Raw genomic sequence first — 57,671 nt, forward strand, 5'->3', positions numbered from 1 at the left:
GGTGCAGCCCTATCAAATATCCTGTCGGAATGGATCCGGCTGGGGAGACCTGAAAAAGCAAATTTCGGCGTTCCTTGCGGCGAAGCGGATTGATGGATTATCGGCCAGGACGATTGAAAACTACCGGTACACATTGGGAGTTTTTGCGGGACAGGTAGACCGAGCGGTGACCAAGATCACAGTGGACGATCTGCGGAAGTACATCTCCTATCTGTCCGAGACACGCGGCCTCCGGGATGGAAGCCTGCTGACCCACATCAATACCCTGCGCAGCTTCTTCAGCTGGCTGACAGTTGAAGGCGTCATTCGTAGAAATCCTATGCTCAAGATCAAGTCCCCCAGACTGGATCGCACCCGGTCGCGGCACGCATTGTCCCAGGAGCAGCTGGAACGGCTGCGGGATGCCTGCAAAACCTATAAAGAGCGGGCGCTGGTAGAGTTCCTTGTGTCTTCTGGATGCCGCTTGAGCGAGGTGTCCGGAATCCGGATGGAGGATGTCAACTGGCGGGATCGGAGCGTAGTCGTGCATGGCAAGGGCAACAAGAGCCGCAAGGTCTATTTCAGTGTCAGGGCCAAGCTGATGCTGGAGGAGTATATCGCCCGGCGCAAGGGTGGGGATGCCTTGTTTGTAAGCGTCAAGACACCGTACCCAGCCATGCAGCCGCGGGCAATCCAACGAGTGCTGGGATTGATCGGAGATCGGGTGGGGCTGCATGTGCATCCGCACCTGCTGCGTCACACCTTCGCGACGCTGGCGCTTGCCGGAGGCATGGACATCACAGTGATCCAGCGGCTTTTGGGCCATGAGGACACCAAGACAACCCTCATCTATGCGGAGCTGTCACAACGGACGATCCAGTATGAGTACGAACGGATTATAGCGTAAATCAGCTGAAGCAAAAAAGTTCCCAGAGATGTGCAACAAAACCGCACATCTCCGGGGATCAGGCGGAGTAAATGAAAGGACTTTTACGAAAGGGGTGGTAAACGTGGACACATCAGTAATCTCGCGGGCCGAGCACGATGAGTTTTGCAGGAGGCTGGAGGCGGAACACAAGCGTCTGGCCGCAGAGGACAACCGGCAGAATCATCGGATCGACACGCTGGAAGAGAAGGTGGAGCAGATCGGCGCGCTGGTTACATCGGTGGAAAAGCTGGCCCTGAACATGGAGATCATGGCCAACGAGCTGAAGCAGCAGGGGGAACGGCTGGAAAGCCTGGAAGCACGCGACGGGGAAAACTGGCGTAAGGCGGTCGGGCATATCGTCACTGTCGTGATCGGAGCCATGATCGGCTTTATCTGCACCAGGATCGGATTGTGAGAAGGAGGTAAAGATGAATTACCAAGAGTTTGTACGTATTGTGATCTATCTTTGTGCGCTGATCTTCGGGGGTCTTGCTCTGTGGTATCGGGGCAATGCCAAGGTCAGCGGACGGGTGGCGGCGTTGATCCGGCGGGCCGAGGAGCTGTATAGTGACCTGACCAATGCGGGTGGCGTTAAGTTTGAGTGGGTTGTCGGTCAACTCTATAGCCTGCTGCCACTTGCAATCAGGCCGTTTGTGCCGCGCAGTCTGATCGAACAGATTGTACAGACCACCTTTGACGCGATTGAGGGATATGCCAAGATGCAGTTGGACAGGCTGACGGGCAGCAGTCAAGAGATGGGGCAGGGCAAGGACTGTGAGGTATTGAGATGAGCCAGAGACTGACACTGCCGTTTAAGGCCATGCGGATCACAGCTGGATATAAACATCCGCAATATCTCAAAGAGTGGGGCTGGCCCCATTATGGCGTGGACTGCTACGATCCCAATACCCATGATGTACTCGCTCTGGGAGATGGTGAGGTGATCGCCGCTGGACAGGACGGTCCGACATTGACCGGCAATCTTTCCCGGTTGGGTATGGTGACAGTGATCGTCTACCGGGATGTGCTCTGCAACGACGGCAAGGTGCGGGATCTGACCGCCCGCACCTACCATCATGCGAGCGTCGCGGTCAGGGCAGGAGACAAGGTACGCCACGGTCAGGTGATTGCCCAGTATGGCAACACTGGAGCCAACAGCAGCGGCCCACACCTGCACATTGAGCTGGATACCGACACCAAGTATCCGACCCTTGCGCCCGGCGTGTCGGTAACGGCCAACAACCGGATCATCAATACCAAGACCGAGTATGCCAGGGCGGGAGGGCTGTCCGACAGCACGATCAATCCGGCCAAGGTCTGGTTTATTGGAGATGGGCAGAGTATCGCCGGAGCAGCGGGGAGCTGGTGTGCCCAGAGCGATCTGGTCGTACCTGAACTGCCCGCAGAGACGTCGGATCAGCCGGATTATAAGGCGAGATATGAGGCGCTGTGCGCAGAAATTATGGCTCTGGCCGCGAAGTATAAAGAGGAATAAATGCGAAAGAACGCCCCTGGGGTGGATGTATCTTCAATAGAAGGTTCCGCTTCAAGGGCGTTTTTATTTATGAGATTTTATCGCATATAGAACATACCTTATTCGATTGTTCCATCCTTCTCCTGAAGCGTCAGAAAGTATTCCATAGGCTTTTGAAACTCCTGGCTGATTTTATAGAGAAGAGGAGCAGAAATGGAAGTATCCCCGCTTTTCAGATTTCGTATATGGCGCGTGGAGATATCCAGGTGTTCTGCAAGCTGTTCCTGCTTCAGATCCGATTCCCTGATTGCATTATCGAATTTTTCATGATCGAGTAATGCGACTTTTGCCATGATGTAACCCTCCTGTTTAGATTATAGATTTGCAGCGGATAGAGTGTCGTTCATCCACTCTCTATAATCAAAATAAAGGAGATTAACTGCAATATGAAGGAAATCGACTTCCGATTGTAAAATTTTGTAGTTTTTTTGTGGAATTTAGGGGTAACTCATGGTATATACCATGAGTTACCCCTTGTTTGTATCATAAATTTAATTAATGCCAAAAGAGCAGACTGTAAAACAGTCTGCTCTTTTCATAACTAAACTTATCGTTTAATTATGCACCCAAATAACCCATCAACAAAAATAAAGCAAGGTATATTCGGATATAAAGTGTAATGGCGGAGCGGGTGGGATTCGAACCCACGGTACCCGAAGGTACAACTGATTTCGAGTCAGTCCCGTTATGACCACTTCGATACCGCTCCATATAAAATTTGTCCTTTAGAAAATCATAAACAAAAATGATAACCTCATGACAGTAAAAAATTATAGCATATAAGCCGCAGGAAGTCAATGGGATTGTGTAATTTTTCACTATAAAATTTCCAGTGTGCATCTGCGGATTTTCAGGGTGTTGTGCAGGAAACAGATTTATGGTATAATAATTGCAAAACAGCTACCATACCAGAGCTATGGCTAGGACGATGCGCAGGCAGGGCCTGCTCCTGTCCCAACGGATTAAGCTGATCTGGCGGTCATATCCGTATGACAAATGGTTGCAGGGCCTGTTGTTTCAATCATTTCAGTAAGGGGGAAATTCGGATGGATCAGAAGATAAGGGTAGGTATTGTAGGTTACGGAAATCTGGGGCGCGGAGTTGAACTTGCGCTTGGTCAGCAGCCAGATATGGAACTTGCCGCGGTTTTCACCAGACGCAATCCGGACAAACTGCAGATACAGTCGAAGGGTGTACCAGTGAAAAATGTAAGTGAAGTAGCCGCGATGAAGGGCGAGATTGATGTAATGATTCTATGTGGTGGATCGGCGACCGATCTGCCCGAGATGGGGCCGCAGTTTGCAAGGCTTTTCAATACGATCGACAGTTTTGACACCCATGCAAAAATCCCAGCATATTTTGCATCGGTCGATGAAGCTGCGAAAGCAGGGGGGACGCTCTCGATTATCTCGGTGGGCTGGGATCCGGGACTGTTTTCGATCAATCGCATTTTCGGTGAATCAGTTCTTCCGGAAGGAGGAACCTATACTTTCTGGGGACGCGGCGTAAGCCAGGGACATTCGGATGCAATCCGGCGGATTCCAGGGGTAAAAAACGCGATCCAATACACCGTCCCGATTCAGGAGGCAGTAGAGGCGGTACGCACAGGCTCCTGTCCTGAGTTGGCTACCCGGCAGAAGCATCAGCGGGAATGCTATGTTGTTGCGGAGGAAGGTGCGGATCAGGCTGTTATCGAGCAGTCAATCAAGACGATGCCCAATTATTTCTCCGACTATGATACAACTGTACATTTTGTCACCGAGGAGACATTGAAAGCGGAGCATAACAAGATGCCGCATGGTGGTTTTGTGATTCGCAGCGGAAAAACAGGGAAATCAGATAACCGGCATATCATTGAATATGCGCTGACTCTCGACTCGAACCCCGAGTTCACTTCAAGCGTGCTGGTCTGTTACGCACGTGCTGCCTATCGGCTGTCCAGCAGAGGCGAGACCGGTGCCAGATCGGTATTCGACATTGCACCTGCTCTGCTTTCCCCCAAGACAGGGGAACAGCTCCGGGCAGAACTGTTGTAATATCTCTGCCTGCAAAACTCCCGCAGCTTGTTAATAGTCCTGCGGGAGTTCCTGTATCTGTAAGCGGTTGGGGCGGTGTTTTTACTTGCAAACAGTAGGAAATACAGGTATCACAAAACAAGGAGTTTTTCGGAAAGGTGGTTGAGAATTGGAATATTATGGGACATTGGGTCCATCCTGCCAAGATTCCAAACTTCTGTCCGCTCTTTTCCGGGAAGGGATGACAGGTGTACGTCTGAATCTTTCGCACATGGGTTTGGAAGGGTGTGCCGAATGGCTGGAGCATCTAAGACAGGCAGCGCGGGAAATCACCATCCAACCACAGCTTTTGATTGACCTCCAGGGCCCTGAGCTGCGGATTGGAGCGTTGGACATGCCAGTTATGCTGCAAGAGGGGGAATCACTTCTTCTTGGTGAAGGAGGGGTGCCGGTCCCAGAGCTGCTGTCCCATGCACTCATCCCCGGATCAGAGCTGCTTTTGGATGACGGAATCATACGGCTGCGGACGGTATGCTGCACAGGAAATACAATCACCTGCACTGTATTGAGAGGAGGGGTTCTGCGTTCCCGCAAGAGTATTGCTGTGCCAGGAATGCAGCTGCATCCGCCTACTCTGACCAGTTCGGACTACCAGAATCTGAAATTGGCGAAGCAGTGCGGAGTAACCGGTGTTATGCTCCCATTTGTGCGCGGTCCAGAGGATCTATGCACGTTACGTCAGGCGTTGCAAGCAGTCGGTGCGCCGGAAATTCAGGTTTTTGCCAAGCTGGAAAACCGGGCTGGACTGGCACGTCTATCTGAGCTGCTGCCTTATGCGGACCAGATCGTGATTGCGCGTGGAGACTTGGGAAACGACATGCCGCTCTGGGAGCTGCCGGCGGCACAGAAGGAGGCCGCAGTAGCCTGCCGGAAGGAAAACAAGTCATTCATGGTCGTGACCCAGCTTCTGCATTCGATGCACCATGCCGCAGTTCCAACCCGGGCCGAGGTTTTGGATATCTTTAATGCCGTTTTGGACGGGGCTTCCTCGCTGATGTTGACTGGAGAGACTGCGGTGGGGCAATATCCTGTAGAAGCGATGCGGTATCTGGTGCAGACAGCAGAACAGGCACTGGTCTATCTGGAACGAGAGAAAGGGGAAAAAGCATGACCGAAACAGAACAGAAAACAGAGGTACAGCAGCAAGAAGAGGAACGCCCGTCAGAGTGGTCCGAGTTGACAGGACTGCTTCGCCAGATGCAGGAGGACGCAGCAGAACAGAAAAAATATGCCCGCAGGCAGTACAGGTTGATGCAGGTCTGTACCGGAATTTTTGGTTGTCTGCTGGCGGTTGTGTTGGCGGCGGGTCTGGTGCTTTATCCTAAAATAAACGCATTGATGGGACAGTCGGAGGCGGTACTGACAAACCTGCAAAGTGCAACCTCGGATATTGCACAGCTCGATTACGCTGGAACGCTCGGAAAAGTTGACAGTCTGCTTGAAAAAGGGGAGGATGGGGTCGCCGAGATGCTGGAAAGCGTAAAGCATGCGCTGGAAATTCTGGAAAGCATTGATATTCAAAAGCTGAATACCGCGATCAATGATCTGCAAACCGCAATTTCCCCTATTGCGAATCTTTTTGGAAGAAAATAAGCCCACATATGGCACAGAAAAAAAGACCTCCCGATAACACGGGAGGTCTTTTTTTGATCAGCGTCTTGCAAGCAGGTCTTTGATCTTTTCCAACGGATCGAGGATTTTACTGATGGACATTTCCTGATTGATCGCAGCGATAAAGTATGCAATATATTTGGAAACATCTACCTCATAGAACCACTCACGCTGCCGAAGCGCATCGGTGCGGTAGGTGAGATTGGTACCGAGCACACCCGAGATAATGCCATCACGATAGGCCTTATCGAATGCATCCACCCCATTCGTAAAGATCGCATAGGTAGAATAGGCGAAAATACGGCGGGCCTTGCGTTTTTTTAGCTCATATGCAATGTCGAGCATCGACTCACCCGAAGAGATGATGTCATCTGCAATAAAGATGTCTTTGCCCTCTACCGAGTCGCCAAGGTATTCATGCGCTACAATCGGATTGCGTCCATTGATGATGCGGGAATAATCGCGGCGTTTATAGAACATCCCAAGGTCCACGCCGAGGACAGAAGCATAGTACATATTACGCTGCATGGCGCCTTCGTCCGGGCTTACCACCATGAAATGACCCCGGTCAATCTGAAGGTCGCTGGCTGAACGGAGCAGTGTCTTGAGCACCTGATAAGAAGGGATCACGTTGTCAAAGCCCATGAGCGGGACTGCGTTCTGAACGCGGGGGTCGTGCGCATCAAAGGTGATAACGTTGGAAACACCCATATTTTGCAGCTCCTGCAACGCAAACGCACAGTCGAGGGACTCACGATAGCTGCGGCGGTGCTGGCGGCTGCCGTAAAGGATCGGCATAATCACCGTAATCCGATGTGCTTTACCACTCGCAGCCTGAATCAGGCGTTTGAGATCCTGGAAATGGTCGTCCGGGGACATATGGTTTTGCACCCCGAACATCTTATAGGTGCAGCTATAGTTCCCAGTATCTACAAGAAAGAAGAGGTCATCGCCGCGGACGGTCGACTTGATAATGCCTTTTCCATCCCCGGAAGAGAAACGGGGACATTCGCTCTCGACAATAAAGGAATCATAATCCATGCCGGCGTCTGTAGCCCAACGAATGAGATGCTTATTGATCTTTTTTCCAAGTTCCTGTGCGCTTTCAGTGACAATCAGCCCCAGCTTTGCAACGTAGCTTTCATCAAAAAAAATCTCTTTCTCATCAAAATTTGCCATAGGATGTGACATTGACGATACCTCTTTCTTTTTGGTTTCTCCGGCGCCTGCGTTTTGATCCGCCGTCCTCTGTTTGCCGAAGCAGAGGACGGGAGCCACCATCGGCCTTTAAAACCGAAGTCAGGACCAAAATTACACGGATAGCATTATACAAAAAACAACCGTTTTTGTATACGTCTTTTTGGAAAATAGGAGTTTTCCATAAATGCGTACAAATGTAGAGCTTAAAATTGTCGTATTCGCATATGAAACAGGGGAATCATTCGACAATCGCACTCAAAGACTGTGGAACGGCCAGCTCATAAGGATCAGGAATAATGGTATGGATCAATCCTTTGTAAAGCGATTTTTTCCAATAGCGGTTTGCGAGCAGAGGAGAAGAGAATTTTTTGGCAAGTGCGGGGTCGTACAGCAGAACACGGGTGCTGAACAGATATTTTTCCTCTCCGTTTTCAATCACACGGATAATAAAACGGCTGATTTGAGACCACATCCTTTCTCCAGAGACTCGGTAACAGTCTTATTTTATCATTGTTTTTTGGGACAAGCAAGTAAATTGCAGAAAAGGGGAGCATTTTTTACCTATTGTACAAAAATTTGTAGATATTCACCAATTTCGGACCGCAATAATATGCAAATAGCGCACAAAGGAAAAGGTATAGCTGGAGAGCGGGCGGGCGAAAGCGTCAAATGTATGAGTGGTGACAAGCGGGTCGCTGCCCTCAAACCCGCTGACGAACAGCGAGTGATACCATCGCCCTGCCGCATCCCCGAGCTGGATCAGGTCTCCCGTTTCGATCCCATCTGCTTCGGTCTGTTCTGCAAATGGTCCCACCGAACGGTTGCGGGTCAGAAAATTGTAGAGGTAGGGTACGCCGCTCCACGCTGCGGCGCGGTCGGTTGGACTGTTATAATACCATCCGACATCCCGGGCATAGTTCATCACTGCACCGCCTGAAAACAGGCATTGGGAGACGAAACTGGTACAGTCGCCCCCTATGCCGTCGAATCTCATATAACGGGGATTGCGTTCAAATGCCCATTTCTTGGCATATACTGCGGCTTTTTCCCGGTTGTAGGGGTAGGTTTTCAGCACGAAAAACGCCTCCTTTTGTTTTGGGTACGGTTTGAAGTTTCTGGATATACCATATTCTATGTCTCCCGGCTTGACTTTTGTCAAAAATTCGATTAAAATGCTCGTTAGAACCGAATGATGATGGGGGACGATGCCGCAGTTCCTGCGGCGGCGTCCTGTTTTTTCGCAGGAAAGATGGGGTTGGATGGAAGTGTATCCGTACTGTTACAGCGGTGGAAAAAAGCTGCGGTGTGGCTATACCACTGGTTCCTGCGCGGCGGCCGCAGCTAAAGCTGCGGCGACACATCTGCTTACCGGAAAGGAGCAGGCGGCAGTTTCAATCCTGCTTCCAAAAGGCATCCAGCTCCGCCTTTCGTCCGAACTCTGCTCGGTGTCGCCCGGAAAGGCGGTTTACGGGGTGCGCAAGGATGCCGGCGACGATGTTGACGTGACCAATAGACTGTTGATCTGTGCCGAAGTCAGTTTCTTTCCAGGCAGGGAAATCCTGGTCGAAGGCGGGGAAGGCGTTGGACGGGTCACACGTCCGGGCTTGGAACAGCCGCCTGGTGCGGCAGCGATCAACCAGATACCCCGTCGGATGATTGAGCAGGAAGTTCGGGAGGTGCTGGACAGGTTCGGGGCGAATCTAGGCGCGCGGGTGACCGTTTCTGTTCCGGATGGGCAGCGGGTTGCTGCCAAGACCTACAACCCCCGCCTTGGAATTGTAGGAGGCATTTCGATTCTGGGTACAACCGGAATTGTCGAGCCAATGAGCGGAGCCGCCCTGATACAGACGATTCGTGCCGAACTGGATATGCTGCGCGCGGCAGGGGATACACCGATCCTACTGACACCGGGAAATTATGGGGAACGCTTTGCCTCCAAAGAGATCGGGCTTCCGCTCGACAGGGCGGCACTGTGCAGCAATTTTATCGGCGATGCGCTCGATTATGCGGATCATCTGGGATTTACCGGGCTGCTTCTGGTTGGGCACATTGGAAAGCTGGTCAAGCTGGCGGCAGGGGTGTTTCAAACCCATTCCCGGGTCGCTGATGCACGAATGGAGATTTTTGCTGCCCATGCCGCGCTGGCGGGTGCAGATCGGATGCTGGCATCTGCGCTGATGCAGGCGGATACAACCGACCGGGCGGTCGAGCTTTTGGAGCAGGCAGGGCTGCGCGATCCGGTGATGAAAACGATCATAGAAAAAATCGGGTTCCATCTTGGGCAGAGGTTGAAAAACACCCCGTTTGGCGCAGTGGTCTTTTCCAACCAGTATGGCATTTTGGGGCAGACTTTGGGTGCAGAACAGCTGATTTTTCAAATCAAACGAGCGTGTTGGAGGAAAGAAGATGCAGGGAAGATTGTACGGGGTGAGTGTCGGACCCGGGGACCCGGAACTGATGACCCTGAAAGCGGTGCGGGTGATCCGCTCCTGTGAAGTGGTGGCGGTACCGCAGTCGGGGGCGGAAACCCAGGTTGCCTGGAAGATCGCCTGCGAAGCGGTTCCGGAGATCTTTTCCAAACAGAAGATAGACCTCTCATTTCCCATGACGCGGGATCCGGGCCGGCTGGAAGCGTGCCACACTGCGGCAGCTGCGCAGATCGCGGAACAGCTTGAGAAAGGGAAGTCGGTCGCGTTCCTGACCCTTGGGGATGTTTCGATCTATTCCACCTACGCTTATATGCAGGAGAGAATCCGCGCGCTGGGATTCGAAGCCGAGATGGTAGCAGGGGTACCTTCGTTCTGCGCAGTCGCGTCACGGCTTGGCATCAGTTTGACCGAAGCCGCAAAGCCGCTCCATATCATCCCCGCCTCGTATGAGGGTGCGGATGAAGGTCTGGACTGGAACGGTGTCAAGGTACTGATGAAAACCGGCAAAAAGATTGGGCAGGTCAAAACAGCTCTGCGGGAACGGGGTCTTTATCAACAGGCGCGGATGGTTGAGCGGTGCGGGATGGAGGGGGAACGGATTCTGGATTCTCTTGATCAGGCCGATGAGGCTTCCAGCTATTTTTCAATCATCATAGCCGGGGAACGGCAGCCCGACTGAGAGGGGGAATACGCAGATGGTTCATTTTGTAGGGGCTGGATGCGGCGCCCCCGACCTGATTACCCTTCGGGGACACCGGCTCTTACAGCAGGCGGATCAGATCATCTATGCGGGATCGCTGGTCAATCCCGCACTTCTGGAGGCTGCGAAATCTGGTTGTGTTATCCGTAACAGCGCGCAGATGACCCTTGAGCAGGTACTGGAGTCGATCCGGGAGGCCGAAGCCATAGGTCAGACCACTGTGCGTCTGCATACTGGAGACCCTTCGCTCTATGGTGCAGTCAGGGAGCAGATCGACGCATTACAATCAGAGGGGATTTCCTTCGATATCACCCCTGGGGTAAGTGCGTTCAGCGGGGCCGCTGCCGCGCTGGGGCATCTGGGGGGAGCGGAATACACCCTGCCGGGCGTCTCCCAGACACTGATTGTCACCCGGATGGCGGGACGCACCCCGGTTCCGGAATCCGAGTCGATTGAACGGCTGGCGGCGCATCGGGCCAGCATGGCGGTCTATCTGAGTGCTGGGATGGCCGGGGAGTTGAGCGACCGCCTGATCTGTGGCGGCTATTCAGCAGATACCCCTGCAGCGATCGTTTACAAGGCGAGCTGGCCGGACGAGAAAACGATTCTTTGTACGGTTGGGCAGCTTCCTGTATGTGCACAGGAGCATGGCATCCAAAAAACTGCATTGATTTTGATTGGGGAATACCTGCGGGGAACATCGTCCCATTATGAGCGGTCCAAACTCTATGATCCGTCGTTTTCAACTGGATTCCGGGAGGCGAGCCAGTGAAGCTGTCAATCGTCGCGTTCACCAAAACGGGTGCAGCCCTTCTCAACCGCCTGGAAGATGGAATGAGAGCAGCAGGGTACGAGGTAATGGACGCATCAGTCCTGCGGCGGGGAGGGACGGAGCCGCGTCCCAGCCTGCATGATTGGGCGGAACAGGCCTTTTCAGGCGACGCAGTTCTCTTTGTCGGAGCTTGTGGGATCGCTGTACGGGCGATTGCACCGTTTGTCCGGGACAAATTCTGTGATCCGGCGGTCGTTTCGGTCGATGAGCTGGGACGGTTTGCGGTTCCGCTTTTGAGTGGGCATGTAGGCGGCGCCAACGAGCTCGCCAAAGAGGTGGCAAAATTGACCGGCGGGGTGGCGGTAATCTCAACCGCGACCGATCTGCATCAAAAATTTGCGGTTGATCTGTGGGCGGCCTCACAAGGGCTTTCCATCGGGGAACGGGAGCTGGCCAAGCGGGTCTCTGCCGCAGTTCTGGCGGGGGAGAAGGTCGGGTTTGATAGTGACTTCCCGGTTGCCGGGAGGCTTCCCGACGGGCTTTTGTATGCACAGTCCGGATTACTTGGTATCCATCTGACGCTCGATGGGCATACCCGTCCGTTTGACAACACCCTGCATCTGTTCCCACGTTTGGTAACCGTCGGTGTCGGATGCCGGAAAGGGATTTCGGAGGAACAGTTTGAACAGGCGGTGTTGAGCGTGCTCGCGTCCCACCAGATTTCTCTTTTTGCGGTACGGCAGATCGCAACGATCGACCGAAAATCGCAGGAGCCATGCATCCGAGCATTTTGCGGGAAATACAGCCTGCCGCTGGAAACCGTTTCCGCGCAGACATTGGTGCAGACAGAAGGTCAGTTCACCGGTTCGGCATTTGTGGAGCGGACGGTTGGAGTGGACAACGTCTGTGAACGGGCTGCGGTGGCCTGTGGAGGGGGAGAACTGCTCTTTCGAAAGGTTGCGATAGATGGCGTGACCGTCGCCGCTGCAATGCCGTTTCCGGAACTGACATTTTGAGGGGAGGGAACAGAATGGGCAAAATTTTTGTAGTCGGGATCGGCCCTGGAAATCGGCTGGACATGACTGCCAGGGCGGTCGCCGCGCTCGAACGGAGCGACATAATCGCTGGATATACCGTCTATGTTGATCTGGTGCGGAGCCAGTTCCCACAGAAAGCATGTTTGACCACCCCAATGCGTCAGGAAGCTGACCGCTGCCGCGCCGCGCTTGAACAGGCCGCAGGCGGGCAGACAGTCGCGTTGGTATGTAGTGGAGATGCGGGTGTTTATGGAATGGCTGGGCTGGTCTACGAACTTTCAGACCAATACCCGCCGGTGGAGATCGAGGTGGTTGCGGGTGTAACAGCCGCATGCAGCGGAGCTGCGCTGCTTGGTGCACCTCTGGTTCACGACTTTGCAGTGATCTCTCTGAGCGACCTTCTGACCCCTTGGGAGACGATCGAAAAACGGCTGGATGCGGCAGGCATGGCGGATTTCTGTATCTGTCTGTACAACCCTGCAAGCAAAAAACGTACAGACCATCTGCAACGGGCATGTGACATCCTGCTGAGATACCGTTCTCCCAGCGCTGCGGCAGGGATTGTGAAGAATATCGGGCGGAACGGAGAACAGGCCCGGGTGATGACCCTTCTCGAGCTGCGGGAGGAAACAGTGGATATGTTTACCACCGTTTTTATTGGGAATTCCTCCACCACGCTGAAAAACGGCAGAATGGTCACACCGAGGGGGTATCGGGATGTCTAATTTTCTGGTGTTTGCCGGTACAACTGAGGGTAGGCGACTGATCGAGCTGCTCTATCGGTGCGGCGTGTCGGTCTGTGCAAGCGTCGCAACCGGATATGGCAGGCAGCTTCTTCCGGATGCGGTCAAGGTGTTTGCCGACCGCCTCGATCAGGATGAGATGGCCACAATGCTGCAAAACCTGAAATTCGACTGTGTGATAGACGCCACCCACCCTTATGCAGATGAGGCGACCCGCAATATCTGTCAGGCATGCGAAAAGACAAGAACCCGCTATCTGCGGATTGACCGGCCGTCCGCGCAGTCGGACGGATGCGTCTATGTGGAGGATGCGCGGCAGGCTGTGGATGTCTTAAGCGCGACAACCGGCAATGTGCTCCTTACCACCGGGAGCAAGGACCTGGATATTTTTGCCCGTCTGCCCGATTTCCAAAAGCGGCTTTATCCGAGGGTTCTTCCAGCGTTGGAGTCGCTGGAAAGATGCCTGACGCTTGGATACCCACAAAAGCATATTATAGCGATGCAGGGTCCGTTTTCCCGGGAAATGAACCTCGCGACACTGCGGGAGATCGGGGCGGGCCTGCTGGTAACCAAGGACTCAGGCGAGACCGGAGGTTTCCCGGAAAAACTGGCGGCAGCGCAGGATGCCGGCGCGACGGTCATCGTAATCAACAGGCCGTCAACAGGCCGGGGGATGCGCTACCGGGAGGTGGTATCCCTGTTGACCGATGAGTTTGGGCTGAGAATCCCTGATACAGTTCCGGAAGAGCTATTATAACGGGACAGAGGAGGAAAGCAGGATGCATATTACAATTATCGGGATTGGGATGGGGAATCCTGATCTGCTCACCATCCGGGCGATGCGGGCAATCCAGCAGAGCCGCTGCCTGATTGGTGCACAACGGCTGCTCAACTGCTTTCCGGATGTGGACGTGGAAAAGGTCCCGGCATCTGTTCCGGCACAGATCGCCGAAGAGGTTCTGCGCCGCCGGCAGTTGGGGAATGTGACCGTGATTGTCTCGGGGGACGTTGGTTTTTACAGTGCGGCCAAAGGTCTTATGCACTTATTGGGGGATGAGCAGGTCGAGCTGATTCCCGGGATCAGCAGTCTGCAATATTTCTGTACAAGGCTCGGTATTTCCTGGGAGGATATTTCGGTACTGAGTCTGCATGGGCGGGAGCAGGATCTGATTGGGACCATCTGTGCAAACGAGGAAACGTTTCTTCTGACCGGTGGAAAATTCGGTGCAGCTGAAATCTGTGCCCGTCTCTGCGAAAATGCGCTTGGTGATCTGGCGGTATCAGTGGGGGAGCGGCTTTCGTACCCTGATGAACGGATTTCACAGGGAACAGCAGAGCAGCTTTGCGGAGAAACATTCGATCCGCTTGCGGTGATGCTGGTGCGCAACTGCAACATGCGCCGCCGCTCCCGTCCAGCGACCCATGGCATCCCAGACGAAGCATTTCTGCGCGGGAATGTCCCCATGACCAAGGCCGAGGTGCGGGCGGTTTCGATCTCCAAGCTGTGCCTGGAGCCTGGATGGATGGTTTGGGATGTGGGGGCGGGCACTGGTTCGGTTTCGGTTGAGGTTGCGAGGGTACTCCCGGATGGGTTGGTCTTTGCAGTCGAACGGGAGCAGGAAGCCTGCAAACTGATCGAACAAAACCGGATACGATTTTCGCTTCCGAATCTGCAAATTATCCAAGGGACCGCTCCAGATGCATTGTCTGATCTGCCAGCTCCTGACGCCGTATTTATTGGGGGCAGTTCGGGCGGACTGTCCGCATCAGTCGAACTTGCGGTGCAGAAAAACCCCGCTGTGCGGGTGGTAGTCAACGCGATCACGCTTGAGACGGTCGGAGCCGCGCTCGAGGCGTTCAACCGGCTGGAACTCACCGGACAGGAGATCGTACAGGTATTCGCTGCGCGGTCAAAAACGGTGGGCAGCAGCCACATGATGACCGGACAAAACCCGGTCTATATTTTGAGTGCGGGAGGGAAAGACGCATGGAAACCGTAAATTTGCCCCGTCTGCTGCTTGCCGCCCCGGCAAGCGGTTCCGGAAAAACAACTGTGAGCTGCGCGATCCTGCGTGCATTGGTGAAGCGGGGGATGCGTGTCGCCAGCTTCAAGAGCGGGCCGGACTACATAGACCCGATGTTTCACCGGTCCGCAGTCGGCGCGGCCTATTCTTCCAATCTTGACCTCTATCTTGGAGATCGGGAAACCATCTGCCGCCTTCTTGCGGATGCAGGCAGAACCGATCTTGCACTGATTGAGGGGGCCATGGGGCTTTATGACGGTCTGGCGGGGAAGAGTATTGAAGCATCTGCTTACGATCTGGGCCGGGTGACAAAGACTCCAACGATTCTGGTGATCAATGGGCGTGGGATGGCGGTTTCGATCGCCGCGATGGTCAATGGATTTAAAAATTTCCGTTCGGATTCCGGGATTGTCGGGGTGATCCTGAACCAGCTCTCACCGTCGGTTTACCCCGAAGTGCAGGAGCTGATCGAGCGGGAATGTGCTGTAGATGTATTCGGTTATCTGCCGCCGATGCCCGGCTGCGGTTTTGAAAGCCGGCACCTTGGGTTGGTCACCGCGCGGGAGATCTCCCGGTTGCGGGAGAAACTCGACCGCCTGGCAGAACAGGCGGAGCAGACGATTGATCTGGATGGTTTGGTCGCGGCCGCACAGAATGCCTCGACCCTGATCTACCAGCCGCTTGCACTCGAGCCGGTTAATGGTACGCCCCGGATTGCGGTCGCGCATGATGCGGCGTTCAGTTTTTATTATGCGGATAGTCTGGCACTGCTCCAGCTGCTCGGCGCGGAACTGGTTTGGTTCAGCCCTCTGGCGGATCGGTCGATTCCGTTCGACTGTGATGGTCTGCTGCTTGGAGGCGGCTATCCGGAACTGCATGCATGGCGTCTTGCACGAAACCGCTCGATGCAGGAATCGGTTCGGAAAGCGATCGAAAGCGGGATGCCGACGATCGCTGAGTGCGGCGGGTTCCTTTATCTGCACCGGACGTTGGAGGACAGGCGTCGGATTCCGCATCGGATGGTCGGCCTGATCCCGGCTGCAGGTTATAAAACCGACCAGCTTTCCCGGTTTGGATATGTGGAGCTGACCGCCAAACAGGATAATCTACTCTGTTCCCGTGGTGGGACCTTCCGCGCACATGAGTTCCACTATTGGGAGAGTGGAGACTGCGGGGACGGCTTTTCCGCCCAAAAGCCGATGCGGGATGTCCATTGGGACTGTGTGCACACTACTGAACGGCTGTATGCAGGGTTCCCACACCTCTATCTGGCGGGCGATCCACCCGCAGCAAGACGGTTTTTGAATGCCGCGCTTGAATATCGGAAGGAGCAGGGGAGATGAACCGAAGCCTGAGCGACCGCCTATGTGCGGTCCAGCCATTAGATCAGACCATCATGCAGCAGGCCAGAGACCGTTGGAATTCGATTGCCAAACCGCTTGGCGGATTGGGCCTGCTCGAGGATGCAGTGGTACAAATTGCAGGAATCACCAGGGATGCACAGGTTTCTCTGAAAAAGCGCGCCTGTGTCGTTTTCTGCGCGGACAACGGGGTGGTATCCGAAGGCGTTACCCAGACCGGCAGCGAAGTAACAGCGGTAGTGGCGGAAAACTTCACGCGGGGAGAGACCTGCGCCTGTATGATGGCGAGGGTTGCGGATTGTGACCTGCTCCCGGTGGACATCGGGGTCTCACAGGATGTACAGGGGGACCTGCTCCGACATAAAATCGCCTACGGAACCGGAAATATCGCGGTTGGCCCGGCGATGACGCGGGAACAGGCGCTGGATGCGCTCTGCTTTGGAATCGACCTGGTGGGGGACCTGAAACAGAAAGGCTACCGGATTCTGGCAACTGGAGAAATGGGGATCGGCAACACGACCACTGCGAGTGCGGTTGCGTCGGTTCTGCTTGGGAAGCCGCCAGCCTCGTTGACCGGGCGTGGCGCAGGGCTTTCGAGCGACGGACTCCAGCGCAAAATCTGCGCAATAGAGCGGGCGATCGCAGTCAACCAGCCCGACCCGGCCGATCCGATCGACGTCCTTTCCAAGGTCGGAGGACTGGACATTGCCGGATTGTGCGGGTTGTTTCTGGGGGGAGCAGTGCACCGGCTGCCGGTCGTGGTGGACGGCGTGATCTCCGCTGCTGCCGCGCTCGCCGCCGTGAGGCTCTGTCCAGCGGCGGCTGGATATCCGCTCGCTTCCCATCTGCCGGAAGAACCGGCAGGACGCCCTCTGCTTGATGCGCTGGGAATTTCTCCGGCAATCTCTGCCGGACTCCGTCTCGGAGAGGGGACTGGTGCAATCGCCATGCTGCCGCTTTTGGATATGGCAGCTGCGGTCTACTGCGGGATGCGCACCTTTGAGCAGATTCAGATTGATGGCTACCAGCCACTGGAATAATCCGATGTTGACATTGGTTTTAGGCGGCGCGGCAAGCGGAAAATCGGAATATGCCGAACGGCTGGCAGTGGAAGCGGGCGGGCGGAAGTTCTATCTGGCCACCATGAAGCCGTTTGATGCGGAGTGCGAAGCCCGCATCAAAAAGCACCGGGCTGCCCGCCAGAAAAAGGGGTTCGAGACGGTGGAACAGTATACCGGGATTGCAGAGCTTCGATTGCCAAAGGGCTGTACAGTTCTGCTGGAATGCCTCTCTAATCTGGCAGCAAATGAGCTGTTTTCCCCGGATGGTGCGGGGCAGGATACAGATACCGCAATCCTGCGAGGGCTCGACCAGCTCTGCGCACAGGCAGAGGCAGTTGTGATCGTTTCTAACGAGATTTTTTCGGATGGAGTCTCCTACGATCCCGACACCGAGCGTTATCTCGCACTGCTTGGCAGCCTAAACCGGGCGATCGCTGCCCGCGCCGATCGGGTGGTAGAGGTGGTCTGTGGGATTCCGGTGATCTGCAAGGGGAGGGATATAGAATGAATCTGCTTCGGACAGTTGCAGCTGCATTTTCGATGTATTCAGCGATTCCTATGCCCCAGTTCGCATGGGATGAAAAGACGACCCGCTATCTGCTCTGCGCCTTTCCGTTGGTGGGTGGAGTGGTTGGAGGAGCGGTCTGGGGATGGCTATGGTTCTGCGGACGGTTCCAGATCGGCAGGGTCCTTCTGGCTGCGGCAGCAACGACGATCCCCGTGTTGATCACTGGGGGCATCCACCTTGACGGTTTTTGTGACACGGTCGATGCGCTCGCATCCCATGCGCCCACCGAACAAAAACTACAGATTCTCAAGGACGCGCATCTCGGCGCGTTTGCACTGATAGGATGCTGTCTTTATCTGCTTCTGACCTTCGGGCTTTGGAGTGAATTTCCGGTTTCTTCCCGGGCCTGTGGGATGATTGGGATCGGGTTTGTCGCATCTCGGGCATTGAGCGGGCTTTCGGTGGTAACTTTCCAGTGCGCCAAAACGAGCGGTCTTGCGGCTGGGTTTGCAGATGCAGCGCAGAAAGGACGGTGTGCCGGTTTCCTGCTTACCATCTTCTGGCTCTGCGCATACGGGATGCTTTGGATCCAGTTTCAAATCGGGATGGCCTGTCTGTTGGTGCTTGTTGCAATCTTTTTGTTCTACCAGCGGACATCCTACCGGCAGTTCGGAGGGATTACTGGGGATTTAGCTGGCTGGTTTCTACAGCTTGCCGAATTTGGGATGCTGTTTGCAGTTATTTTTGCAGGGAGGATGGTTGGATGGAGCTGATTGTCGGCGGGAAAGGGCAGGGAAAGCTGGATCTGGTCCTTGCGCGTACTGGAATCTCCCGAGAACAGGTTTGCGACGGCTCAAATTGCCCGCTCGACCGGATCCCGGATCAACCAGTGGTAAACCGTCTGCATCTGCTGGTCCGTAGGCTCCTAGAGGATGGGCAGGACCCCTTGGTCTATATTCACAGGTTGATAGAAGAGCGGCCTGACCTGATTGTGGTTTCGGATGAGATTGGCTGCGGGGTGGTGCCAGTCAGCGGCTTCGAGCGGGAATGGCGGGAGGCTGCAGGGCGTGCCTGCTGCTTGGTCGCCTGTCATGCGTGCAGGGTAGAACGGATAATTGCGGGAATTCCGATTATGATAAAAGGGGGGGTAACCATTGGAGATTTTTTTGATCCGGCACGCCCAGACACAGGGCAATATCGAACGAAGGTACATTGGGCGCATCGATCAGCCGCTCTCCCAGGCCGGTGTCGCCTGCTTTTGTAATCTCGCCTATCCGATGGCGGAGCGGGTCTATGTCAGCCCACTGCTTCGCTGCCGGCAGACTGCCCAAATTCTTTATCCAGGGGAACAGCCAGTGGTGCTCGACAGCCTGCGGGAATGTGATTTCGGAGATTTCGAGGGAAAGTGCCACCGAGAACTAGAAGCCCTGCCCGAATATCAGGAGTGGATCGCATCAGGCGGAGAAGCCGCTCCGCCCAATGGGGAATCTGGAAGGGGATTCCGGGAACGCTGCTGTAACGGCTTCGCACAGGCGATCGAAGACTGTTTTCGGGATCAAATCAGCCGAGTTGCATTTGTGATTCACGGCGGTACAATTATGGCAGTTATGGAGCGGTTCGCCAAAGGAAAACCATTCTATGACTGGCAGGTGCCCAACCTCGGTGGATGGTCTGCCTGCGTAACTGAAGAACAATGGGCAAAAGGCCGGATGTTGCGAGAGGTAACGCGGATAGATGAGCCGGTTTGACGTATTTTGGAATCCGGTCGCTCCGGTTGCATTCGGATTTCTGCTTGATCTTCTGTTCGGAGACCCGCACTGGCTTCCGCATCCGGTGCGCTGGATCGGTCGCCTGATCTCTCTGCTTGAAGCGGGTATGCGCAGGCTATTTCCACAGGGAAAAAAAGGGGAGCAGGCTGGCGGTATCCTGACCACACTGCTGACTTTGGCTGTCTCCACGGGGATTGCTTATGCAGTTGTGGCGTTGGCAAGGTGGGTTCATCCAGCGATCGGACTTGCAGTGGAAACACTGATTTGTTATCAGATGCTTGCGGCGCGCGCGCTTCAAAAGGAGAGTATGCGGGTATTCGATGCTCTGAACGCGGGAAACCTTACCGATGCGCGATATGCGGTTTCCTGGATCGTTGGGCGGGATACCGGCACACTCGATTTCGATGGGGTGGCCAAAGCCGCAGTTGAGACAGTTGCCGAGAATGCCTCTGATGGGGTGGTTGCACCGCTTTTTTATCTGTTGCTGGGTGGTGTTCCGTTAGGTGTTTGCTATAAGGCGGTCAATACGCTCGATTCCATGATCGGATACAAAAACGACCGTTATCTCTGGTTCGGACAATCTGCCGCACATTTGGATGATCTGTTCAATCTGGTTCCGTCCCGGCTCTGCGCATTGATGATGATCGCAACCGCGCGGCTGTGCGGGCTTGATGGAAAAAGAGCATATTGCACCTGGCGGAGGGACCGCCGGAATCACGCAAGCCCCAACAGCGCGCAGACCGAAGCCGCCTGTGCAGGTGCGTTGGGTGTACAGCTCGCCGGAGATGCATGGTACGGTGGTCGGCTGGTGCGAAAACCAATGATCGGAGACAGCCTTCGCCCGGTAGAACCGGAGGACATCCAGCGTGCGAACCGATTGATGTATGCAGCTTCAGCCGCAGCTCTGTTCCTGTTCGGTGCGTCGCGTATGCTTTTCAGCCTTTTTTTGGGAGGGATGGTATGAAAGGACTTGTTCATGGCGGCGATTTGTATGGATATACAAGTCCGCCAATTGATTTCTCGGTCAACACCAATCCGCTTGGCCTGCCTGCTTCAGTCAGGCAGGCCCTTTTTCATGCCAGTGAGTGCTGGGAGCGGTATCCGGATCCGCTTTGTCGGACACTTTGTGAAAGGATTGCCGTCCGGGATCAGGTGCATACAGATTGGGTGCACTGCGGAAATGGGGCGGCGGACCTGCTGTATCGGATTGCATTGTCTCTGCGCCCAGCGCGTGCATTGATCGCAGCCCCGACTTTTTCTGAATATGAATCTGCGCTGGATGCGGTTGGGTGCATCGTAAAGCGACATCTGTTACAGGAATCGGAGGGGTTCCAGCTCACTGAACGGGTTCTCGAACAGATAGAGCCAGCTTTGAATCTGGTGGTGCTCTGTAACCCGAACAACCCGACTGGGCTTCCAATCGACCATAGCCTGCTTCTGCGGATTCTAAACCGATGTGCAAAATTCGGTATCCTGCTGCTGGTTGACGAATGCTTCCTGCCGTTCCTTCCGGAAGGGCAGGAGGGCTTACAGGGTCGGTTAGCGGAGTTTCCAAATCTGCTCTTGCTGCGGGCGTTTACCAAGCTCTATGCGATGGCCGGCCTGCGGCTGGGATACCTGCTCTGTTCTGATCAGACGGTTCTGGAGCGTATCCAGATCTGTGAACCGCCCTGGAATGTTTCTGGTCCGGCGCAGATTGCGGGATTGGCTGCGCTGGAGTGTAATTCTGCCTATCTGGAGCAGACAAGGAAACTGGTACACCGGGAACGGAGCTATCTGGAAACCGAACTGCATTCTGTAGGGGCAGTCTGTTTTGGTTCACAGGCAAACTATCTGTTCTTTAAGTTGGAAGGATGCTGCGATTTACGGGAGAAACTGGTGAACAAGGGATACCTGATTCGGAGTTGTGGCAATTACCATGGGCTGGACGGACAGTTCTATCGAATTGCAGTTAAAATACATGAAGAAAATGCCGGATTGATTCGGGCAATAAAGGAGGTGCTTGGCACAAAATGAAACGGGCAAAGGTAATTATGATACAGGGGACGGCTTCCAATGCAGGAAAAAGTCTGCTTGCGGCGGCACTTTGCCGGATATTCCGGCAGGATGGTTATCGTGTCGCCCCCTTTAAATCCCAAAATATGGCGCTTAACTCCTATATCACCCGGGAAGGGTTGGAGATGGGACGCGCACAGGCGGTACAGGCACAGGCGGCAGGAATCGAGCCATCGGTGCGGATGAATCCGATTCTGCTGAAACCATCGAGCGACACTGGGTCACAGGTGATTGTCAATGGTGAGGTGGTCGGGACGATGAGTGCACGAGATTATTTCGCAAAAAAGCGTTCGTTCCTCCCGCAGATTATGCAGGCTTACGAAAGTCTAGCAGCGGAAAATGACATTATTGTGGTGGAAGGAGCGGGAAGCCCTGCTGAAATCAATCTCAAGACGGATGATATCGTCAATATGGGGCTTGCCAAACTGATTGGTGCGCCTGTGCTGCTGGTCGGAGATATTGACCGCGGTGGGGTGTTTGCCTCGCTCGCCGGAACATTGCTCCTGCTCGATTCAGACGAGCGCAGGATGGTGAAAGGTTTGGTCATCAACAAGTTCCGGGGGGATATTGAGATTCTTCGGCCTGGGCTGGAACAGATCGCACAGATCACAGGGGTACCAGTGGTCGGCACAGTGCCCTGTCTGGATGTGGATATTGATGATGAGGACAGTCTGTCCGACCGGTTTCATAAGCGCGGTACCCCTGGTTTGCTCGACATTGCGGTCGTCCGTCTGCCGCGTATTTCCAATTTCACCGATTTCAATCCTCTTTCAGCTGCGGATGGGATCAGTCTGCGGTATGTACACTCCATAGCCGAACTCGGCTCTCCAGACCTGCTGATCCTGCCCGGGACCAAAAACACCATGTCCGACCTGCTCTGGCTGCGGCAGTGCGGATTGGAAGCAGCAATCCAAAAATTTGCTGCTGCGGGTGGTGCAGTACTGGGAATTTGTGGGGGGTATCAGATGCTTGGAAAACGGCTTCGCGACCCGTTTGAGGTAGAGCATGGGGGAGAGCTGGCCGGGATCGGCCTGCTTCCAGTGGATACTGTTTTTGCCCGTCAGAAGACCCGTACACAGGTAAGGGGCGCTTTTGGAACGCTTGATGGGTGGTTTGCAGGTCTGTCCGGCGTTCCGCTAGAGGGATACGAGATTCATATGGGAGAGACGTACTCCGAAGTCCCGCTTCTCTGGGTAGAGACCCAGGATGGAATCCGAAAGCCGGACGGCGCATATTCCAGGACGGTCTGTGGAAGCTATCTGCATGGGCTGTTTGATCGCGCGGAGACAGTCTCTGCGCTGGTGTCCTGTCTTTGTACCGCTAAGGGGGTGGATCCATCTCTCATTTCGATCCCCGATCCCGTTGCTTATCGGGAAGCGCAGTTCGATCTGTTGGCCCAGGGGGTACGGGAACATATTGATTTACAGGAGATCTATCGAATTTTGAAGGAGGGAGTTATGTGAAGCAAGGGCTGATCCATCTCTACTATGGAGATGGAAAGGGCAAAACAACTGCGGCAGTCGGGCTGACGGTACGCGCTGCCGGACGGGAAATGAGAGTGTTGTTTGCGCAGTTTCTCAAGCATGGGAAATCGGGAGAGCTGCGTATTCTGGAGCAGCTGAAACAGGTTTCCATCCTGCGGTGTGAGGGAGTGAGAAAGTTCACGTTCCAGATGGACGCATCCGAGCTGCAGCAGACCCGGGATGTGCAAAACCGGATGTTGCAGGAGATTATCTATCGGGTAGGGCAGGGGAGAGGGTACGACCTGCTGATACTCGATGAAGCAATCAATGCGGTTTCGACCGGTACACTTGACGAAGCGCTTTTGCGTGCATTTGTCGAGCAGAAGCCGGAACCGCTCGAGCTGGTTTTGACCGGCCGAAATCCGCCCGGCTGGCTAATCGGCCGGGCGGATTATCTTTCTGAGATATGCAGCCGCAAACATCCATATGAACAGGGAATCCCCGCCCGAACGGGGATAGAATTGTGAGGGGATACTTATGAAAATCGAACTGAAATATACGCAGCCTTCTGAGATTGAACGGCAGAGCATGGAGACGATCTCCAGGATTCTGCTCGAACAAGGCATTCACCTTGCACCAGAGAACGAGTCGGTAATCCGGCGGGTGATCCATACTACTGCGGATTTCGACTATGCACAAACCCTGTCCTTTTCCCCAGATGCGGTGGAACAAGGACGCGCCGCGATCCGGAGAGGGGCGTGTATCGTCACAGACACCCGGATGGCATGGTCGGGTATCAACAAAAAACGGCTTGCGGAATATGGGGGAGAGGTGTTCTGTTTCATATCCGATCAGGATGTTGTCAGGCTGGCATCAGACAACGGCACCACTCGTGCGGTTGCCAGTATGGAGAAGGCCTCCCGGATTGACCGGGAACTGATTTTTGCGATTGGGAATGCGCCGACAGCATTGGTGCGGCTGTATGAATTGATCGCCGAAGGGAAACTTTCTCCTGCACTTGTGATTGGAGTGCCGGTCGGATTTGTCAATGTGGTAGAGTCCAAAGAGCTGTTTGTTACAGGAGGACCAGGACAGATCCAAGCTCCACACATCATTGCGCGTGGGCGAAAAGGAGGGAGCAATGTTGCGGCTGCAATCGTAAATGCGCTGCTTTACGGAATGTGAATTCCAAGGTGATTGAATTGTGCATATCTGTCCACGGTGGAAATCCCTCGATGAAATTTCGGGGGATTTTTGTGTATATGTCCTTGCACCGTGGAAAATATGGACAAATAAACCGCAGGATAAAACAAAGCTATTTTTGTAGAAATTGCACTTTGTCATGACACCAATTTAAAGTAAAATCAAACGATTCTACAAAATTCGCGGTCAGATGTTGTGCAACAAGAGCAGGAATGTTATAATAAGAAAATCTAAAGTATAAAGACGGGGGTGGATGTTTGCTCGAACAGCTCAAACGAATCCTGGTTATTGTCGGGCACTATGGCAGCGGGAAAACCAACCTTGCGGTCAATCTGGCAATGGATTTTCGCAAGGCGGGAAAAGAGGTGGCTCTCGCAGATCTCGATATTGTCAATCCCTATTTCCGCAGCGCGGATTTTACCGGGCTGCTGGAAGAGAACGGTATCGAGATGATCGCCCCTCCCTATGCACGCACCAATCTGGATATCCCTGCACTGACAGCCCGTCTGGACGCAGTGTTGGATACTGACAGGCAGATCGTAATTGATGTCGGTGGGGATGATGCAGGCGCGGCAGCGCTTGGTCGCTACAGTGCAGCGATTCAGGAGGCAGGTGGCTGTGACATGCTTTATGTTGTGAACGGTTACCGGTACCTGACCCGCACCGCAGCAGAAGCATCCAGCCTGCTTTCAGAGATCCAGAACGCATCCCGTCTTGAAGCGACTGCGGTAGTCAATAACTCCAATCTCGGGGAGTTGACCACTCCGCAGGTGATTGCGGATAAACTGTTATTCGCACAGGAAACAGCAGCATGTTATGGTCTTCCACTGTTGTTTACCGCAGTTCCGGAAGAATTTTCCGGGGAAGTCAGAAGCATGATTCCTGACAGCGAGGTTTACCCTGTAAGAGTTTATGTAAAAAAGCCGTGGGAAGTGTAATGTGCGCTTACACATGCCCGGCAAGGAGGTGTCTGAAGATATGGCAAAGATGACGGTTGACCACAGTATCTGCAAAGGCTGCGGCCTTTGTGTTACGGTTTGTCCGAAAAAGATTATCCTGCTTGATAAGTCTGTCCTGAACATCAAGGGGTATCACCCCGCGGTTGTTTCCGACATGGAAAGCTGCATTGGTTGTGCGATGTGTGCGGTTATCTGCCCAGACTGCGCAATTACCGTGGAGAAATAGTGAAAGGTAGTGAAATCTATTGGCTTCCAGTGAGAAAGTACTGATGAAAGGGAATGAAGCGCTCGCAGAAGCGGCTTTGCAGGCGGGCTGCCATCATTTCTTTGGATATCCGATTACGCCGCAGACCGAAGTTGCGGCCTATATGTCCAAACGTATGCCGAAGGTCGGCGGTACATACCTGCAGGCGGAGTCCGAGGTTGCTGCAATCAACATGGTTTACGGTGCGGCTTCTGCCGGTGTGCGCGCCATGACTTCCTCCTCCTCGCCGGGCATTTCGCTCAAGTCGGAGGGAATCTCCTATCTGGCGGGCTGCGACCTGCCTTGTCTGATTGTCAATGTTCAGCGCGGCGGTCCGGGCCTCGGTGGAATCCAGCCTTCACAGGCAGACTACTGGCAGGCCACCCGCGCCCCGGGCCACGGTGATCTCCACATCCTTGTATTTGCGCCCTCTTCGATCCAGGAGATGGTGGACATGGTCTTCGAGGCGTTCGAGCTTGCAGACACCTATCGGATGCCCGCAATGCTCTTTGCAGATGGTATGCTCGGCCAGATGATGGAACCAATCAGTTTCCCGGAAAAGCAGGTCAAACCGTTCGATAAATTTTCTTGGGCAGCCTGCGGCCATCAGGGCAAGCGCAAACATAATGTCATCAACTCGCTTTATCTGAAACCCGATGAGCTTGAGCAGACGGTTCTTGAACGGTTCAAGCGCTATGAGATCGTCAAGGAGAAACATACGCAGTGGGAAGAATACCTGCTTGAGGATGCGGAGTATGTGGTTGTGGCCTATGGTGCGACCTCACGGATTGTACGCAGCGCGATCAACACCGCGCGGGAACAGGGTATCAAGGTCGGCCTGATCCGGCCCAAAACGATCTGGCCGTATCCGACCGAAGCGATCAGCAAAGCTGCGGATACCGCCAAAGCGTTCCTCTGTGTTGAGATGAGTATGGGGCAGATGTTGGACGACGTACGCCTTGCTGTTAACGGGAAAGCTCCGGTTGCATTCTTTGGGCATACCGGCGGTATCGTCCCCACCCCGAACGAGGTGCTGGATGAGATCAGGAAATTAGCGGGAGGTGACCGGTAATGGCTATCGTTTATCAGAGACCCCACGCACTTGTGGAGACGCCTACCCATTATTGCCCCGGATGCACACATGGGGTGATTCATAAGCTGGTCGCGGAAGTAATCGATGAACTGGATGTAGAAGGCAGAACGGTCGGGATCGCGCCGGTTGGATGCGCGGTCATGGCTTACGATTATTTTGCCTGTGACATGGTCGAGGCTGCGCATGGGCGTGCCCCGGCGATCGCGACCGGTATCAAGCGTTCGCTGCCTGACAGCGTGGTTTTTACCTATCAGGGGGATGGGGATCTTGCGGCGATCGGTACTGCGGAAACAGTCCACGCAGCGACCCGCGGCGAGGACATCACAATTATTTTTGTCAACAACGGCATTTACGGCATGACTGGCGGACAGATGGCACCGACCACCCTGCCGGGTATGGTCACCCAGACCACCCCGTATGGCCGCGATGTTGCAACCGCCGGATTCCCGGTGCGGGTCTGCGAGATGCTTTCCACCCTGAGCGGTGTTGCATATGCGGAGCGGGTCGCGGTTGATTCGGTGCCGAATATCCGTAAGGCAAAAGCGGCAATCAAAAAAGCGTTTACCTGTCAGATCGAAAAGAAAGGGTTCTCGATCGTTGAGATTCTTTCCACCTGCCCGACAAACTGGGGGCTGACCCCTGTGGAAGCTCTGCAATGGCTGCGCGATAATATGATGCCCTACTATCCGTTGGGCGTTTATGCAGATAAGACCGAAAAGGGGGTTAGACCGTAATGACAAATATGCTTCTGGCTGGATTCGGTGGACAGGGAGTCCTGTTCGCCGGAAAGATCATTGCATATGCCGGCCTTATGGAGGATAGACAGGTGTCATGGCTGCCCTCTTATGGTCCAGAGATGCGGGGAGGCACTGCAAACTGTTCGGTCTGTCTTTCCGATCAACCGATCGGTTCTCCATTGGTGCTCAATCCGGAGCTGCTGATTGTGATGAATCTGCCATCTTATGACAAGTTTATTGGTACAGTTACCCCGGGGGGGATTGCGGTTATCGACAGTGCTTTAATCGACAAAACCTGCGATCGTACCGATATTAGCTGTTTCTATGTCCCTGCGACAACGCTGGCCAGCGAGCAGAATCTGGAAGGACTATCTAATATCATCCTTCTGGGAAAGGCGCTGGCGGAAAGCCAGTTCGCATCGGTAGATTCGGTGGAGCAGGCGATTCGGAAATGTATTCCGCCGAAAAAACAGCATTTGGCGGAGCCGAACATTCAGGCTATGAAACTGGGCATGAGCCTGTAAAGAGAAAAGCCTCGGATGCAGAATGCACCCGAGGCTTTTGGTTATGAACAGGAAGGGATAGATTACGACTTGGAACGGATATGTGCGGCAACCTTGACGTCCTGGACTTTGATATGGTTAATCAGCCAGCCGGCAATGCTGTTGTTGACCTTTCCGACAAGGGCAACCGTTGGACCTTCCTTGTTGAGGTGGTCGGTAAGATCCCGCACCGTCCGCTTGAATTCTTCATGATATCTTTTGTGGTTTACCATATCAGGATAGCCATACTGCATCTGGAGGCGTTCCTCATCTCCAAAGTGTTTGTTGGTGTAGTCAAAGAGAAATTTGGTTGTTTTTTCGATCTCCGCGCGGCCCTTGCCTGCGGAACACGCCTGAAGCAGATCATTGATCGCTCTAATCAGCTCTTTGTGCTGCGTATCAATCATCGAGTTTCCAGTCTCTAGATCTTTGGTCCACATATAAGCCATGACAAAGCAACTTCCTTTCTGGTTCCTAAAATTGGTTGAATGTTTTGCTGGATTGTCCCTATTATATACTTTTTTTGTATATGCTTCAACCCCTTTTTTAGTTTTTATTTAATTAAGATTTTGTTAGGAGGACAAGCGATGCTGCATCTGTTTCTTGGAACTTCCGGGACAGGAAAAACGACGCTGCTTTATCACCATATTCAGCAATGGGTGGAGCGGGGCGGGCGGGCGATCCTGCTTGTTCCAGAACAGGCTTCCTTTGAAAGTGAAAAGGTGCTCTGCCGGAAATTGGGGGCCAAAAATGCACTTTCGGTTGAAGTGCTCAGTTTCACACGTCTCTGTGACCGAATTTTTCGGGAATTGGGTGGCCTGGCGGGCATCCATATGAATGAAACCGCAAAATATTTGGTGATGAGTGCGGCTCTGGATGAACTGGGTGGTGAGCTGCGAGCCTACGGGAAAAACAGTGGAAGCGCGGCATTTATTGGGGCGATGTGCGAAACGGTCAGTGAACTGAAAACAGCTGGGGCAGCGCCCGACTCCCTTCGCAGAGCTGCACTGGAAAGCAGAGACCGGGACTTTTCCGACAAGCTCGAGGATATCGCTCTCATTTTTGAGGTTTATCAGGCAATGATCGACCGAGGATACAGCGATCCGGACGACAGCCTGATGCGAGCAGTCAAACGGTTGGGATACACGGATTTTTTTGCCGGGTACGGGGTATTCATCGACGGATTTATGGCATTCATGGGTGCAGAATGGCAGTTGATCGGAAAAATTCTGGAAAAAAGCCCGGAAGTGTTTGCTGCACTGACCTGTTCGGGATTGGCTGATCGGTCGGATACCGGGATTTTCACCGCACCTGCGCGCACTGCCAACCGCCTGATCGAAACTGCCAGACAGCGTGGATGCCGGGTTGCGGCACCGGTGATATTGGAAACTCCGCACCGGTTTCGAAGTCCAGCTCTGGCCCGTCTCGCGGAAGAATTTCCGAAGCTGCGACCTACCAGTGTTTCTAGTACACAGGATATTCAGATCATCCGCTGTGAAGACATCTATGACGAGCTGGAATATATCGCGTCACAGATATATTTGCTTTTGCGGGATGGCTACCGATATCGGGAAATCGCTTTGATTGGACGAAGTATGGATCGGTATCTGGTTCCGCTTCAGACTGTATTTGGACGGTACGATATCCCGTTTTTTGCGGATATCCGCCAAGACATGCAGGTTCACCCGATCATCAGCGGTCTGCTCTGTGCACTGGAAGCTGCCCGTACCCGGTTTTCTTCGGAGCCGATGCTTTCTCTTGCCAAGAACTGTATTACCGGTATCGACCCGATCGAAGCAGGAGCGCTCGAAAATTACTGCTTCACATGGGGAATTACCGGTTCAAGCTGGAATCAACCGTTTGTCAACCATCCGGATGGGATGGAGGAAGATTTTACTCCAGAGCAGTCCGCGCGGCTCGACCGGCTGAATCAAACCCGGGAGCGTCTTGTAAAACCGATTGACCTGCTGATGCGGTCGCTTGAGGGCTGTGACGGGAAGGGGTTTGCTTCTGCTGTGTTTCACTATTTGGAATCATCTGGTGCAGCGGAACATCTGCAAACCTATGCACAGGGAATGTCCTCACTTGAAGAAAAGCAATTTCTGGATACAGCAGCGCAGGTCTGGGATGCGGTTGTCGAACTGCTTGATGTGTTTGGTGGTGTGCTCTCCGGGCTGCATCAGCCGCTTGTCCGCATGATCGACCTGTTCCGTATGGGGACAGTACAGATTGATATTGGGATACTGCCACAGACGATTGATCAGGTGATCGTGGGATCGGCAGACCGTATCCGCCCTCACCAACCTCGCGCAGTCTTTGTGATCGGCTTGAATGAGGGGGAGTTTCCGCTCTGGGCATCGGCGGGCGGTATTTTTTCGGCATCTGAACGTGGACTTCTCAAGGAGCAGGGGATTGATCTGCTGCGTATCCCGGAGCAACAGGCTCTTTTTGAAAAATACTATGTCTATTTTGCTCTGACACAAGCATCTGAACAGCTTTGGCTGACCTATCCCCAAAAAAATACCGCAGGAGCGGGCCTTGCACCATCATCGGCGGTTGCGCAGGTAGAAAAAATTTTGGAGAGGCCCCCGGTTTCTTCCTGCCAGCAGGACCCGCTTGAACGTGCCTGCAATGTAACGACCGCGTTTGACCTGATGGCCCAGAGCTGGCAGGAGTTTTCCCAGCGTCAGGTGGTGCTGCGGAACTGGTTCTCTAAGCACTCCTGCGAGAAATTGGACAGCCTGATAACTGCCAGCCAGGGAAGGACTTTCCGGATTCAGGAACCACGTCTTGCGCGCCGCCTGTTTGGCGAAGAGCTCCGTCTCTCTCCGTCGCGGGTTGAACGGTATTATAACTGTCCGTTTTCTTATTTCTGCGAATCAGGGCTTAAATTGCGTGCGCGCCGCCGGGTCGAGTTCGATCCGATTGCCTCCGGTTCGCTCATTCATCTGGTGCTTGAACAGATGGTGCGTAAATATGGAGGACGCGGCCTCGCTTTCCGTAAAGACAGCGAGCTGCGCGAAGAGGTCGCTGCAATGGTTCAGGAGCATCTGTCTGCAAAAATTCAGGATTTTGATGGGATGCCAGAACGGTTTAAATATCTTTTTCGCCGGCTTGTGAATACACTGGTACGCCTGCTCAAGCGCCTTGCATCGGAATTTGTGCAGAGCCTGTTTGAGCCGGAAGCGTTTGAGATGCCGATCCGCATGGATGCGCAGGTCAAACCGCTTGATCTGCGCACACCAGATGGCACACGGGTGATTGTCGAAGGGGTGGTAGACCGTGTGGATGTTTACCAGCGCGGAGAAAAAAGATACGTGCGGGTGGTCGACTACAAGTCCGGCCGAAAGGGCTTCAATCTGTCGGACGTCTGTTTTGGCCTGAATATGCAGATGCTGATTTACCTGTTTTCAATCTGTTCCGATCAGGAGAAGGGCAATGCCCAGTCTATTCCTGCGGGTGTACTTTATCTGCCTGCGCGGGACCAGATCGTCTCGGTCGAGCGAAATACCCCCGCAGAGGCAGTTATGACAGAACAGGCAAAGCTGCTCCGTATGAATGGGCTTCTGCTTGAGGACAGGGAGTCTCTCTCGGCTATGGAGCCAAATCTGGCTGGTGTTTTTATCCCGGTACGTTCTAAAAAGGATGGAGGGTATACCTCGTCCAGTCCGTTGGCGACACTGGCCCAGATGGGGACAATCCAGAGAAAGATTGAGCAAAATCTGCGCGATCTGGCAAACTTCCTGCACGAAGGCCGGGTAGAAGCCACCCCTGTGGATGGATTGAAGGACTATACGCCCTGTCAATGGTGCGATTATCACAATATCTGTGTTCATGAGGATGGTGACCCGGTGCGTCGCCTAGGGTCGTTCGATTTGGAAGCTGCTTTGGAGCTGCTGAAAAAGGAGGAAGAAACAGATGTCTGAAAAAAAATGGACACCACAGCAGATGGATGCAATCCAGGCTCGCGGTGGTACTGTGCTCGTTTCAGCAGCGGCAGGAAGCGGAAAAACTGCAGTGTTGGTCGAGCGTGTGATTGGTCGTATTTTTGACGCGGACAATCCGATCGATGCCGACCGAATGCTGGTGGTAACCTTTTCCAATGCAGCTGCACTCGAAATGAAGCAGCGGATTATGGAAAAGATTAGTGGAATGATTGCTGAAAATCCTACTGATGAACGTTTGCAGCGACAGCAGCTTCTTCTGGAGCGAGCGCAGATCAGCACGATCCATGCGTTTTGTCTGGAACTGATCCGAACCAACTTCCAAAAGTTAGGAATTTCTTCCAATGTGCGCACAGGAGACGAAAAAGAGCTGGAAATTTTGCGCCGTGACATTGCACGTGAAACGGTAGAAAGATTCCACGCAGATGGTATGGATGGGACCTTTGCCCGTCTGGTTGAGCTGCTTAGCTCCGGAAGGGATGACAGCCGGGTATTTTCTACCTTGTTTCGCCTCTATGATTTTGTGCGGTCTCATCCGTTTTACAACGATTGGCTAGACCACAAGCTCGGCTTTTACGACAGTACACTCCCGGTGGAAGGAACCATCTGGGGGCAAAGTATCCTTGGATATGCGCGGGAAGCCGTCGAATATGCGATTGGCCTGACCCGGCGATCGCTCGCGGTCATCGAGCTGGACGAAGCGATGTCTAAAGCCTATTTAGATGGCTTCCTGCATGATCTGTCCCAGCTGGAGCAGCTTTTCGAGCGGGTTTGTGATGGTCGGTGGGATGGTATCTGCGAAAAGCTGGATGCCTTTTCGTTCGACAAGCTCTCTCCGCTGCGGAATGGAGGCAGCCGGAAAGAAGCGGTTCAGGGGATGCGCAGTCAGGTGAAAAAACTGATTGAAGACCTGCGGGACAAACAGTTCTGCGCAACGGCTGCAGAATTCTCGGAGGATATCGCTTTCCTGCGTCCGATGGTAGAGGTTCTGTTCGAGCTGGTCAAGGCGTTCGACCGGGCTTACACAGATGCCAAGCAGCAGCGCAACCTGATGGACTTTTCGGATATGGAACAGTATGCGATCGAGCTTCTGGTCAAACCAGCAGGGGCGGGATACAGCAGGACACCTCTTGCAGAGTCGGTGTCAGAGCTTTACGACGAGATTCTGGTGGACGAGTTTCAGGACACCAATGCAGCACAGGAGATTCTGTTCCGGGCAGTCTCCAAAGGAGAGGAGAACCTGTTCATGGTCGGAGATGTCAAGCAGAGCATCTATCGATTCCGACAAGCGATGCCCGAGCTGTTTCTGGAGAAGAAGAAAAAATATCAACCCTATGATGGCATCCGGTTCCCAACCAAAATTGTGCTCGGGAAAAATTTTCGAAGTGCACCCGAAATCACTGGAAGCATTAACTTCTTTTTCCGTTTGCTAATGAGTGAAAAGCTAGGGGAGATCGCTTACAACGAGGAGGAAGAGCTTGTAGCGGGTGCACAGTTCCCTGACTATCCGCGTGAAGGATGTACAATTGACCTGATCGACCTTTCGGAATATGCCGGGGAGCAGGCGCGTGATGCTCTGGAAGCTGATTTTGTCGCGGAACGGATTGTGGGACTGCTTACATCCGGCATGCTGGTCGCGGACGGGGAGGAGATGCGCCGGATCACGCCGAAGGACATCTGCATCCTGATGCGCTCCCCTTCACGAAAAGCTCAACTCTATCAGGAAGCACTTTCCGCACGAGGGGTTCCCGTATGGGCAGAACCGAAAAGCAGCTTCCTCACAACGCGCGAGATCGCGCCGGTTCTCTCCCTGTTGCGGGTGATCGAAAATCCGCTGCTGGACATTGATCTTACGGCAGTGATGTTTTCTCCTTTTTTAGGGTTTACCGCCGATGAGATGTCACGGATCAGATTGGAGCGGCGCAGGGCACCGCTTTGGACCGCAGTGAATGGATGTGCTGAAAATGGGGATGTTCATTGTCAGGAACTAGTTGAGGCGATTTTCACACTGCGGCAGTTTGCGTCCAGTTCTACAGCCGATCAGGTGATACGGAAGATCTACGACCGGTTTGACTATCCTGCAAAGGTTCGCGTTATGCGGATGGGACAAGCTCGATATGCTAATCTGCTGCTGCTCGTACAGTACGCTTGCGACTACCACGCAAGCGGTTACAAAGGACTGTCCGGATTTGTGGGGTTTTTGGACCGCCTGCTGGAACGTGGCGGCGATTTGTCTCCTTCGGTAAGCCTTTCCGAACAGGCAGACGTCGTGCGAATTATGAGTATCCACCGTTCAAAAGGACTTGAATTTCCGGTAGTATTCCTCTGTGACACTGCAAAACAGTTTAATAAGGAGGACCTGTGGCAGAATACCCTACTTCATTCCGAGCTGGGGTTTGCCTGTGTGCGAAGGGATTTTGAACTGATGAAACAGTTCAGCACAGTGCCAATGCAGGCGCTTCGCCTCGAGATCGAGCGTTCCTCTCTTTCGGAGGAGCTTCGGGTTCTCTATGTTGCCTTGACCCGCGCGAAGGAACGGCTGCTTATCACTGGGATTTCGAAAAAGAAGGCTCCGGAAAAATTGGCTGGGCTTGTGGTGCAAACCGACCAGCAGGGCAGGCTTCCGCCTCATCCGGTACGGGGTGCGTCCTGCTATCTGGATTGGCTCCTGATGGCAGCAGTTCACCACCCTGGCCTCGCCAAACAGCTTTCTGCATGGGGGATCGAGACCAACACAGTCCTGGATTCATCCCCGGTTGTATTGCGGGTTACTCCACTTCGGGACAGCCAGACACCAGAAGAAGCGATTCAAGAGTTTGGATTGCCAGAACCCGATCCCAGCCTTGCCTCCATTCTGGAGGATCAGCTCTCCTACGTCTATCCATTTCGAATGCAGACCCTCATTCCAACTAAGATGGCGGTTTCTCAGATCGCCAAGAGAGAGGCCGCAAAGAGTTACCGGTTTACCCGGCGACCAGCCTTTTTGTCAAAAGATGGGTTAACTGGTGCCCAGCGTGGGAATGCGCTGCACAAGTTTATGCAGTTTGCAGATTACCGGGCTGCGGCGGAAGACCCTGTTGCTGAGATCGCCCGTATGGCTGCGCAGGGGTTCCTCTCCCGCGAAGAAGCGGATGCAATTGATCCGGACAAGCTGTATACTTTCTTTTCCAGTGAACTTGCAGAGCGGATTTTCTCCTCTGGACAGGTCTACCGGGAGCTGCGTTTCCTTGTAGAAGCGGGACAGGAACTTTTGGGCACGTATATTGACCTGTTTGATGCAGAGGGAAAAACTGCAATCCAAGGGGTTGCCGATTGTGTCTTTCTGGAAGAGGGGGAGGCGGTTATCGTTGACTACAAGAGCGACCGGGTGAAGGACGTGCAGGAGCTTTCCGAGCATTACCGCATCCAGCTTGAACTTTACCGCCAGGTGCTCGGAGAAAGCCTTGGTGTGCGGGTTAAGGAATGTGTCATCTATTCGTTTGCACTCGGAAAATCCATTTCATTTTAAATTGTTGTCCCGGACCTGAAAACTGGTCCGGGATTTCGACGCTTTTTGCAGAAAACCACTTGCAGAAGAAGGCCTTTTATGGTATAGTTGGGTAATTGGAACTTATGTTCCCTGTATGCAGACATCCAGCATGGTCCATACTGGAAGAGTGCTTGCACATTCTGGTGTTTTTAAGATATGACTAAAACTCAAATGGAAAAGGAGGCGTGGACGATGCCAGAACGATTTGAACTTGTAGCGCCCTATCAGGCGACAGGAGATCAGCCACAGGCAATCGAAAAGCTGACCAAAGGGGTTTTGAGCGGGATGAAAGAACAGTCCCTGCTTGGAGTTACCGGCTCGGGAAAAACATTTACGATGGCAAATATCATCGCCAACGTCAACCGTCCAACCCTTGTCCTCGCCCATAATAAAACACTGGCAGCTCAACTCTGTTCCGAGTTTAAGGAGTTTTTTCCGCACAACGCGGTAGAATATTTTGTGTCCTACTACGATTACTATCAGCCTGAAGCGTATATTGCTCACACCGATACTTATATTGAAAAGGATTCCGCTATCAATGACGAGATCGAAAAGCTGCGCCATTCGGCAACTGCCGCACTTGGGGAGCGTCGGGACGTGATTATTGTGGCAAGCGTTTCCTGCATCTATACGCTGGGAGACCCGATCGATTACCATAACATGGTAATCTCGCTTCGCACCGGTATGACCAAAGACCGGGACGAACTGATAAAGAAACTGGTGGAAATCCAGTATGAGCGCAACGATATCAATTTTGTACGCAACAAATTTCGGGTGCGCGGGGATGTGGTGGAGGTGTTCCCGGTCTACTCGGGGGATACTGCAATCCGGGTGGAGTTTTTCGGGGATGAGATTGACCGGATTACCGAAATCAACACCCTGACCGGGGAGGTTAAAAATGTCATCAACCATGTTGCGATTTATCCAGCCTCTCATTATATCGTGCCTCCGGAAAAAATGGCAGTCGCGATCGAAGATATTCGCCAGGAATGTGATGAACGGGTCGCCTATTTCAAAAGCAAGGACAAGCTGATCGAGGCCCAGCGAATATCAGAGCGCACAAACTATGACATTGAAATGCTTCAGGAGATTGGATTCTGTAAAGGGATTGAGAACTATTCGCGGGTGATCTCGAGACGCGAGCCGGGCAGCGTCCCGTGCACTCTGCTCGATTATTTTCCAAAAGATTTCCTGTTCTTTGTGGATGAATCACATGTCACCTTGCCACAGGTGCGGGGAATGTACGGTGGAGACCGCGCCCGCAAGACCAGCCTGATCGACTACGGATTCCGGCTGCCCTCTGCGCTCGATAACCGTCCGCTCAGCTTTGACGAGTTTTACAGCAAGCTGAACCAGATCATATTTGTCAGCGCGACCCCTGGCGAGTTAGAACGCAGCAAAAGTGCACAGATTGTTGAACAGGTGATTCGGCCAACCGGCTTGGTGGACCCGGAGATCGAGGTTCGTCCGGTTGAAGGGCAGATCGACGACCTGCTTTCTGAGATCAACCAGCGTACAGCGGTCGGGGAGCGGGTGCTGGTTACCACGCTGACCAAAAAGATGGCAGAAGATTTGACCGCTTATATGGAAAATATGGGTGTTAAAATCCGCTACATGCACCACGACATCGACACGATCGAGCGAATGGAGATCATCCGCGATCTGCGACTCGGAGAATTCGATGTGCTGGTCGGCATCAACCTGCTACGGGAAGGATTGGATATACCGGAGGTTTCGCTTGTCGCGATTCTGGATGCGGATAAGGAAGGATTCCTGCGCAGCGAGACTTCTCTCGTACAGACGATCGGACGTGCGGCGCGTAATGCACAGGGCAAGGTCATCATGTATGCAGACAGCGTGACCAATTCGATGGAAAATGCGCTCCGTGAAACCTACCGTCGTCGGGAAATCCAGCTTGCCTATAATCGGGAACATGGGATCACTCCAAAGACGATCACCAAAGAGATTCGTGATGTTCTGGAGATTTCTGCCAAGGATGAAACAGCCGGCGGAAAGAAAAAATCCAGCAAAAAAATGAGCTACAAGGAACGGGAAGCGTTGATCGCAAAGTTAACCGCTGAGATGAGAAATGCGGCAAAGATTCTGGAATTTGAGCACGCCGCTTACCTGCGCGACAAGATCACCAAACTCAAACAGGAGCAGGACAAAAACCATCCTGGCAGAGCGCGAGTACCGAAATAAAGAGGGGGAGTTGTGATGAAATTTTTACTTCGAGAGTGGCGCATGGAGGATATGGATTCACTCTGTCGATATGCAAACAATCCTGCGGTAGCCCGCAACCTGCGGGACAGCTTTCCGAATCCATACCGTTTAGAGGATGCGCAGGCATTTATTGTATCCTGTCTGGATCCCACTGATACCCAGCCAAAATATATCCGGGCGATTGTAGTGGGCGGGGAAGCGGTGGGATGCGTGAGCATTCTTCCGGAAAGCGACATCTATTGCAAAACGGCGGAACTCGGCTATTTCCTCGGGGAGCCGTTCTGGGGGAAAGGGATCATGTCCGCAGTGGTGAAACGGGCCTGTGCGGAGGCATTTCCTATGTTTGGGTTGGTTCGTATCTTTGCGGAACCGTTTGCAAGCAATGCCGGTTCCCGCAGGGTACTGGAGAAAGCGGGGTTCCAGCTCGAAGGGGTTCTGAAAAAGAACGTATGCAAGAATGGGCAGATTCTTGACTCCTGTGTTTATGCATGGTTTGGAGGGAAATCGGTTGGCTTTAGATAAAATAGTAGTAAAAGGCGCGCGGGAACATAACTTGAAAAGCGTCGATCTGGAAATCCCACGTGACAAGCTAATTGTCTTTACAGGGCTTTCTGGGTCGGGAAAGAGTTCTCTGGCATTCGATACCATCTATGCAGATGGTCAACGGAGATATGTTGAGAGCTTATCAAGTTATGCCAGACAGTTTCTGGGCCAAATGGAAAAACCTGATGTAGATAGCATCGAGGGACTGTCTCCGGCGATCTCAATCGACCAGAAAACCACCTCAAAAAACCCCCGTTCTACCGTTGGGACGGTCACCGAGATTTACGATTATCTTCGTTTACTTTATGCACGAATCGGAATTCCGCATTGTCCGATCTGCGGCAGGCCAATCCAACAGCAAACTGTTGACCAGATGGTTGACAAGGTAATGAGCTTGTCAGAGGGAACTCGGCTCCAAATTCTGGCCCCGACCGTTCGTGGGCGAAAAGGGGAGCATATAAAGGAGTTCGACGCGGCCCGCCGGTCGGGATATGTGCGGGTTCGGGTGGATGGCAGTATTTATGATCTTTCAGAAGAGATCAAGCTGGAAAAAAACAGGAAGCATACGATTGAAGTTGTGGTTGACCGTCTGGTGCTCAAGGAAGAAATAAAGTCCCGGCTTGCAGATTCGCTCGAAACTGCGGTTGGCCTGTCGGGTGGTCTGGTCGTCGTGCTGGCTGGGGAGGAGGAGCTGCTCTTTTCCCAGAACTACTCCTGTCCTGAACATGACGAGGTGAGCATTGAAGAACTGACTCCGCGCATGTTTTCATTTAACGCGCCCTATGGTGCCTGTGACAAGTGCACCGGACTTGGTACCTTTTTGAAAGTTGACCCTGATCTGGTTATCCCCAACAAAAAGCTGACCATCCGGGAAGGCGCGATCCGCGCATCAGGCTGGTATTACTCTGAAGGCGGTATCGCACAGATGTACTTCGAAGGGCTTGCCAACCACTACGGTTTCTCGCTTGATACACCAGTAAAGAATCTGCCAAAAAAAGCGATTGATCTGCTGCTTTACGGCACCAACGGGGAAAAGATCGAGATGCATCGGGAAACCGGGTCAACCAAAGGCACCTACTATACCGATTTTGAGGGAATTGTAAACAACTTGGAGCGCCGTTTCCGTGAAACCAGCTCGAGCTGGATGCGGGAGGAGATCACCACGTGGATGAACAGTGTGGAGTGTCCTTCCTGTCATGGAGACAGGCTGAACAAAACCGTTCTGGCTGTGACAGTCGGCGGGCTGAATATCAGCCAGTTCTGTCGGATGTCGGTGGTGCAGGCACTCACATTTCTTGACAAACTGGAGCTGACTGATCGGGAGCAGATGATCTCCGAGCTGATTGTGAAAGAGATTAAAGAGCGGCTTGGATTTCTGCGAAGCGTCGGTTTGGAATATTTAACCCTTTCCCGTTCTTCCGGAACCCTCTCGGGTGGGGAAAGCCAGAGAATTCGGCTTGCAACCCAGATCGGTTCCTCTCTGATGGGAGTGCTTTACATTCTGGATGAGCCGTCGATTGGGCTGCACCAACGGGACAATGACAAGCTGATCGCGACCTTGAAACGTTTGCGCGATCTGGGAAATACTTTGATTGTCGTGGAACACGACGAAGACACGATGTGTGCAGCGGACTATATTGTGGATGTTGGGCCGGGTGCAGGCGTACATGGCGGAGAAATTGTCTGTGCAGGTTCCCTCGAACAGATCAAGGACTGCCCTGAATCAATCACTGGGCAGTATCTGTCCGGCAAAAAGCAGATACCGGTTCCGCTGGCTCGGCGGAAAGGAAATGGCAGCTTTCTGAAAATCCGCGGTGCGGAGGAAAACAATCTTAAAGGAATTGATGTTGATATTCCGCTTGGGGCCTTTACTGCGGTGACTGGTGTCTCAGGATCTGGGAAAAGCTCGCTGATTAACGAAGTGCTGTTCAAACGCCTGACCCATGAACTGACCAATCCTCGGGTGAAACCAGGAAAACACGCCGATATTGAAGGGATCGAACTAATCGACAAGGTGATTGACATCAATCAGTCGCCGATTGGACGTACACCACGCTCCAATCCTGCGACCTATACCGGTGTATTTACCGATATCCGGGAAGTCTTTGCACAGACCAATGATGCAAAGATGCGCGGCTATAAATCGGGAAGGTTCTCGTTCAATGTCAAAGGCGGGCGGTGTGAAGCCTGCGAAGGGGACGGGATCGTCTGTATTGAGATGCATTTCCTGCCTGATATCTATGTGCCCTGCGAGGTCTGTAAGGGCAAACGGTATAATCGTGAAACCCTTGAGGTAAAATATAAGGGAAAATCCATCTATGATGTATTGGATATGACTGTAGAGGAAGGGCTGGAGTTTTTCAAAAATCTGCCCAAGATTGCACGCAAGATACAGACGCTTTATGATGTGGGACTCGGATATGTCAAACTTGGCCAGCCCGCAACCACCCTTTCAGGCGGGGAAGCGCAGCGGGTCAAACTAGCGACCGAGCTTTCCAAGCGTCCGACCGGGAAAACAGTTTATATTCTGGATGAACCTACCACCGGGTTGCACACAGCCGATGTACATCGGCTGATCGACGTTTTGCAGAAGATTGTGGATTCCGGAAATACAGTTATCACAATCGAGCACAACCTCGAAGTCATTAAGACCGCTGACTATATCATCGACCTCGGCCCCGAGGGAGGGGATCAGGGCGGGACGGTTGTCGCGTCAGGTACGCCTGAGGAGGTCTGCGTGGTTCCTGCTTCCTATACTGGGCAGTATCTCAAAAAATTGTTAAGATAAAGCATCAGGGTATTTACAAATATAGACCTTTGTGGTATACTTGCCACATTGCACTGTAACCCTAAAGATATTTTTTAGCAAAGGAGTTTTGTAATATGGAAAAGTATGTTTGCAGTGTCTGCGGTTATGCTTATGACCCGGCAAAAGGGGAGCCGGATGCAGGGATAGCCCCTGGAACCAAGTGGGAAGATATCCCGGAAGATTTTGTCTGTCCGCTCTGCGGGGTTGGCAAGGATCAGTTTGAGAAAGCCTGAGCTTGTGATTTTTGCGGCCATTTGAGCAATCAGATGGCCGTATACTTTATCCTAAATATCCGGAGGAATGTGAAATTATGCCATCTGCAAAAATTACGGAAAGCATCTATTCGGTCGGCATCCTGAATCCGAATATGCGGGTGTTTGATATCGTTATGACAACTGATTTCGGCACTTCGTATAATTCCTATCTGGTAAAAGGCAGTGAAAAGAATGTTCTGGTTGAGTCCTGCCATAAAACCTATTTTGAACAGTACCTCAAGAACATCCGTGAGGTGATCGACCCTGATCAGATCGACTATATTGTGCTTAACCACAACGAGCCGGACCATTCAGGCTGTCTTGCGCAGCTTCTTGAATTGATCCCCAATGCAACTATCATTGTTTCACAAGGTGGATCCATCTATCTGAAGAACATTACCAACCGCACCGATCTCAAGCTGCAGATTGCCAAGAACGGGGATACCTTGGACATTGGCGGAAAGACGTTGAAGTTTATCTCCGCGCCATTCCTGCACTGGCCCGATTCGATGTTTACTTGGATTGAAGAGGAAAAAACACTCTTTAGCTGTGATTTCCTCGGCGCCCATTACTGTGAGCCTTATCTATTTGATTGCAATATGGCGTACCCCCAAAAGTATGAACAGGCGTTCAAAGGTTATTATGACGCAATTTTTGGTCCATTCAAGCCCTATGTGCTGGCTGGACTTGAGAAGATCAAAGACCTTCCGATTGAATTTGCCTGCACCAGCCATGGTCCGGTACTCACCAAAGATGGGCGCCTTGGTTATACAATCGAGAAATACGCAGAATGGAGCCAGCCGCATAAAAACGAGAAGCTGACCGTTCCGGTTTTTTATACCTCGGCGTATGGCAATACCCGTATTCTGGCGCAGGAAATCCGGCGGGGTATTCTGGAGGCTAAACCGGATGCAGTTGTTGATCTCTATGACATCATCGACTACGATATGGGGATGCTTTCCGACCTACTCAACCGATCTGATGCGTTCGCCCTCGGCAGCCCGACGATCAACGGCGAAGCGGTTCCGCCTGTCTGGTCGCTGCTTGCGCATGTAGATGTGATCAACAATAAGAAAAAGCCTGTTCTGGTGTTCGGTTCCTATGGATGGAGCGGCGAAGCTGTCCCTAATCTGATTGCTCGTGTCACTGGCCTGAAAATGTCGGTATTCGGCGAAGGTATGAAGGTCTGCTTCGTTCCTTCCCAAGAGGACCTGCAAAAGGCTGCTGAACTCGGGAAGGCATTCGGGGAAACGCTCTCAATCCGCTGATATGTAAAAAAGCCTGTGCTGTTTTTTCAGCGCAGGCTTTTGTGTAGATATATCCTGGATAACGCTTGCTCACCGTCTCCCTGAGCCATACACAGAAATTCCCACCCATACCGTTCATAGAAGGAAGTGAGGTCTGTGATGAGATAAAGCGTATCAATGCCTCTGGCTTATAAATCATCACATACAAATTGCAGCATTCTGCCCGCAATGCCCGATTGCGATATGCTTCTTCGACATAGACAGCGCATACATTTGGCGCCAGATCTTTACGGTTGTGAAAGTCGTTCTCAATGACACCGATCCCAGCAATGATCTCCTTTCTATTTATAACGAGATACCATTGTGGAACTGCTGTATTCTTTTGCAGGCATTCGCTGATGCTTTGTGCATAAGCTTCCTGAGGAACACCCCACTTCTGGTGAAACCATTTGGCTGCGGCATCCGCAAGTTCTGGATGATCTCGTAGGCACACCACTCTCTCAGATTGCAATGTAAAGACCTCCTCGCATTTTTAAATAAGGATAGCACAATAGGGTCTGCATGTCAAAAAACACTGGATGGAAGAATACTTGAATATTCTGTTGAAAAATGATATAATAAACCAATATGCTTACAGCTTGGAGGATCAAATTTGTCTGAAATCAAACGACTGGATATGGATTCTGAACTGCTTATACGTCAAAAAGCATTTGCCCAAAAGGCAAAAAATCTGCTTGCTGAACGATATGACCATCCACCGCTCGCATATGTCCATACATTTGGGTGTCAGCAGAATGTCAGCGATGGGGAGAAGATCAGTGGTATGCTTTCGGAGATTGGTTATGGTCCTGCGGATTCTCCCGAAACAGCGGATCTGGTGATCTATAATACCTGCGCGGTCCGGGAAAATGCCGAGGATCGGGTATTTGGAAATGTTGGTGCGCTCAAGCCGGTCAAACAAAAGCGGCAGGGAATGCTGATTGGGCTTTGCGGCTGTATGATGCAGCAGCAGAGTGCTGCCGAAAAGATCAAGCAGAGCTACCCCTACGTTGATCTTGTTTTTGGAACCCATGCGCTCCATACGCTTCCGGAACTGTTGTACAATCGGCTTTCGGGACAGAAACGGCAGTTTTCTATTGAGGACAGTCCTGGTGAAATCATCGAAGGTATCCCGCTTCAGCGAGATGGGGCGATCAAGGCAAATCTGCCGGTTATGTATGGATGCAACAATTTTTGCACATACTGTATCGTTCCGTATGTGCGGGGACGGGAACGCAGCCGGCGCCCTCAGGACGTGCTTGCCGAAGCGCGGCAGCTCGTCGAGATGGGTTATCGGGAGATTACCCTGCTCGGACAGAATGTCAACTCCTACGGATATACGCTTGATGAGCAGGTCGATTTTTCCGATTTGCTTCGGGAGATCAACCGCATCGACGGGGACTTTATCCTCCGATTTATGACCAGCCACCCAAAGGACTGCACCCACAGGCTGATTGATACGATTGCAGCATGCGACAAGGTCTGCAACCACATCCATCTCCCGGTACAAAGCGGGAGCAACCGGGTGTTAGGTGCGATGAACCGGCATTATACAGTGGAGGAATATCTCAGCCTGATCGGCTATGCACGTCAGGCAATCCCGGATGTAACCTTTTCCAGCGACATCATCGTTGGTTTTCCGGGAGAAACCCGCGAAGAATTCGAGCAGACTGTCGAGCTGGTCAAGAGGGTGAGATATACCACCCTGTATACCTTTATCTACTCTCCACGAACAGGGACCAAAGCTGCTTCGATGGACGATCCCATTCCGGAAGCGGAAAAGTCCCGCTGGCTTCGGGAACTTCTGGATATCCAGTCGGCGATCCGGGAGGAACAGCAGGATCATTATATCGGCAGGACGCTGAGAGTGCTCGCCGATGGGGTCGGCCGCAGTGGAGCAGGGTGGCTCTCCGGCCGTACGGTTTCAAATGACATTGTCGAGTTTCAGGGCCCGCCGGAGATGATCGGCAGTTTTGTCGAAGTTAAAATCGAGCGCGCACTGAACTGGGCTTTGTTTGGAAAATGAAATGAAAGTCAAAAAAGGAGACTATGAAAATGGATGTTATTGCAACCGCGAGGGAACTTGGAAAAGCAATTCAGCAGGACGAACGGTTTATCCGGATGATGGCTGCCCAGCAGACGAACGATGACGATGAGCAGCTGCAAAAGCTGATAGGGGACTTCAACCTCAAGCGGGTTGACCTGAACAGCGAGGTCAGTAAGGCCGAGCGGGATCAGGAAAAAGTAGCCAGACTGAATGAGGAGACCAGGGATCTCTACAATAAAATCATGTCCAATCAGAGCATGGCAGCTTTCAACACTGCCAAAAATGAGATGGACGCGATGGTCGAGTATGTGATGGAGATTCTGCGCGGCAGCATCAGCGGAGAAAATCCGGATTTGATCCAGGAGCCGCAGGCTGGATGTTCGGGCTCTTGCTCGACCTGTGGCGGATGTCACTGATTTTGTTTTTTTGCAAACAGCAGTTTTAGAGGAAGCCGGAGGTTGCCCAGATGGAAATCAATATCGAAAAGCTCTCGCCGATGATGCAGCAATATTTCTCAGTCAAGAAAAAGCATCGGGATCATATCCTGTTTTTCCGTCTGGGAGACTTTTACGAGATGTTTTTCGATGACGCAATCACCGCTTCCCGAGAGCTGGAATTAACCCTGACCGGTCGGGATTGCGGTATGGAGGAACGTGCGCCAATGTGCGGTGTCCCATATCATGCCTGCGATCTGTATATCTCCCGGCTGATAAAGAAAGGCTATAAAGTGGCGATCTGCGAACAGGTGGAAAATCCCGCCGATGCTAAAGGGGTGGTGAAACGGGAGGTCATCCGGGTGGTGACTCCCGGCACCCTGATCGAAAGCAATATGCTTGCAGAGGATGTCAACAACTATATTGCCTGCATCTTCTGTGGGGAACAAGGTTGGGGGTTGGCATGCGCTGACAGTTCAACCGGCCAGGTGTCAGTCTGCCAGTTCACAGCCGAAGAGACCGAATCGCTGATCAATGAGCTGGGACGTTACAGCCCGAGTGAAGTTATTTTCAATGAGGGGCTGCTCGATAAGACCCGGGTGACTTCCTTTTTAAAGGAAAAACTGCGGTGCGTTGCTGATCTTTGTGACAATGAACGGTTCGATCCCCAAAATGCTGGGGAACTGATCGAGCGGCATTTTTCTCGTACGCTTGTCTCTCTCGGTCTGGAGCAGACGCTCTCGGTGTCTGCCCTGGGAGCCTTGCTCGCCTATCTTTATGAAACCCAGCGGAAAGGGCTGGAGCGGATTACGGAAGTACATTTTGTCAATGCAAAGCAGTATATGATGCTCGATCTCAATACCCGGCGCAACCTGGAACTGGTTCAGACAATGCGGACCGGGGAGAAACGCGGAACGTTGCTCTGGGTGCTCGACAAAACCAAAACTGCGATGGGCAAGCGGATGCTGCGCCGCTTCCTTGAGAAACCGCTTCTGAATCCGGCAGCCATCGACAAACGCCTTAACGCGGTGGATGAGCTTTACCAGGATACCATTCTGCGCTGTGATCTGTCCGAGCTGCTTGGCGGTGTCTTTGATCTTGAGCGCCTAATGACTCGGATTGTCTATGGAAATGCAAGCCCACGCGAATATAAGTCTTTGGAATCCACATGCCGCGTGCTGCCACAGCTTCGGTCGCTGCTTTCCGGTTGCCAGAGCGCATTTCTCCGGCAGGTGTTCGAGCGAATCGACCCTCTGGAAGATCTTTGTGCGTTTCTGGAGGGCGCCATTGTGGAGGAACCGCCAGCGCTTCTGAAAGATGGCGGCGTTATCCGACCCGGCTTCAACAGCGAGCTTGACCAGCTGCGTGAACTGGTGCAGAATACCAAGCAGGTTCTGGTTGGGGTTGAGTCCTCTGAGCGGGAGCGGTCGGGGATTAAAACATTGAAAATCGGTTATAATCGGGTATTTGGATATTACATAGAAGTTTCGAAATCCTACATTGGACAAGTGCCCGATCACTATATCCGTAAGCAGACCCTTGCCAACGGAGAGCGCTATATCACACAGGAACTGAAAGAGCTGGAAGAAAAAATTCTTTCGGCAGGAGAGCGGATTTCTGTATTGGAAGCGAATCTGTTTGAGGAGATACAGGGACGGGTATCAGCAGCGCTCGAGCGGATCCAGAGGACAGCGGATGCGATCGCTCGTCTGGACGTTTATGTTTCATTTGCGGTGGTTGCAGTCGAAAATAACTACTGCCGTCCGGAAGTCAATCTGTCAGATGGCATCACCATCAAGGATGGTCGGCATCCGGTAGTCGAGCGGTTGATGGGAGGTGTTCCGTTCGTTCCGAACGATACCTTGCTCAACCGGTCGGACAGGCTGATTGCGATTATCACTGGGCCAAATATGGCGGGGAAGTCCACCTACATGCGCCAGACTGCGCTGATCGTGCTGATGGCCCAGATCGGAAGCTTTGTCCCGGCTGCTTCGGCTGTGATCGGAGTAGTGGACGGTATCTTTACCCGGGTTGGCGCATCGGATGATCTCGCTGCTGGACAGTCGACCTTCATGGTCGAGATGACCGAAGTGGCGCAGATCATGAAGACAGCCACATCCAAAAGCCTGCTGGTGCTTGACGAGATCGGGCGGGGGACTTCGACATTTGACGGCATGAGCATCGCCCGCGCTGTGATAGAATATATTGCAGATCTGAAGCTGGTTGGGGCGAAAACCCTGTTTGCGACTCACTATCACGAGCTGACTGCGCTGGAACAGCAGCTTTCCTGTATTAAAAATTACAACATTGCCTGCAAAAAGCGCGGGGATGAGATCACCTTTCTGCGCCGGATTGTGCCAGGCGGCGCGGACGACAGCTATGGGATTGAGGTTTCCAAACTGGCCGGTGTGCCGGAATGGATCATCAAACGGGCCCGTCAGGTGTTGGAACAATTGGAGAGCGGCAGGCCGGTCTCCAATTCGAACTCCCAGCAGCCCCAAAAACAATCCGCAAATTCTCAGCTTTCTTTTGCGGCAGTTGTTCCGTCTGAAGTGGAGGAACGTCTGCGTGTGATTGACCTGAATACACTCACCCCCATCGAAGCGATGAACAAGCTGTTTGAGCTCAAAGGGCTGTTGAAAGAATAACAAAAAGAAAGCAGGTGGGCGGTGTGGCCAAAATCAATGTTCTGGAAAAACAGGTCGCAGAACTGATCGCTGCGGGTGAGGTAGTTGAACGTCCGGCGTCCATCGTGAAGGAGCTGCTGGAAAATGCAGTCGATGCGGGAGCCAGCAGTGTGACGGTCGAAATCCGACGCGGCGGCATCTCCTATATCCGGGTTGCTGATAATGGAAGTGGAATCGAGCGGGAGGATGTTGCCAAGGCATTTCTCCGTCATGCGACGAGTAAGGTGCGGGAATGTGACGACCTTGGGCAGATCACAACAATGGGATTCCGTGGGGAAGCGCTCGCCTCGATTGCGGCGATGTGCCGGGTAGAACTGTTGACCCGCGCCGCCGAAGAGGAAGTCGGAACCCTCTATACCATCTCGGGTGGAGAGGAAGAATCTCTCGAGGATGCGGGCTGCCCGGTCGGAACGACAATCACCATTCGCGACGTCTTTTTCAATACACCTGCCCGCATGAAGTTCTTGAAAAAGGATGTTTCAGAGGGGAACAGCGTAGCCGCAGCGGTCGAAAAAGCTGCGCTTGGATATCCGGGAGTCGGGTTTAAGCTGATCCGGGATGGACAGGTCCGGTTTCAAACCCCTGGGGATGGCCACCTTCTTTCAGCTGTGCGGTGCGTATTTGGTAAAGAATTTTCGGAAAATCTGCTCCCGGTACATTATGAGTCGAAAGGCTGCATGGTTGATGGGGTGATCTGCAAACCGACATCTGCGCGGAATTCGCGATCCATGCAGAATTTCTTCATCAATACCCGGTTTGTCCGATCCAAGACCTGTATGGCGGCGCTGGAAGAATCCTATCGCAACGCATTGATGACAGGAAAATATCCGTCTTGTGTGCTGAACCTTACTATCCCACCCCAGACAGTTGATGTCAACGTGCACCCGGCCAAAATCGAGGTGCGGTTCGCGGACGAAAAAAGTATCTTTCAATTGGTCTATTACGGATGCAAAACAGCGCTTGGAATCGCCAATCTTGCGCCGGAACTGAAGGCGGAGGACCTCCAACAGAATCCATCGAAAAGGGAGGTCGCCAAACCTGCCGCTCCGGTTCAACAGCGGATGAGTGCTGATGCCTATCGGATGACGCTTGCGCAGAAGGTGGAGCATCTCAAATCAGCCCGTGAGCCAGTCTATGACCAGACCGAAAAGATGGATTCTGTCAAACCGTCAGCACCTGTTCGCTTTCCGGGAATCAGGGTTTCTCCTGAAGCGGTATTGGCGGTAGAATCCCCTGTTCCGGTTCTGCAAAAAGTGGCCCAGACATCATCCAGGCCGGCTCCTGTCATCTCTGAAATCCATTTGGAACCACCTGAAGCTTCGGCTCCGGGCGAGACTTCTGCTGAAACTCTTTATGATGGTGCCCGATTGATCGGGGAGCTGTTCGACACCTATCTTCTGCTGCAAAATGGGGATGAACTGATTCTGGTGGACAAGCATGCTGCGCATGAAAGGCTGCTCTTCAACCGTCTGGCAGCAGGAGGACTGGCGGAGGAACGACAGCTGTTGCTGACGCCTGTTTCGGTACAGCTTTCTCCGGAAGAGCATGCGCTTGTAACCGAACATCTCACATTGCTTTCCCGGGTGGGAGTTACCGCCGAGGATTTTGGAGATCACTTTGTTCTGGTACGGGAGGTTGCACCGATCCTTGCCGATGCCGATCTGCCTGGCCTTGTGACTGAATTCGCGGAGCGCCTTTCCTGTGCAAACGGCAATCTGCTGCCAGGCCAGTTGGAGGAGCTTTACCACAGGATCGCCTGCCGCGCAGCAATCAAAGCGCATGACCGAACGCCGGCACCTACTCTGGAGCAGTTGATTCGGCTGCTCCAGCAGGATGGGAATGTTGGACATTGTCCGCATGGGCGCCCGGTCGCAATCCGCATGGCGCGCAGGGAAATTGAAAAAAAATTTGGCAGGTTGGGCTGACATGGAACAGAAGCATACAAAAATACCGCTGGTCGTGGTAGCTGGCCCGACCGCTTCCGGAAAGACCTCGCTTGCAGTCCGGCTTGCACAGGCATTCGACGGGGAAGTGATCTCCGCTGATTCGATGCAGATTTACCAGCAGATGCAGATTGCGACCGCCAGGCCGGATGCCTCCGAAATGAAGGGAATTCCACATCATCTGATTGGTTTTGTCCCGCCTGATCGGACCTCGTTTTCGGTTGTGGATTATGCCCGTCTTGCGCATGAGGCGATCCGCGAAGTCCACCAACGGGGAAAGCTCCCAATCCTTGCAGGCGGAACTGGCCTTTATATCCATGCAGTTGTGGATCATCTGGATTTTACCGAAATCCGCAGTGACCCGGCAGTCCGAAATGCACTAAAAACCCTTGCAGCCGAACGCGGCAACCAATATATGCTCGATCTACTGCGAGAGAACGACCCGGAGCTTGCCGATCGGCTGCATCCGGGAAATCTGGGCAGAATTCTGCGTGCACTTGAGGTCTACCAACTGACTGGGATCACAATGACTGAACATCAGCGAAGATCCCGCCTGAAGCCTTCAAACTATGCGCTCTGTATGCTTGGAATCAGCTACAGTGACCGACAGATGTTATACGACCGAATTAACTTACGGGTTGATCGGATGCTCGAAACAGGGCTGGTTGAAGAGGCAAGGCAGATCAGCCGGATCTACGGAGGGACCGCCCGTCAGGCGATTGGATATAAGGAATTGCAGCCGTATTTGGATGGTGCAGACTCTCTTGAAAGCTGTATAGACCGGCTGAAACAGGCAACGCGCAACTATGCAAAACGGCAGCTCACATGGTTCCGCCGGGATTCCCGCATCGAATGGTTGCTGGTAGATCAATGCGAAAATCAGGATGAACTGGTTGATCTGGCAAAAAATGCGATTCACAAAAGTGGTATCTTATGATATAATAGGTGTAGAAACACAGCAATCCTGCTTGTTTTTAACCCGCCAAAAATAGATAATAGCTGGAAAAGCAGTTTCCGCGTTTAGAATCAAATGCATGTGGAACAGCACTGCCTGCTACACAGGCATAATACAATACTCTGAAAAAATGGAGGGGAAAGCATGAAGCAGTTGAATCTTCAGGATGTTTTTTTGAACCAGGCAAGGAAGGAAAAGGTTCCGGTCACTATGTATCTGACAAACGGATTTCAGTTTAAAGGGATTGTTCGCGGCTTTGACTCGTTTACCGTGATCTTGGACTGTGACGGCCGGCAAAACCTTGTCTACAAGCACGCAATTTCTACCGTTACCCCCTCGCGCCACATCCGGACACTGGAGATCGAAGAAGCAGAGCAGCAGGACTAACCAAATGAAAGCAAGTGCAGCTCAAAAATGGCTGGTATTTTTGATTTTAACCGGACTGGCGCTCTTTATCGGATTTTATTTTTATCGCTATCTGAACGACCAGTACCAGACCGAAACGACCTATCCTTATACCGTTGCGGAGACTGTTCGCGTTTCAGGGATTGTCCTTCGTGAAGAATTTCTACTGGAGGATAAGATTGTTGAAGATGGGGTCGCGAGTTACATTGTGGGAGATGGAACTAAGGTTTCCAAGGATTCCCTAATTGCAGAGGTTTATTATAGTGAATCCGATGCTGGGAATGTCCAGAAACTGCGTGAGCTGGAAAATCGGCGCCTGCTTTTGGAGAAGGCACAGGATCCGGGTACCACCTCCTATGCGCACACTGATGTACTGAACAAACAGATCGCCAGCGAGGTCGGTGCGATTATTGATGCGGTTCAATCGGACAATCTCACTGGATTATCTGGTTCATCGGATAACCTTCTTGTGCTGATGAATACCAAGCAGATTGCAACCGGAAAACAGGAAAACTACCATGATGCGATTGAACTGATTGAGGCAGAAGAAGCTTACTTTCAGGGACAGATTCAGGAAGAGCCGGAGACGATCTCCTCTCCTAAACAGGGTTATTTTATGCGGACGATCGACGGTTTGGAAAACATGGTTGATCTCAAAGAGCTGGATGAGCTGACGCCAGAGGACATCCGGCATCTCACCTCCCGTCCGTCTCTGGAAACGCCGTCCGACCGGGTCGGAAAGCTGATGACCGACCACAACTGGTACTATGCGGTCATTATTGAATCCCAAGATGCGGATCGGTACCGGGAAGGAAGCAGCGTGACGCTGGATTTTAATATCAGCGGTGTTTCTCCCGTTCCGGCAACGATCGAAGAAGTCAACCCATCGGGTGGCGCCCCGGAAACGGTGGTGGTATTCCGTTGTGATTATATCAATGAAGCCCTCATCAATCTGCGGGTGACCGAAGCGGATGTCAGCTTCAAATCCATTACCGGGCTGCGGGTCAGCAAATCGGCGGTACGATTCTCCGGTATCCAGAAGGGCGTCTATATCAACATGGGGGAAAAACGGATTTTCCGCCCGATCACTGTGATTTATGAGGATGTCGGATATGTCCTTTGCAGGGAGGTTGATCCGGAATACTATGAAAACGGAACTTATGTCGGATTGCAGCAATATGACGAAGTTATCATAGAAGGGGGGCACAAACGCAATGGAACAGACAAAAACAATTCAGGAGATTCTGAATCGGATACATGACAACATTGCTGAAACCTGCACACAATGCGGACGCAGCTCGTCTGATGTGCGCTTGATGGCAGTGACGAAAACCGTTCCGCCTGAGCGGGTCAACGAGGCAATCGCATGCGGGGTCACACTGCTTGGAGAAAATAAGGCGCAGGAGCTTTGTGCCAAATATGATGCTTACCAGAAAGAACATGTAGAAATTCACTTTATTGGGCATCTCCAGACAAACAAGGTTCGCCAGATTATTGACAAGGTGACGATGATACAGTCTCTTGACAGCATTCCGCTCGCCAAAGAGATTCAGCGCCAGTGTGAAAAACACAATCGGGAAATGGACTGTCTTGTAGAGGTAAATATCGGGAACGAACTTACAAAATCTGGTGTTTCAACTGACGAATTGGACGATTTCCTTGCACAAGCGGCCTGTTTTGATCGTCTGCATCTGCGGGGAATGATGGTGATCCCGCCGATTTTTACTTCTGACCTCGAAAAAGAACGTTGTTTTGCAGATTTACAAAAACTATTTATTGACATTAGAGCAAAAAAAATAGATAATATCAGTATGGATTTTTTATCTATGGGTATGTCAGACGATTATCTGCTTGCGTTGAAGCATGGTTCCAACCTGATCCGGCTTGGGAGCGTGATCTTTGGGCGCAGAAATTATAACTGACCGGCGGCGGCCCGCGACCGGTCAGCTTTTCTTGCATTTTTATAGATTGCGTTTTATCCACCCCTGTCCAGCGTGTCCGCAATCGAAATTACTGAGAGGGATGTTGTTATGGGTATTATGGACAAATTCAAGAATTTCATTGGAATTCCTGAAGATGAATATTACGATGACGATGATGTAGAGTTTATCAGGAATGAATCTCCACGCGCGGAAGCGTTTAATAATGAAACCGCGCCGATCCACTCCGAAGGAAAACGCGGGAACAAGGTCGTCAATATCCATGCGACCACCCAGCTCCAGGTTGTGCTGGTTAAGCCTGAGCGGTTTGACGACGCTTCCTCAGTTGCTGACCATCTGAACAGCAAACGTACGGTTGTGCTGAATCTGGAATCCACTAACAAGGATGTTTCCCGCAGACTGATCGATTTTTTGTCTGGTGTTGCCTATGCGAACAATGGACAGATCAAACGGGTCGCAAACAGCACCTATATTATCACGCCTTATAATGTCGACATCATGGGTGACCTGCTTGATGAACTAGAAAGCAGCGGCGTATTTTTCTGATGCATCCCGCTTCTATCAACGACAGGCAGGATAGAGCGTTCGCTGCGCATATTCTGGATTTATTTACGATTGCGGAACAAAAGTACATTCCACGGTTCAGCGGTTTTTTGGACATGCATCAGTCCACACTGGCGCGCCAGATCACCAGTGGACAAAGCCATCGCAGTTTTCTGTTTTTTGGAGGGCACCCCGGCAGCGAACGGGTGATGTTGGGTGTATTTCCACCTTACGAGGAGCCAGACCCCGATGCCTTCCCGATTGTTCCGCTCACATTGAGGTTTCGTCTGGAGGATTCGGTCGGCCATCGGGACCTTCTCGGTTCCCTTATGGGGCTGGAACTCCGGCGGGAAGCAATAGGGGATATTCTTCTGGAACCAGGACGTGCTGTGCTGTTTGTAGCAAAGTCAGTTGCGCCTGTCATTTTGTCCGAGCTTACCAAAGTGGGACGCTGGGGTGTAAAGGTTTCGCAGGGGCTTCCGGAACAGCTCCCGGCCCTGCATCAATATCAGGATAAAAATATCAATGTTAGTGCAACGAGGCTGGACTGTATTGTTGCCGCAGTTGTTGGCTGTTCGAGGGAAAAGGCGGCGCAGAGAGTGCGTGCACAGCTTGTGTCAGTAAATGGGCTGACGATAGGGGAAACTGCACACATCCTTCATGCCGGGGATATTATCAGCATCAGGGGATATGGGAAATTTCTGTTCGCACAGGAGACCGGCAGTACCCGTAAGGGACGTTTATGTCTGCTCTTTAAAAAGTACATTTGATTTGGACATGACCAGATTTTGAAATATAAGGGAGGAAACTTGTTGTGCTGAATCCGAACGAGATTGCCAATCATAAGTTTGATAAGGCAATGGGGCGCGGTTACCGGATGGAGGAGGTCGAAAGCTATCTCGGCCAGGTGGCGGGGGAGATGAACGAACTGCTCATAGAAAAGCAGGAGCTCGAAAAAAAATTGATGATCTTGGCTGAAAAACTGGAGGAGTATAAAAGGGACGAAGAGAGTTTGCGGGCGGCACTTTTAGGTGCCCAGAAACTGGGGGATAGTGTTGTACGCGACGCAAAAGCGAAGGCAGCTTCGATTATTGAGGATGCGAATGCCCAAGCCAACCTCCTGCGTGAAAATGCCAAACGAGCGATTGAGCGGGAACAACATGCATTTATTCGGATGCAAAGAGAGGTCGCCGCTTTTCGCAGTAAGTTGCAGATGCTTTACAAACAGCACCTCGAGTTAATCAGCTCAATCCCTGTCAATGATGATCTGGTCAATGCCGAATTTTCACCAAAACCTGTGGCGGATACCACTCCACCGCCCACAGAGCCGGTGCGGAATCCAGCCCCACCGGTCTATGATGAACCGGAAGCTCTTGAGGAGGAACCATTACCGGAGGAAGAGCTAGAGGAAGATGATGATACTTTGCAATATTCCGAACAAGGGCTGGAATACAGCGAAGAAGAGCCTTATTATGAACCGGAACCAGAGCCAGAGCCGGAGCCGGAGCCTCCAAAACCGAGGAGGGAATCCCGATTCGGCCCGCTCAAATTTGGAAAAGAGTTTGATATCAAGCGCGACGATGAGAAGCGCAGAAGATAAGTTCAGGCGGATCTGAAAACTAGACAAAATAAGGGGAGAAATATCCAATGTCCGAGCAGGATTACAGCAAAACATTGAACCTACCAAAAACAGACTTTTCTATGCGTGCAGGGCTGCCGCAAAAGGAACCGGGAATGGTTGAGAAATGGGAAGAAGAAAAGCTTTATCAGCGCCTTCTCGAAAAAAATCAGGACAAACCGCTCTATGTGTTCCATGATGGCCCTCCATATGCCAACGGGGACATTCACTTGGGTACTGCACTCAATAAGGTGCTCAAGGACATTATCATCCGTTACAAAAATTTAAACGGATTCAAAGCGCCCTATATCCCGGGCTGGGATACCCATGGATTGCCGATCGAGTTGAAAGCGCTCAAAAAAACGGGTGTTTCGCGTGATATTCCTCCAGTCGAGCTGCGCAAACACTGCCGTGAGTTTGCACTGCACTATGTGGATGTACAGCGGGAACAGTTTAAGCGTCTTGGGGTGATTGGAGACTGGGATAATCCTTATCTCACTCTGAATCCTGCGTTTGAAGCGCGTCAGGTGGAAGTATTTGGCGCAATGGCCAACAAGGGGTATATCTATAAGGGGCTGAAACCGGTCTACTGGTGTCCTACCTGCGATACCGCGCTTGCAGAAGCGGAGATTGAATATGCCGAGGATCCTTGCCATTCTATCTATGTCAAATTCAATGTAATCGATGATCAGGGCGGCAAGCTGGAAGCACTCGGCGCCAAAGACCTGAGCAAGACCTATTTTGTGATCTGGACCACCACCACTTGGACCCTGCCTGGCAACTTGGCGATCTGTGTTGGTCCGGCATTTGAATACTGTGTGGTTTCTGCCAATGGTGAATATTATGTGATGGCGAAAGAGCTGGTAGAGGCTTCGATGAAGGCTGCAAAAATCGGCAGCTACGAGATTCTTGGGACCTGTCCCGGCAGTGAGCTGGAGTATATGAGATGCCGCCATCCGTTTATCGAACGGGATTCTCTGGTGATCGTGGGAGATCATGTCACGCTCGAAAGCGGTACCGGATGCGTCCATACTGCACCCGGGCATGGTGTGGAGGATTTTGATGTCTGCGCACAGCACTATCCCGAAATCGAGGTCATTGTACCGGTTGACCACGAGGGCAAAATGACCGAACTGGCTGGGGAATTCCAGGGTTTGACTACCGATCAGGCCAACAAGGCTATCGCACAGAAACTGGAAGAACTGCATGCGCTTTTCGCCATTGAAAAGATCATCCACCAGTATCCGCACTGTTGGCGGTGCAAAGACCCGATCATCTTCCGCGCGACCGAGCAATGGTTCTGCTCGATCGACGACATTAAGGAACAGACGATTGAGGCGATCAACGGGATCGAATTTATCCCGCCGTGGGGACAGGGCCGGATGACCAACATGGTGCGCGACCGCAGTGACTGGTGTATTTCCCGTCAGCGGACTTGGGGCGTCCCAATCCCCATTTTCTATTGTAAAAACTGTGGTAAATACCATGTGGATGAGTCCAGTATTCAGGCTGTCAGCGACCTGTTCCGGGCAAAAGGTTCGGACGCTTGGTATACGACTGATGCTGGTGAGATTCTGCCTGCTGGAACCAAATGCAAACACTGCGGGGCAGAGGAATTTGTCAAAGAAACCGACATCATGGATGTCTGGTTTGATTCCGGTACAACCTATGCTTCGGTGATACTCGACAATCCTGAGATGAGATGGCCGGTGGATCTCTATCTCGAGGGAACCGACCAGTATCGCGGCTGGTTCCAGTCGTCGCTGCTGACTTCGATTGCGTGGAAGGGAAAAGCCCCGTATAAGGCGGTCTGTACCCATGGATGGGTGGTTGACGGCGATGGCCGCAAACAGTCCAAATCGCTGGGCAACGGGATCGAGCCGAGCGAGATCAACGACAAATACGGTGCAGATATTCTGCGTCTGTGGGTTGCTTCTTCGGATTACCATGCGGATATCCGCATTTCGAACGATATTCTGAAGCAGCTCTCGGAGGTTTACCGTAAAGTCCGCAACACCGCACGTTATATCCTTGGCAACCTTTTTGACTTTGATCCAAACAAGGATATAGTGCCGGTTGACCAGCTCACAGATCTGGATAAATGGGCATTGGCGCGGTTTAATGAGCTGATCAAAACAGCAACCGGCGGTTATGACCGGTTCGAATTCCATATTGTCTATCACGCGCTGCACAACTTCTGCACGATTGACATGTCCAATTTCTATCTGGATGTCATCAAGGATCGGCTCTATGTGGAAGCGCCCGGCTCGCTCGTCCGCCGCGCGGCACAGACAACAATCTATACCATCCTGCGTGGTTTGGATGTGATCCTTGCACCGCTCATCCCATTCACTGCGGAAGAAATCTGGAGTTTCCTGCCGGAAGATGCAAATTATGATAGCAGCTCGGTAATGTTCAACCAGATGCCGGTCTGTATCGACAATGTTTCGGATGAAGCATTTATGGAAAAATGGAACCGTATCC

At 52.5% G+C, this 57,671-nt stretch carries 54 protein-coding genes and 1 tRNA gene (1 of these 55 running past the window's edge); 49 read left to right on the top strand and 6 right to left on the bottom strand.

Annotated features, from left to right (window positions below; translation table 11 throughout):
• The 4 genes from xerA to C814_RS22160 all read left to right on the top strand — a co-directional run.
• Positions 1-886 (top strand): site-specific tyrosine recombinase/integron integrase (gene xerA / locus C814_RS10370; protein WP_022788305.1); only part of this gene is annotated, 886 nt, incomplete at its 5' end.
• Between the two features lie 103 nt (positions 887-989).
• Positions 990-1,322, top strand: coding sequence for a hypothetical protein (locus C814_RS10375; RefSeq protein WP_031219540.1), 333 nt, complete (start codon positions 990-992; stop codon positions 1,320-1,322).
• 13 nt (positions 1,323-1,335) lie between these two features.
• A complete protein-coding gene (locus tag C814_RS10380; protein ID WP_016316618.1) occupies positions 1,336-1,698 on the top strand; it encodes a hypothetical protein in 363 nt (120 codons plus the stop codon).
• Positions 1,695-2,402 carry a M23 family metallopeptidase gene (locus C814_RS22160; RefSeq protein ID WP_016316619.1) on the top strand — a complete coding sequence of 236 codons (708 nt, stop codon included), beginning with the start codon at positions 1,695-1,697 and terminating at the stop codon, positions 2,400-2,402. Before C814_RS10380 ends, C814_RS22160 begins: the two co-directional genes overlap by 4 nt.
• A 98-nt stretch (positions 2,403-2,500) precedes the next feature.
• Here C814_RS22160 and C814_RS10385 read toward each other — a convergent pair whose 3' ends face one another.
• On the bottom strand, positions 2,501-2,734 hold the full coding sequence (locus C814_RS10385) for a helix-turn-helix transcriptional regulator (RefSeq protein ID WP_016316620.1): 234 nt from the start codon (positions 2,732-2,734) through the stop codon (positions 2,501-2,503).
• Between the two features lie 327 nt (positions 2,735-3,061).
• Positions 3,062-3,150: transfer RNA gene (locus C814_RS10390), tRNA-Ser, on the bottom strand.
• 337 nt (positions 3,151-3,487) lie between these two features.
• Here C814_RS10390 and C814_RS10395 point away from each other — a divergent pair.
• The 3 genes from C814_RS10395 to C814_RS10405 all read left to right on the top strand — a co-directional run bounded on the left by C814_RS10395 (position 3,488) and on the right by C814_RS10405 (position 6,109).
• Positions 3,488-4,477 (top strand): diaminopimelate dehydrogenase, encoded by a 990-nt coding sequence (locus tag C814_RS10395; RefSeq protein WP_016317764.1) that lies wholly within the window; start codon positions 3,488-3,490, stop codon positions 4,475-4,477.
• Positions 4,478-4,625: 148 nt separating this feature from the next.
• Entirely contained in the window at positions 4,626-5,627 is a 1,002-nt protein-coding gene (locus C814_RS10400) for a pyruvate kinase (RefSeq protein ID WP_016317765.1), read from the top strand.
• Entirely contained in the window at positions 5,624-6,109 is a 486-nt protein-coding gene (locus tag C814_RS10405; RefSeq protein ID WP_016317766.1) for a hypothetical protein, read from the top strand. The genes C814_RS10400 and C814_RS10405 overlap by 4 nt, the downstream gene beginning before the upstream one ends.
• Positions 6,110-6,166: 57 nt before the next feature.
• Here C814_RS10405 and C814_RS10410 read toward each other — a convergent pair whose 3' ends face one another.
• The 3 genes from C814_RS10410 to C814_RS10420 all read right to left on the bottom strand — a co-directional run bounded on the left by C814_RS10410 (position 6,167) and on the right by C814_RS10420 (position 8,402).
• On the bottom strand, positions 6,167-7,318 hold the full coding sequence (locus tag C814_RS10410) for a ribose-phosphate pyrophosphokinase (RefSeq protein ID WP_016317767.1): 1,152 nt from the start codon (positions 7,316-7,318) through the stop codon (positions 6,167-6,169).
• A 247-nt stretch (positions 7,319-7,565) separates the two neighbouring features.
• Positions 7,566-7,799: a hypothetical protein gene (locus C814_RS10415; protein WP_016317768.1), complete on the bottom strand. Its 234-nt coding sequence runs from the start codon at positions 7,797-7,799 to the stop codon at positions 7,566-7,568.
• Between the two features lie 114 nt (positions 7,800-7,913).
• Positions 7,914-8,402: an amidase domain-containing protein gene (locus C814_RS10420; RefSeq protein WP_016317769.1), complete on the bottom strand. Its 489-nt coding sequence runs from the start codon at positions 8,400-8,402 to the stop codon at positions 7,914-7,916.
• A gap of 184 nt (positions 8,403-8,586) precedes the next feature.
• Here C814_RS10420 and cbiD point away from each other — a divergent pair, with 184 nt between their 5' ends.
• From cbiD to C814_RS10530, 23 genes are all read left to right on the top strand, one after another.
• Positions 8,587-9,822 carry a cobalt-precorrin-5B (C(1))-methyltransferase CbiD gene (gene cbiD / locus C814_RS10425; RefSeq protein ID WP_016317770.1) on the top strand — a complete coding sequence of 412 codons (1,236 nt, stop codon included), beginning with the start codon at positions 8,587-8,589 and terminating at the stop codon, positions 9,820-9,822.
• Positions 9,734-10,435: a precorrin-2 C(20)-methyltransferase gene (cobI, locus tag C814_RS10430; RefSeq protein WP_022788307.1), complete on the top strand. Its 702-nt coding sequence runs from the start codon at positions 9,734-9,736 to the stop codon at positions 10,433-10,435. Before cbiD ends, cobI begins: the two co-directional genes overlap by 89 nt.
• A gap of 16 nt (positions 10,436-10,451) precedes the next feature.
• Positions 10,452-11,228 (top strand): precorrin-4 C(11)-methyltransferase, encoded by a 777-nt coding sequence (cobM, locus tag C814_RS10435; RefSeq protein ID WP_016317772.1) that lies wholly within the window; start codon positions 10,452-10,454, stop codon positions 11,226-11,228.
• A complete protein-coding gene (locus C814_RS10440) occupies positions 11,225-12,244 on the top strand; it encodes a cobalt-precorrin 5A hydrolase (RefSeq protein WP_016317773.1) in 1,020 nt (339 codons plus the stop codon). Before cobM ends, C814_RS10440 begins: the two co-directional genes overlap by 4 nt.
• 14 nt (positions 12,245-12,258) lie before the next feature.
• A complete protein-coding gene (gene cobJ, locus C814_RS10445; protein WP_016317774.1) occupies positions 12,259-12,990 on the top strand; it encodes a precorrin-3B C(17)-methyltransferase in 732 nt (243 codons plus the stop codon).
• The gene (gene cobK / locus C814_RS10450) at positions 12,983-13,765 is read left to right on the top strand and encodes a precorrin-6A reductase (protein WP_016317775.1); all 783 of its coding nucleotides are present in this window, start codon (positions 12,983-12,985) and stop codon (positions 13,763-13,765) included. Before cobJ ends, cobK begins: the two co-directional genes overlap by 8 nt.
• A gap of 22 nt (positions 13,766-13,787) precedes the next feature.
• Entirely contained in the window at positions 13,788-15,008 is a 1,221-nt protein-coding gene (locus C814_RS10455) for a bifunctional cobalt-precorrin-7 (C(5))-methyltransferase/cobalt-precorrin-6B (C(15))-methyltransferase (protein ID WP_016317776.1), read from the top strand.
• Positions 14,996-16,375, top strand: coding sequence for a cobyrinic acid a,c-diamide synthase CobB (locus tag C814_RS10460; RefSeq protein ID WP_016317777.1), 1,380 nt, complete (start codon positions 14,996-14,998; stop codon positions 16,373-16,375). The genes C814_RS10455 and C814_RS10460 overlap by 13 nt, the downstream gene beginning before the upstream one ends.
• The gene (cobT, locus tag C814_RS10465) at positions 16,372-17,433 is read left to right on the top strand and encodes a nicotinate-nucleotide--dimethylbenzimidazole phosphoribosyltransferase (RefSeq protein ID WP_016317778.1); all 1,062 of its coding nucleotides are present in this window, start codon (positions 16,372-16,374) and stop codon (positions 17,431-17,433) included. Before C814_RS10460 ends, cobT begins: the two co-directional genes overlap by 4 nt.
• Positions 17,393-17,962, top strand: a complete 570-nt coding sequence (locus C814_RS10470) for a bifunctional adenosylcobinamide kinase/adenosylcobinamide-phosphate guanylyltransferase (protein WP_347707293.1) — start codon at positions 17,393-17,395, stop codon at positions 17,960-17,962. The genes cobT and C814_RS10470 overlap by 41 nt, the downstream gene beginning before the upstream one ends.
• Positions 17,959-18,735: an adenosylcobinamide-GDP ribazoletransferase gene (locus C814_RS10475; protein WP_016317780.1), complete on the top strand. Its 777-nt coding sequence runs from the start codon at positions 17,959-17,961 to the stop codon at positions 18,733-18,735. Before C814_RS10470 ends, C814_RS10475 begins: the two co-directional genes overlap by 4 nt.
• Entirely contained in the window at positions 18,726-19,226 is a 501-nt protein-coding gene (locus C814_RS22870; protein ID WP_081644951.1) for a bifunctional adenosylcobinamide kinase/adenosylcobinamide-phosphate guanylyltransferase, read from the top strand. Before C814_RS10475 ends, C814_RS22870 begins: the two co-directional genes overlap by 10 nt.
• Positions 19,117-19,710: a histidine phosphatase family protein gene (locus C814_RS10480; protein WP_016317781.1), complete on the top strand. Its 594-nt coding sequence runs from the start codon at positions 19,117-19,119 to the stop codon at positions 19,708-19,710. Before C814_RS22870 ends, C814_RS10480 begins: the two co-directional genes overlap by 110 nt.
• A complete protein-coding gene (cbiB, locus tag C814_RS10485; protein ID WP_016317782.1) occupies positions 19,697-20,695 on the top strand; it encodes an adenosylcobinamide-phosphate synthase CbiB in 999 nt (332 codons plus the stop codon). Before C814_RS10480 ends, cbiB begins: the two co-directional genes overlap by 14 nt.
• Positions 20,692-21,747: a pyridoxal phosphate-dependent aminotransferase gene (locus tag C814_RS10490; protein ID WP_016317783.1), complete on the top strand. Its 1,056-nt coding sequence runs from the start codon at positions 20,692-20,694 to the stop codon at positions 21,745-21,747. The genes cbiB and C814_RS10490 overlap by 4 nt, the downstream gene beginning before the upstream one ends.
• On the top strand, positions 21,744-23,249 hold the full coding sequence (locus C814_RS10495; RefSeq protein ID WP_016317784.1) for a cobyric acid synthase: 1,506 nt from the start codon (positions 21,744-21,746) through the stop codon (positions 23,247-23,249). Before C814_RS10490 ends, C814_RS10495 begins: the two co-directional genes overlap by 4 nt.
• Positions 23,246-23,776 (top strand): cob(I)yrinic acid a,c-diamide adenosyltransferase, encoded by a 531-nt coding sequence (locus C814_RS10500; protein WP_016317785.1) that lies wholly within the window; start codon positions 23,246-23,248, stop codon positions 23,774-23,776. The genes C814_RS10495 and C814_RS10500 overlap by 4 nt, the downstream gene beginning before the upstream one ends.
• A 10-nt stretch (positions 23,777-23,786) precedes the next feature.
• Positions 23,787-24,434 (top strand): precorrin-8X methylmutase, encoded by a 648-nt coding sequence (locus C814_RS10505; RefSeq protein ID WP_016317786.1) that lies wholly within the window; start codon positions 23,787-23,789, stop codon positions 24,432-24,434.
• A gap of 275 nt (positions 24,435-24,709) precedes the next feature.
• Positions 24,710-25,390, top strand: coding sequence for a nucleotide-binding protein (locus C814_RS10510; RefSeq protein WP_016317787.1), 681 nt, complete (start codon positions 24,710-24,712; stop codon positions 25,388-25,390).
• A 40-nt stretch (positions 25,391-25,430) separates the two neighbouring features.
• On the top strand, positions 25,431-25,637 hold the full coding sequence (locus tag C814_RS10515) for a 4Fe-4S dicluster domain-containing protein (RefSeq protein ID WP_016317788.1): 207 nt from the start codon (positions 25,431-25,433) through the stop codon (positions 25,635-25,637).
• A 19-nt stretch (positions 25,638-25,656) separates the two neighbouring features.
• On the top strand, positions 25,657-26,727 hold the full coding sequence (locus C814_RS10520; RefSeq protein ID WP_022788308.1) for a 3-methyl-2-oxobutanoate dehydrogenase subunit VorB: 1,071 nt from the start codon (positions 25,657-25,659) through the stop codon (positions 26,725-26,727).
• Entirely contained in the window at positions 26,727-27,482 is a 756-nt protein-coding gene (locus C814_RS10525; RefSeq protein WP_016317790.1) for a thiamine pyrophosphate-dependent enzyme, read from the top strand. Before C814_RS10520 ends, C814_RS10525 begins: the two co-directional genes overlap by 1 nt.
• Entirely contained in the window at positions 27,482-28,009 is a 528-nt protein-coding gene (locus C814_RS10530) for a 2-oxoacid:acceptor oxidoreductase family protein (protein ID WP_016317791.1), read from the top strand. Before C814_RS10525 ends, C814_RS10530 begins: the two co-directional genes overlap by 1 nt.
• A 62-nt stretch (positions 28,010-28,071) precedes the next feature.
• On the opposite strand, the gene C814_RS10535 is transcribed toward C814_RS10530, so the two are convergent.
• Positions 28,072-28,476, bottom strand: a complete 405-nt coding sequence (locus C814_RS10535) for a bacteriohemerythrin (RefSeq protein WP_016317792.1) — start codon at positions 28,474-28,476, stop codon at positions 28,072-28,074.
• Positions 28,477-28,614: 138 nt separating this feature from the next.
• On the opposite strand from C814_RS10535, the gene C814_RS10540 reads away from it, so the two are divergent.
• The 19 genes from C814_RS10540 to ileS form a co-directional block, all read left to right on the top strand.
• Positions 28,615-31,953: a PD-(D/E)XK nuclease family protein gene (locus tag C814_RS10540; protein ID WP_016317793.1), complete on the top strand. Its 3,339-nt coding sequence runs from the start codon at positions 28,615-28,617 to the stop codon at positions 31,951-31,953.
• On the top strand, positions 31,946-35,479 hold the full coding sequence (addA, locus tag C814_RS10545) for a helicase-exonuclease AddAB subunit AddA (protein ID WP_016317794.1): 3,534 nt from the start codon (positions 31,946-31,948) through the stop codon (positions 35,477-35,479). The genes C814_RS10540 and addA overlap by 8 nt, the downstream gene beginning before the upstream one ends.
• Before the next feature lie 213 nt (positions 35,480-35,692).
• Positions 35,693-37,702, top strand: a complete 2,010-nt coding sequence (gene uvrB, locus C814_RS10550) for an excinuclease ABC subunit UvrB (protein ID WP_016317795.1) — start codon at positions 35,693-35,695, stop codon at positions 37,700-37,702.
• 15 nt (positions 37,703-37,717) lie between these two features.
• Complete coding sequence (locus C814_RS10555) at positions 37,718-38,245, top strand: GNAT family N-acetyltransferase (protein ID WP_016317796.1); 528 nt, start codon at positions 37,718-37,720, stop codon at positions 38,243-38,245.
• Positions 38,232-41,054, top strand: coding sequence for an excinuclease ABC subunit UvrA (gene uvrA, locus C814_RS10560; protein WP_016317797.1), 2,823 nt, complete (start codon positions 38,232-38,234; stop codon positions 41,052-41,054). Before C814_RS10555 ends, uvrA begins: the two co-directional genes overlap by 14 nt.
• Positions 41,055-41,149: 95 nt before the next feature.
• The gene (rd, locus tag C814_RS22875) at positions 41,150-41,308 is read left to right on the top strand and encodes a rubredoxin (protein WP_016317798.1); all 159 of its coding nucleotides are present in this window, start codon (positions 41,150-41,152) and stop codon (positions 41,306-41,308) included.
• A gap of 77 nt (positions 41,309-41,385) precedes the next feature.
• Complete coding sequence (locus tag C814_RS10565; RefSeq protein ID WP_016317799.1) at positions 41,386-42,597, top strand: FprA family A-type flavoprotein; 1,212 nt, start codon at positions 41,386-41,388, stop codon at positions 42,595-42,597.
• Between the two features lie 631 nt (positions 42,598-43,228).
• A complete protein-coding gene (gene miaB, locus C814_RS10570; protein ID WP_016317801.1) occupies positions 43,229-44,641 on the top strand; it encodes a tRNA (N6-isopentenyl adenosine(37)-C2)-methylthiotransferase MiaB in 1,413 nt (470 codons plus the stop codon).
• Positions 44,642-44,670: 29 nt separating this feature from the next.
• On the top strand, positions 44,671-45,078 hold the full coding sequence (locus C814_RS10575) for a YlbF/YmcA family competence regulator (protein WP_016317802.1): 408 nt from the start codon (positions 44,671-44,673) through the stop codon (positions 45,076-45,078).
• Positions 45,079-45,128: 50 nt separating this feature from the next.
• Positions 45,129-47,744 (top strand): DNA mismatch repair protein MutS, encoded by a 2,616-nt coding sequence (gene mutS, locus C814_RS10580; RefSeq protein ID WP_016317803.1) that lies wholly within the window; start codon positions 45,129-45,131, stop codon positions 47,742-47,744.
• A gap of 23 nt (positions 47,745-47,767) precedes the next feature.
• Entirely contained in the window at positions 47,768-49,708 is a 1,941-nt protein-coding gene (mutL, locus tag C814_RS10585; protein ID WP_016317804.1) for a DNA mismatch repair endonuclease MutL, read from the top strand.
• Position 49,709: 1 nt separating this feature from the next.
• The gene (gene miaA / locus C814_RS10590) at positions 49,710-50,663 is read left to right on the top strand and encodes a tRNA (adenosine(37)-N6)-dimethylallyltransferase MiaA (protein WP_016317805.1); all 954 of its coding nucleotides are present in this window, start codon (positions 49,710-49,712) and stop codon (positions 50,661-50,663) included.
• 162 nt (positions 50,664-50,825) lie between these two features.
• Complete coding sequence (hfq, locus tag C814_RS10595; protein WP_016317806.1) at positions 50,826-51,068, top strand: RNA chaperone Hfq; 243 nt, start codon at positions 50,826-50,828, stop codon at positions 51,066-51,068.
• Between the two features lie 4 nt (positions 51,069-51,072).
• Positions 51,073-52,347, top strand: a complete 1,275-nt coding sequence (locus tag C814_RS10600) for a biotin/lipoyl attachment domain-containing protein (protein ID WP_016317807.1) — start codon at positions 51,073-51,075, stop codon at positions 52,345-52,347.
• Positions 52,301-53,008, top strand: coding sequence for a YggS family pyridoxal phosphate-dependent enzyme (locus C814_RS10605; protein WP_016317808.1), 708 nt, complete (start codon positions 52,301-52,303; stop codon positions 53,006-53,008). The genes C814_RS10600 and C814_RS10605 overlap by 47 nt, the downstream gene beginning before the upstream one ends.
• Positions 53,009-53,116: 108 nt before the next feature.
• Positions 53,117-53,572, top strand: a complete 456-nt coding sequence (locus C814_RS10610; protein WP_016317809.1) for a cell division protein SepF — start codon at positions 53,117-53,119, stop codon at positions 53,570-53,572.
• A gap of 113 nt (positions 53,573-53,685) precedes the next feature.
• Positions 53,686-54,339, top strand: a complete 654-nt coding sequence (locus C814_RS10615) for a YlmH/Sll1252 family protein (RefSeq protein WP_196809914.1) — start codon at positions 53,686-53,688, stop codon at positions 54,337-54,339.
• Between the two features lie 44 nt (positions 54,340-54,383).
• On the top strand, positions 54,384-55,169 hold the full coding sequence (locus tag C814_RS10620) for a DivIVA domain-containing protein (protein WP_016317811.1): 786 nt from the start codon (positions 54,384-54,386) through the stop codon (positions 55,167-55,169).
• Positions 55,170-55,216: 47 nt separating this feature from the next.
• Positions 55,217-57,671, top strand: partial view of an isoleucine--tRNA ligase gene (gene ileS, locus C814_RS10625; protein ID WP_016317812.1) — the 5' portion only. 350 nt of this gene lie beyond the right edge of the window; only the first 2,455 of its 2,805 coding nucleotides appear in the window; it begins with the start codon at positions 55,217-55,219; its stop codon lies beyond the right edge, outside the window.

Source organism: Anaerotruncus sp. G3(2012), assembly GCF_000403395.2.
Lineage (GTDB): Bacteria > Bacillota > Clostridia > Oscillospirales > Ruminococcaceae > Anaerotruncus.

Excerpts from the sequence above, each read along its gene's own strand:
- C814_RS10515 (WP_016317788.1), top strand. The coding sequence starts at position 25,431 with ATGGCAAAGATGACGGTTGACCACAGTATCTGCAAAGGCTGCGGCCTT.
- C814_RS10415 (WP_016317768.1), bottom strand. The coding sequence starts at position 7,799 with ATGTGGTCTCAAATCAGCCGTTTTATTATCCGTGTGATTGAAAACGGA.
- C814_RS10495 (WP_016317784.1), top strand. The coding sequence starts at position 21,744 with ATGAAACGGGCAAAGGTAATTATGATACAGGGGACGGCTTCCAATGCA.
- C814_RS10615 (WP_196809914.1), top strand. The coding sequence starts at position 53,686 with ATGCATCAGTCCACACTGGCGCGCCAGATCACCAGTGGACAAAGCCAT.
- C814_RS22870 (WP_081644951.1), top strand. The coding sequence starts at position 18,726 with ATGGAGCTGATTGTCGGCGGGAAAGGGCAGGGAAAGCTGGATCTGGTC.
- cbiB (WP_016317782.1), top strand. The coding sequence starts at position 19,697 with ATGAGCCGGTTTGACGTATTTTGGAATCCGGTCGCTCCGGTTGCATTC.
- C814_RS10525 (WP_016317790.1), top strand. The coding sequence starts at position 26,727 with ATGGCTATCGTTTATCAGAGACCCCACGCACTTGTGGAGACGCCTACC.
- C814_RS10490 (WP_016317783.1), top strand. The coding sequence starts at position 20,692 with ATGAAAGGACTTGTTCATGGCGGCGATTTGTATGGATATACAAGTCCG.
- C814_RS10460 (WP_016317777.1), top strand. The coding sequence starts at position 14,996 with ATGGAAACCGTAAATTTGCCCCGTCTGCTGCTTGCCGCCCCGGCAAGC.
- C814_RS10535 (WP_016317792.1), bottom strand. The coding sequence starts at position 28,476 with ATGGCTTATATGTGGACCAAAGATCTAGAGACTGGAAACTCGATGATT.
- C814_RS10600 (WP_016317807.1), top strand. The coding sequence starts at position 51,073 with ATGAAAGCAAGTGCAGCTCAAAAATGGCTGGTATTTTTGATTTTAACC.
- cobM (WP_016317772.1), top strand. The coding sequence starts at position 10,452 with ATGGTTCATTTTGTAGGGGCTGGATGCGGCGCCCCCGACCTGATTACC.
- rd (WP_016317798.1), top strand. The coding sequence starts at position 41,150 with ATGGAAAAGTATGTTTGCAGTGTCTGCGGTTATGCTTATGACCCGGCA.
- C814_RS10505 (WP_016317786.1), top strand. The coding sequence starts at position 23,787 with ATGAAAATCGAACTGAAATATACGCAGCCTTCTGAGATTGAACGGCAG.
- hfq (WP_016317806.1), top strand. The coding sequence starts at position 50,826 with ATGAAGCAGTTGAATCTTCAGGATGTTTTTTTGAACCAGGCAAGGAAG.
- C814_RS10555 (WP_016317796.1), top strand. The coding sequence starts at position 37,718 with ATGAAATTTTTACTTCGAGAGTGGCGCATGGAGGATATGGATTCACTC.
- C814_RS10380 (WP_016316618.1), top strand. The coding sequence starts at position 1,336 with ATGAATTACCAAGAGTTTGTACGTATTGTGATCTATCTTTGTGCGCTG.
- C814_RS10530 (WP_016317791.1), top strand. The coding sequence starts at position 27,482 with ATGACAAATATGCTTCTGGCTGGATTCGGTGGACAGGGAGTCCTGTTC.
- C814_RS10455 (WP_016317776.1), top strand. The coding sequence starts at position 13,788 with ATGCATATTACAATTATCGGGATTGGGATGGGGAATCCTGATCTGCTC.
- C814_RS10540 (WP_016317793.1), top strand. The coding sequence starts at position 28,615 with ATGCTGCATCTGTTTCTTGGAACTTCCGGGACAGGAAAAACGACGCTG.
- C814_RS10405 (WP_016317766.1), top strand. The coding sequence starts at position 5,624 with ATGACCGAAACAGAACAGAAAACAGAGGTACAGCAGCAAGAAGAGGAA.
- C814_RS10605 (WP_016317808.1), top strand. The coding sequence starts at position 52,301 with ATGGAACAGACAAAAACAATTCAGGAGATTCTGAATCGGATACATGAC.
- uvrB (WP_016317795.1), top strand. The coding sequence starts at position 35,693 with ATGCCAGAACGATTTGAACTTGTAGCGCCCTATCAGGCGACAGGAGAT.
- mutS (WP_016317803.1), top strand. The coding sequence starts at position 45,129 with ATGGAAATCAATATCGAAAAGCTCTCGCCGATGATGCAGCAATATTTC.
- C814_RS10385 (WP_016316620.1), bottom strand. The coding sequence starts at position 2,734 with ATGGCAAAAGTCGCATTACTCGATCATGAAAAATTCGATAATGCAATC.
- cbiD (WP_016317770.1), top strand. The coding sequence starts at position 8,587 with ATGGAAGTGTATCCGTACTGTTACAGCGGTGGAAAAAAGCTGCGGTGT.
- C814_RS10395 (WP_016317764.1), top strand. The coding sequence starts at position 3,488 with ATGGATCAGAAGATAAGGGTAGGTATTGTAGGTTACGGAAATCTGGGG.
- C814_RS10575 (WP_016317802.1), top strand. The coding sequence starts at position 44,671 with ATGGATGTTATTGCAACCGCGAGGGAACTTGGAAAAGCAATTCAGCAG.
- cobK (WP_016317775.1), top strand. The coding sequence starts at position 12,983 with ATGTCTAATTTTCTGGTGTTTGCCGGTACAACTGAGGGTAGGCGACTG.
- C814_RS22160 (WP_016316619.1), top strand. The coding sequence starts at position 1,695 with ATGAGCCAGAGACTGACACTGCCGTTTAAGGCCATGCGGATCACAGCT.
- addA (WP_016317794.1), top strand. The coding sequence starts at position 31,946 with ATGTCTGAAAAAAAATGGACACCACAGCAGATGGATGCAATCCAGGCT.
- cobJ (WP_016317774.1), top strand. The coding sequence starts at position 12,259 with ATGGGCAAAATTTTTGTAGTCGGGATCGGCCCTGGAAATCGGCTGGAC.
- C814_RS10475 (WP_016317780.1), top strand. The coding sequence starts at position 17,959 with ATGAATCTGCTTCGGACAGTTGCAGCTGCATTTTCGATGTATTCAGCG.
- miaA (WP_016317805.1), top strand. The coding sequence starts at position 49,710 with ATGGAACAGAAGCATACAAAAATACCGCTGGTCGTGGTAGCTGGCCCG.
- C814_RS10565 (WP_016317799.1), top strand. The coding sequence starts at position 41,386 with ATGCCATCTGCAAAAATTACGGAAAGCATCTATTCGGTCGGCATCCTG.
- C814_RS10410 (WP_016317767.1), bottom strand. The coding sequence starts at position 7,318 with ATGTCACATCCTATGGCAAATTTTGATGAGAAAGAGATTTTTTTTGAT.
- cobT (WP_016317778.1), top strand. The coding sequence starts at position 16,372 with ATGAACCGAAGCCTGAGCGACCGCCTATGTGCGGTCCAGCCATTAGAT.
- C814_RS10610 (WP_016317809.1), top strand. The coding sequence starts at position 53,117 with ATGGGTATTATGGACAAATTCAAGAATTTCATTGGAATTCCTGAAGAT.
- cobI (WP_022788307.1), top strand. The coding sequence starts at position 9,734 with ATGCAGGGAAGATTGTACGGGGTGAGTGTCGGACCCGGGGACCCGGAA.